This window comes from Streptomyces sp. NPDC053076 (assembly GCF_044546845.1).
In the GTDB taxonomy this organism is placed as follows: domain Bacteria; phylum Actinomycetota; class Actinomycetes; order Streptomycetales; family Streptomycetaceae; genus Streptomyces.
The window spans coordinates 220,333-277,491 of sequence record NZ_JBITZL010000005.1; the positions used below are offsets into that span (position 1 = coordinate 220,333).

49 protein-coding genes, 7 tRNA genes and 1 pseudogene (1 of these 57 only partly in view) are annotated in these 57,159 nt (G+C 72.1%); 16 read left to right on the top strand and 41 right to left on the bottom strand.

Annotated elements, in window-relative coordinates; all coding sequences use genetic code 11:
* The first annotated feature begins 96 nt into the window (after positions 1-96).
* A complete protein-coding gene (locus tag ACIGYR_RS22300; RefSeq protein ID WP_399600781.1) occupies positions 97-2,322 on the top strand; it encodes an ATP-binding protein in 2,226 nt (741 codons plus the stop codon).
* Between the two features lie 21 nt (positions 2,323-2,343).
* Here ACIGYR_RS22300 and rpsD read toward each other — a convergent pair whose 3' ends face one another.
* The 5 genes from rpsD to ACIGYR_RS22325 all read right to left on the bottom strand — a co-directional run bounded on the left by rpsD (position 2,344) and on the right by ACIGYR_RS22325 (position 7,601).
* Positions 2,344-2,958 (bottom strand): 30S ribosomal protein S4, encoded by a 615-nt coding sequence (gene rpsD, locus ACIGYR_RS22305; RefSeq protein ID WP_161298521.1) that lies wholly within the window; start codon positions 2,956-2,958, stop codon positions 2,344-2,346.
* A gap of 301 nt (positions 2,959-3,259) precedes the next feature.
* On the bottom strand, positions 3,260-4,615 hold the full coding sequence (locus ACIGYR_RS22310) for a replication-associated recombination protein A (RefSeq protein ID WP_399600785.1): 1,356 nt from the start codon (positions 4,613-4,615) through the stop codon (positions 3,260-3,262).
* Between the two features lie 44 nt (positions 4,616-4,659).
* Positions 4,660-5,313: a vitamin K epoxide reductase family protein gene (locus ACIGYR_RS22315; RefSeq protein WP_391844687.1), complete on the bottom strand. Its 654-nt coding sequence runs from the start codon at positions 5,311-5,313 to the stop codon at positions 4,660-4,662.
* A gap of 304 nt (positions 5,314-5,617) precedes the next feature.
* The gene (gene hisS, locus ACIGYR_RS22320; protein ID WP_399600788.1) at positions 5,618-6,880 is read right to left on the bottom strand and encodes a histidine--tRNA ligase; all 1,263 of its coding nucleotides are present in this window, start codon (positions 6,878-6,880) and stop codon (positions 5,618-5,620) included.
* A gap of 13 nt (positions 6,881-6,893) precedes the next feature.
* Positions 6,894-7,601, bottom strand: coding sequence for an MBL fold metallo-hydrolase (locus ACIGYR_RS22325; RefSeq protein WP_391844683.1), 708 nt, complete (start codon positions 7,599-7,601; stop codon positions 6,894-6,896).
* 168 nt (positions 7,602-7,769) lie between these two features.
* Here ACIGYR_RS22325 and ACIGYR_RS22330 point away from each other — a divergent pair, with 168 nt between their 5' ends.
* Entirely contained in the window at positions 7,770-8,603 is an 834-nt protein-coding gene (locus tag ACIGYR_RS22330) for a peptidylprolyl isomerase (protein ID WP_399600791.1), read from the top strand.
* Between the two features lie 183 nt (positions 8,604-8,786).
* Positions 8,787-10,016 (top strand): DUF349 domain-containing protein, encoded by a 1,230-nt coding sequence (locus ACIGYR_RS22335; RefSeq protein WP_391844679.1) that lies wholly within the window; start codon positions 8,787-8,789, stop codon positions 10,014-10,016.
* Between the two features lie 71 nt (positions 10,017-10,087).
* Here the strand turns inward: ACIGYR_RS22335 and ACIGYR_RS22340 are convergent, their stop codons facing one another.
* The 15 genes from ACIGYR_RS22340 to pgsA all read right to left on the bottom strand — a co-directional run bounded on the left by ACIGYR_RS22340 (position 10,088) and on the right by pgsA (position 25,528).
* Entirely contained in the window at positions 10,088-12,655 is a 2,568-nt protein-coding gene (locus ACIGYR_RS22340) for a RelA/SpoT family protein (RefSeq protein ID WP_399600794.1), read from the bottom strand.
* 238 nt (positions 12,656-12,893) lie between these two features.
* Positions 12,894-13,442 (bottom strand): adenine phosphoribosyltransferase, encoded by a 549-nt coding sequence (locus tag ACIGYR_RS22345; protein WP_399600796.1) that lies wholly within the window; start codon positions 13,440-13,442, stop codon positions 12,894-12,896.
* Positions 13,439-14,557 (bottom strand): protein translocase subunit SecF, encoded by a 1,119-nt coding sequence (secF, locus tag ACIGYR_RS22350; RefSeq protein WP_399600799.1) that lies wholly within the window; start codon positions 14,555-14,557, stop codon positions 13,439-13,441. Before secF ends, ACIGYR_RS22345 begins: the two co-directional genes overlap by 4 nt.
* Before the next feature lie 3 nt (positions 14,558-14,560).
* Entirely contained in the window at positions 14,561-16,351 is a 1,791-nt protein-coding gene (secD, locus tag ACIGYR_RS22355; protein ID WP_399600801.1) for a protein translocase subunit SecD, read from the bottom strand.
* Between the two features lie 142 nt (positions 16,352-16,493).
* On the bottom strand, positions 16,494-17,021 hold the full coding sequence (gene yajC / locus ACIGYR_RS22360) for a preprotein translocase subunit YajC (RefSeq protein WP_399600803.1): 528 nt from the start codon (positions 17,019-17,021) through the stop codon (positions 16,494-16,496).
* Positions 17,022-17,199: 178 nt separating this feature from the next.
* Positions 17,200-18,291: a Holliday junction branch migration DNA helicase RuvB gene (gene ruvB / locus ACIGYR_RS22365; protein ID WP_399600806.1), complete on the bottom strand. Its 1,092-nt coding sequence runs from the start codon at positions 18,289-18,291 to the stop codon at positions 17,200-17,202.
* A gap of 24 nt (positions 18,292-18,315) precedes the next feature.
* Positions 18,316-18,921, bottom strand: coding sequence for a Holliday junction branch migration protein RuvA (gene ruvA / locus ACIGYR_RS22370; RefSeq protein WP_391844665.1), 606 nt, complete (start codon positions 18,919-18,921; stop codon positions 18,316-18,318).
* On the bottom strand, positions 18,918-19,457 hold the full coding sequence (gene ruvC / locus ACIGYR_RS22375) for a crossover junction endodeoxyribonuclease RuvC (RefSeq protein ID WP_399600809.1): 540 nt from the start codon (positions 19,455-19,457) through the stop codon (positions 18,918-18,920). The genes ruvA and ruvC overlap by 4 nt, the downstream gene beginning before the upstream one ends.
* Positions 19,458-19,584: 127 nt before the next feature.
* On the bottom strand, positions 19,585-20,337 hold the full coding sequence (locus ACIGYR_RS22380) for a YebC/PmpR family DNA-binding transcriptional regulator (RefSeq protein WP_365708550.1): 753 nt from the start codon (positions 20,335-20,337) through the stop codon (positions 19,585-19,587).
* Between the two features lie 51 nt (positions 20,338-20,388).
* Positions 20,389-20,994, bottom strand: a complete 606-nt coding sequence (gene pdxT / locus ACIGYR_RS22385) for a pyridoxal 5'-phosphate synthase glutaminase subunit PdxT (RefSeq protein ID WP_391844661.1) — start codon at positions 20,992-20,994, stop codon at positions 20,389-20,391.
* A 27-nt stretch (positions 20,995-21,021) separates the two neighbouring features.
* Positions 21,022-21,927, bottom strand: a complete 906-nt coding sequence (pdxS, locus tag ACIGYR_RS22390; RefSeq protein WP_399600813.1) for a pyridoxal 5'-phosphate synthase lyase subunit PdxS — start codon at positions 21,925-21,927, stop codon at positions 21,022-21,024.
* 114 nt (positions 21,928-22,041) lie between these two features.
* Complete coding sequence (locus tag ACIGYR_RS22395; RefSeq protein WP_391844657.1) at positions 22,042-22,584, bottom strand: hypothetical protein; 543 nt, start codon at positions 22,582-22,584, stop codon at positions 22,042-22,044.
* Between the two features lie 156 nt (positions 22,585-22,740).
* Positions 22,741-23,904 carry a glycosyltransferase family 4 protein gene (locus tag ACIGYR_RS22400; RefSeq protein ID WP_399600815.1) on the bottom strand — a complete coding sequence of 388 codons (1,164 nt, stop codon included), beginning with the start codon at positions 23,902-23,904 and terminating at the stop codon, positions 22,741-22,743.
* Complete coding sequence (locus ACIGYR_RS22405; protein WP_399600817.1) at positions 23,901-24,809, bottom strand: phosphatidylinositol mannoside acyltransferase; 909 nt, start codon at positions 24,807-24,809, stop codon at positions 23,901-23,903. Before ACIGYR_RS22405 ends, ACIGYR_RS22400 begins: the two co-directional genes overlap by 4 nt.
* The gene (gene pgsA / locus ACIGYR_RS22410; protein ID WP_399601349.1) at positions 24,806-25,528 is read right to left on the bottom strand and encodes a phosphatidylinositol phosphate synthase; all 723 of its coding nucleotides are present in this window, start codon (positions 25,526-25,528) and stop codon (positions 24,806-24,808) included. Before pgsA ends, ACIGYR_RS22405 begins: the two co-directional genes overlap by 4 nt.
* A 252-nt stretch (positions 25,529-25,780) precedes the next feature.
* On the opposite strand from pgsA, the gene ACIGYR_RS22415 reads away from it, so the two are divergent.
* A complete protein-coding gene (locus ACIGYR_RS22415) occupies positions 25,781-27,982 on the top strand; it encodes an elongation factor G-like protein EF-G2 (protein WP_399600820.1) in 2,202 nt (733 codons plus the stop codon).
* A gap of 210 nt (positions 27,983-28,192) precedes the next feature.
* Positions 28,193-29,839 carry a hypothetical protein gene (locus ACIGYR_RS22420; protein WP_391844649.1) on the top strand — a complete coding sequence of 549 codons (1,647 nt, stop codon included), beginning with the start codon at positions 28,193-28,195 and terminating at the stop codon, positions 29,837-29,839.
* Between the two features lie 168 nt (positions 29,840-30,007).
* Here the strand turns inward: ACIGYR_RS22420 and ACIGYR_RS22425 are convergent, their stop codons facing one another.
* Positions 30,008-30,571 (bottom strand): HIT family protein, encoded by a 564-nt coding sequence (locus tag ACIGYR_RS22425; protein WP_391844647.1) that lies wholly within the window; start codon positions 30,569-30,571, stop codon positions 30,008-30,010.
* Between the two features lie 67 nt (positions 30,572-30,638).
* On the opposite strand from ACIGYR_RS22425, the gene ACIGYR_RS22430 reads away from it, so the two are divergent.
* Positions 30,639-31,301: a potassium channel family protein gene (locus ACIGYR_RS22430; RefSeq protein ID WP_391844645.1), complete on the top strand. Its 663-nt coding sequence runs from the start codon at positions 30,639-30,641 to the stop codon at positions 31,299-31,301.
* Between the two features lie 27 nt (positions 31,302-31,328).
* On the opposite strand, the gene thrS is transcribed toward ACIGYR_RS22430, so the two are convergent.
* The 3 genes from thrS to ACIGYR_RS22445 form a co-directional block, all read right to left on the bottom strand.
* Entirely contained in the window at positions 31,329-33,305 is a 1,977-nt protein-coding gene (thrS, locus tag ACIGYR_RS22435; protein WP_399600825.1) for a threonine--tRNA ligase, read from the bottom strand.
* A gap of 99 nt (positions 33,306-33,404) precedes the next feature.
* A complete protein-coding gene (locus tag ACIGYR_RS22440; RefSeq protein ID WP_399600827.1) occupies positions 33,405-34,634 on the bottom strand; it encodes a hypothetical protein in 1,230 nt (409 codons plus the stop codon).
* Complete coding sequence (locus tag ACIGYR_RS22445; RefSeq protein ID WP_399600830.1) at positions 34,631-35,197, bottom strand: DUF4365 domain-containing protein; 567 nt, start codon at positions 35,195-35,197, stop codon at positions 34,631-34,633. The genes ACIGYR_RS22440 and ACIGYR_RS22445 overlap by 4 nt, the downstream gene beginning before the upstream one ends.
* Positions 35,198-35,365: 168 nt before the next feature.
* On the opposite strand from ACIGYR_RS22445, the gene ACIGYR_RS22450 reads away from it, so the two are divergent.
* Entirely contained in the window at positions 35,366-36,091 is a 726-nt protein-coding gene (locus ACIGYR_RS22450; protein WP_391844637.1) for a 3'-5' exonuclease, read from the top strand.
* Between the two features lie 54 nt (positions 36,092-36,145).
* Here ACIGYR_RS22450 and ACIGYR_RS22455 read toward each other — a convergent pair.
* The 4 genes from ACIGYR_RS22455 to ACIGYR_RS22470 form a co-directional block, all read right to left on the bottom strand.
* Positions 36,146-36,217 (bottom strand) — tRNA-Val (locus ACIGYR_RS22455).
* Positions 36,218-36,256: 39 nt separating this feature from the next.
* Entirely contained in the window at positions 36,257-36,703 is a 447-nt protein-coding gene (locus ACIGYR_RS22460) for an SRPBCC family protein (RefSeq protein WP_399600833.1), read from the bottom strand.
* 780 nt (positions 36,704-37,483) lie between these two features.
* Positions 37,484-37,555: transfer RNA gene (locus ACIGYR_RS22465), tRNA-Val, on the bottom strand.
* A gap of 85 nt (positions 37,556-37,640) precedes the next feature.
* Positions 37,641-38,105 carry a TIGR02611 family protein gene (locus tag ACIGYR_RS22470; protein WP_399600835.1) on the bottom strand — a complete coding sequence of 155 codons (465 nt, stop codon included), beginning with the start codon at positions 38,103-38,105 and terminating at the stop codon, positions 37,641-37,643.
* Between the two features lie 191 nt (positions 38,106-38,296).
* Between ACIGYR_RS22470 and ACIGYR_RS22475 the strand changes: the two genes are divergently transcribed.
* Positions 38,297-38,710, top strand: coding sequence for an SsgA family sporulation/cell division regulator (locus ACIGYR_RS22475; protein WP_004002642.1), 414 nt, complete (start codon positions 38,297-38,299; stop codon positions 38,708-38,710).
* Positions 38,711-39,088: 378 nt separating this feature from the next.
* Positions 39,089-39,649, top strand: coding sequence for a CGNR zinc finger domain-containing protein (locus ACIGYR_RS22480; protein ID WP_391844631.1), 561 nt, complete (start codon positions 39,089-39,091; stop codon positions 39,647-39,649).
* A gap of 63 nt (positions 39,650-39,712) precedes the next feature.
* Here ACIGYR_RS22480 and ACIGYR_RS22485 read toward each other — a convergent pair whose 3' ends face one another.
* A complete protein-coding gene (locus tag ACIGYR_RS22485) occupies positions 39,713-39,865 on the bottom strand; it encodes a hypothetical protein (protein WP_167345734.1) in 153 nt (50 codons plus the stop codon).
* Positions 39,866-40,020: 155 nt separating this feature from the next.
* Entirely contained in the window at positions 40,021-40,479 is a 459-nt protein-coding gene (locus ACIGYR_RS22490) for a hypothetical protein (protein WP_399600839.1), read from the bottom strand.
* A gap of 201 nt (positions 40,480-40,680) precedes the next feature.
* On the opposite strand from ACIGYR_RS22490, the gene ACIGYR_RS22495 reads away from it, so the two are divergent.
* On the top strand, positions 40,681-41,223 hold the full coding sequence (locus ACIGYR_RS22495; protein ID WP_399600842.1) for a DsbA family protein: 543 nt from the start codon (positions 40,681-40,683) through the stop codon (positions 41,221-41,223).
* 187 nt (positions 41,224-41,410) lie between these two features.
* Here ACIGYR_RS22495 and ACIGYR_RS22500 read toward each other — a convergent pair whose 3' ends face one another.
* The 3 genes from ACIGYR_RS22500 to ACIGYR_RS22510 all read right to left on the bottom strand — a co-directional run bounded on the left by ACIGYR_RS22500 (position 41,411) and on the right by ACIGYR_RS22510 (position 44,179).
* Positions 41,411-42,235, bottom strand: a complete 825-nt coding sequence (locus ACIGYR_RS22500; RefSeq protein WP_399600844.1) for a GNAT family N-acetyltransferase — start codon at positions 42,233-42,235, stop codon at positions 41,411-41,413.
* Between the two features lie 73 nt (positions 42,236-42,308).
* Positions 42,309-43,130 carry an aminotransferase class IV gene (locus ACIGYR_RS22505; protein WP_391844625.1) on the bottom strand — a complete coding sequence of 274 codons (822 nt, stop codon included), beginning with the start codon at positions 43,128-43,130 and terminating at the stop codon, positions 42,309-42,311.
* Entirely contained in the window at positions 43,127-44,179 is a 1,053-nt protein-coding gene (locus ACIGYR_RS22510; protein WP_399600847.1) for a chorismate-binding protein, read from the bottom strand. Before ACIGYR_RS22510 ends, ACIGYR_RS22505 begins: the two co-directional genes overlap by 4 nt.
* A 178-nt stretch (positions 44,180-44,357) precedes the next feature.
* On the opposite strand from ACIGYR_RS22510, the gene ACIGYR_RS22515 reads away from it, so the two are divergent.
* The 5 genes from ACIGYR_RS22515 to ACIGYR_RS22535 all read left to right on the top strand — a co-directional run bounded on the left by ACIGYR_RS22515 (position 44,358) and on the right by ACIGYR_RS22535 (position 44,828).
* Positions 44,358-44,430 (top strand) — tRNA-Gly (locus tag ACIGYR_RS22515).
* 38 nt (positions 44,431-44,468) lie between these two features.
* Positions 44,469-44,542: transfer RNA gene (locus ACIGYR_RS22520), tRNA-Cys, on the top strand.
* A 1-nt stretch (position 44,543) separates the two neighbouring features.
* Positions 44,544-44,615 (top strand) — tRNA-Val (locus ACIGYR_RS22525).
* A gap of 40 nt (positions 44,616-44,655) precedes the next feature.
* Positions 44,656-44,727, top strand: a tRNA-Val gene (locus ACIGYR_RS22530).
* Between the two features lie 29 nt (positions 44,728-44,756).
* A tRNA-Val gene (locus ACIGYR_RS22535) sits at positions 44,757-44,828 on the top strand.
* A 51-nt stretch (positions 44,829-44,879) separates the two neighbouring features.
* Here ACIGYR_RS22535 and ACIGYR_RS22540 read toward each other — a convergent pair.
* The 3 genes from ACIGYR_RS22540 to ACIGYR_RS22550 form a co-directional block, all read right to left on the bottom strand.
* Positions 44,880-45,173, bottom strand: coding sequence for a zf-TFIIB domain-containing protein (locus ACIGYR_RS22540; protein ID WP_391844621.1), 294 nt, complete (start codon positions 45,171-45,173; stop codon positions 44,880-44,882).
* A gap of 80 nt (positions 45,174-45,253) precedes the next feature.
* Positions 45,254-46,234 (bottom strand): phosphotransferase family protein, encoded by a 981-nt coding sequence (locus ACIGYR_RS22545; RefSeq protein WP_399600850.1) that lies wholly within the window; start codon positions 46,232-46,234, stop codon positions 45,254-45,256.
* Positions 46,235-46,602: 368 nt separating this feature from the next.
* Entirely contained in the window at positions 46,603-46,779 is a 177-nt protein-coding gene (locus ACIGYR_RS22550) for a hypothetical protein (RefSeq protein ID WP_399600853.1), read from the bottom strand.
* Positions 46,780-47,383: 604 nt separating this feature from the next.
* Here ACIGYR_RS22550 and ACIGYR_RS22555 point away from each other — a divergent pair.
* On the top strand, positions 47,384-48,829 hold the full coding sequence (locus ACIGYR_RS22555) for a serine/threonine-protein kinase (protein ID WP_399600856.1): 1,446 nt from the start codon (positions 47,384-47,386) through the stop codon (positions 48,827-48,829).
* A gap of 12 nt (positions 48,830-48,841) precedes the next feature.
* On the opposite strand, the pseudogene ACIGYR_RS22560 reads toward ACIGYR_RS22555, so the two are convergent.
* The 5 genes and pseudogenes from ACIGYR_RS22560 to cbiE form a co-directional block, all read right to left on the bottom strand.
* Positions 48,842-48,912: pseudogene (locus ACIGYR_RS22560) on the bottom strand (FHA domain-containing protein); the annotation flags it as partial.
* Between the two features lie 134 nt (positions 48,913-49,046).
* A complete protein-coding gene (locus tag ACIGYR_RS22565; RefSeq protein ID WP_399600858.1) occupies positions 49,047-49,865 on the bottom strand; it encodes a TrmH family RNA methyltransferase in 819 nt (272 codons plus the stop codon).
* Between the two features lie 73 nt (positions 49,866-49,938).
* Positions 49,939-51,171 (bottom strand): uroporphyrinogen-III C-methyltransferase, encoded by a 1,233-nt coding sequence (cobA, locus tag ACIGYR_RS22570; RefSeq protein WP_399600861.1) that lies wholly within the window; start codon positions 51,169-51,171, stop codon positions 49,939-49,941.
* Positions 51,172-51,312: 141 nt separating this feature from the next.
* Positions 51,313-56,415, bottom strand: a complete 5,103-nt coding sequence (gene cobT, locus ACIGYR_RS22575) for a nicotinate-nucleotide--dimethylbenzimidazole phosphoribosyltransferase (RefSeq protein WP_399600863.1) — start codon at positions 56,413-56,415, stop codon at positions 51,313-51,315.
* Between the two features lie 343 nt (positions 56,416-56,758).
* Positions 56,759-57,159 carry the end of a precorrin-6y C5,15-methyltransferase (decarboxylating) subunit CbiE gene (gene cbiE, locus ACIGYR_RS22580; protein ID WP_391844609.1) on the bottom strand. The gene runs 811 nt beyond the window's last position, so the window shows 401 of its 1,212 coding nt (coding positions 812-1,212); its start codon lies off the right edge, out of view; the stop codon is at positions 56,759-56,761.

Genomic DNA, 57,159 nt, shown 5'->3' on the forward strand with positions numbered 1-57,159 from the left:
CGGGGCCGAGGCTCCGTACCGGATTACCGGAGGGGCGGGCGGAGCCGCGGGAAGCGATTGTACGGAATGAACACGGTTCAGTACGCTCCGTGTCCCATGCGAGGTCCTCACAGCTGCGCCCCCTGGGCGGACGGCGATCCGCCCCTCGAACTCACCGCTTTCGTCGGGCGGTCGGCCGAGCTGGCCGAGCTGACGGCGGCACTCGGTCAGGCCCGGCTGGTGACCGTGACCGGGGTGGGCGGGGTCGGCAAGTCCCGGCTCGCCGTGCGGGTGGCGGCGCGGTGGGCGTCCGGCGACCCGGCACGCGGCGTGCCCGCGGCGGACCGGGGTCGGGTGGAGCTGGCGCCCGTACGTGATCCGCAGTTCCTGGAGTACGCGGTCGTGGAGGCGCTGGGACTGACCGACCACACCACCCGCATGCCCCGGGAGACGCTGCTGGGACATCTGGCCGGCCGCCGGGTCCTGCTGGTGCTGGACGGGTTCGAGCACCTCGTGACGGCCTGTGCCGACCTGGTGGCGGAGCTGCTGCGGAAGCTGCCGGAGCTGCGTGTGCTGGCGACGGGTCGGCGTCCGCTCGGGCTGGCGGGCGAGCGGCTGTTCCCGCTGGCTCCGCTCGGCGAGGACGACGCGGTGGAGCTGTTCGTGGACCGGGCCCGGGCGCAGGGGGTGGCGGTGGCCGACGGGGCCGAGGTGCGGGAGGTGTGCCGTCGGCTGGAGGGGATCCCGCTGGCGCTGGAGCTGGCGGCCGGGCGGCTGCGGGCGCTGTCCCCGGCGCAGCTGCTGCAACGCCTCGACGACCGGTTCCGGCTGCTGACCGGCGGCGGCCGGGACGCCCTCCCCCGGCACCAGACGCTGCGCACGGCGATCGGCTGGAGCCACGAGCTGTGCACGCCGGCCGAGCGGCTGCTGTGGGCACGGCTGTCGGTGTTCGCGGGGACGCTCGACCTGGAGGCGACCGAGTACGTGTGCAGCGGGGACGGGCTGTCCGCCGAGGACGTGCTGGACGTGCTGTCGGAGCTGCTCGCCCAGTCGGTCGTCTCCCGCGAGGAGGCGCCGACGGGCCCTCGCTACCGGATGCTGGAGACCGTGCGCGCCTACGGCGCCGACTGGCTGGAGGCGACCGGGGACGCGGTGCGGCTGCGCAGACGCCACCGGGACTGGTACCTGGGCCTGGCGACCTGGTGCGAACTGGAGTGGTTCTCGCCGCGGCAGCGGGAGGTGGCCGCGCGGGTGGACACCGAGCTGCCGAATCTGCGGACGGCGCTGGAGTTCTGCCTGACCGAGCCGGACGAAGCGCATCTGGGCCAGTATCTGGCCGGTTCGCTGTGGTTCTGCTGGGTGGGCTGCGGCCGGCTCTCCGAGGGGCGGCGCTGGCTGGAGCGCAGTTTGGAGCTGGACTCGGCGTACGAGCAGTCCCGGCTGAAGGCGCTGTGGGTGCTCGGCTACGTGGCGATCCTGCAGGGCGACACCGTACCGGCGCTGCGGGCGCTGCGGGCGTGCCGGGTGCAGGCGGAACGGTCGGCCGACCCGACGGCGGTGGCGTACGCCGAGCACCGCACCGGCTGTCTGGCCCTGGTCACGGATGACATGGCCCGTGCTGAAACGCTGCTGCGCTCGGCGCTGGACCGTTACCGGGAGATCGGCGAGCTCAACAGCAACGTGCTGATGGGTCAGGTGGAACTGGCGATGGCACGGGCGTTCCAGGGGGATCTGCCGGACGCGGTGCGGCTGTGCGAGGACGTGCGCCGGGTGTGCGAGGACCACGGGGAGCGCTGGGCGCGGTCGTACGCGCTGTACGTGCTGGCGTACGCGGCCTGGCTCGGCGGGGACCCGGCCGGCGCGCGGGTGCTGCTGGCGGACTGTCTGGACAACGCGCACGCCTTCCGCGACCTGCTGGGCTCGGTGCTGTCGATCGAGCTGCTGGCGCTGGTGACGGTGGCGCAGGGGGATCCGGTGGAGGCGGCGGTGCTCCAGGGCGCCGCCGGGCGGCTGTGGCCCTCGGTCGGGCTGCCGCTGTTCGGTTCGGCGTACTACAACGCCCCGCACGAGCAGTGCGCGGCAGCCGCGCGGCAGGCGCTCGGCGACGCCCGGTACGCGCAGTGTGTGCGGGAGGGTGCGGAGCTGGACCGGGAGGCGGCGGTGGCCCGGGCGCTGCGGCACGGGGAGGTGGCGGCGCTGTCCGCGCTGCCGGCGCCGCGCGGTCCGGTGGCCCGGGGCGGCGGGGAGACCGGGACGCAGGGTGAGCCGGGCAAGCGGGCCGAGGCGGGCAAACGCGAACCCGCCGCCTCGCCCACCCGGAAGGGCGGGGAGACGGCGGGCTGAGGTGCTGCGCCTGGGCTGGGGTCAGCGGGCGTAGTACTCGACGACGAGCTGCTCGTCGCAGATCACCGGAACTTCCTTGCGGTTCGGCTCGCGGTCCAGGCGGAACGCCAGGGCCTTGAGGTTCACCTGCAGGTAGCGCGGGGTCTCGCCGTCGGGGGCGAAGCCACCCTCACGGGCGATCTGGAAGAGCGTCTTGTCCTTGGAGCGGTCGCGGACCTGCACGACGTCGTCCGGGCGGACGCGGAAGGACGGCTTGTCGACCTTCTGACCGTTGACCTGGATGTGGCCGTGGACGACCATCTGGCGGGCCTGGTAGATCGTGCGGGCGATGCCCGAACGCAGGACCAGCGCGTCGAGGCGACGCTCGAGCTCGATGATCAGGGCCTCACCGGTCTTGCCCTGGACCTTGGAGGCACGCTCGTAGGCGCGGACGAGCTGACGCTCGGACACGTCGTACTGCGCGCGCAGGCGCTGCTTCTCCAGCAGACGGACCTTGTAGTCCGAGTTCTGCTTGCGGCCACGGCCGTGCTCACCCGGCGGGTAGGGGCGGGCCTCGAAGTACTTGACGGCCTTCGGCGTCAGCGCGATGCCGAGGGCACGCGACTTCTTGACCTTGGGGCGGGACTGGTTCGCCACGTGTTCTTCTCTTTCCTAGTTTCCGGCTTGTCAGGTTTAGAGAGGTCGCATCCGCAGCCGGGAAAACCCGTCGGGTCCGCAGGGGACCTGTCGGGCAGCCGCTTCCCTGGTCTGGGCACATACGTGCAGCACGCGAGTGGCCCACCGACCGTCCCGGGAACCGGGTGGTGGTGGGCTGCCCGCGACACCGTTCGACGGTGCGCGACGCTCCTGGAGCCGGTCCGCGAAGAACCGGGCCTCCGGCCGACTGTCCCGCTCTGACAGCACAGGACTCGGCGCTTCGGAGCAGTCTACAGGGTGCTCATGACCGCTTGCGACCGAGGTGCTTGCGCGTCCACTCCACGGCGTCCGCGTATCTGGCCTCGGCGCCGTGCCGGCTCGGCGCGTAGTACTCGCGGTCCTTCAGGGCGTCCGGGGCGTACTGCTGCTGGGCGATGCCCTCCGGCAGGTCGTGCGGGTACACGTACCCCTGGGCGTGGCCGAGTTGGGCGGCGCCTTTGTAGTGTCCGTCGCGCAAGTGCGCCGGCACCGGGCCGGCCAGGCCCTTGCGTACGTCCTCCATGGCGGCGCCGATCGCGTTGGTCGCCGAGTTCGACTTGGGGGCGAGGGCCAGGGCGATGGTGGCGTGGCTGAGGGTGAGGGCCGCCTCCGGGAAGCCGATCATGGCGACGGCCTGGGCGGCGGCGACCGCGATCGGCAGCGCGTTGGGGTCGGCGAGGCCGATGTCCTCACTGGCGGAGATCATCAGGCGGCGGGCGATGAACCGGGGGTCCTCGCCGGCCTCGATCATGCGCGCCAGATAGTGCAGGGCCGCGTCGACGTCGGAGCCGCGGATGGACTTGATGAGGGCGCTGGCGACGTCGTAGTGCTGGTCGCCGTCGCGGTCGTACGTCACCGCGGCCCGGTCGACGGTCTGCTCCAGCGTCTGCAGGGTGAGCTCGCTCTCGCCCTGGTCCAGGGCGGCCCCGGCGGCGGCCTCCAGGGCGGTCAGGGCGCGGCGGGCGTCGCCGCCGGCGATCCGCAGCAGATGCTCCTCGGCTTCCCCGGGGAGCGTGACGGCGTTCCTCAGACCGCGTTCGTCGGCGAGCGCGCGCCTGAGCAGGCCCCGGATGTCGTCGTCGGTGAGGGGTTCGAGGGTGAGCAGGAGGGAGCGGGAGAGCAGCGGGGAGATCACCGAGAAGTACGGGTTCTCCGTGGTGGCCGCGATCAGGGTCACCCAGCGGTTCTCCACGGCCGGCAGCAGGGAGTCCTGCTGGGCCTTGCTGAAGCGGTGGATCTCGTCCAGGAAGAGGACGGTCTCCTTGCCGAAGCCGCCGATGGCGCGGCGGGCGCCGTCGATGACCGCGCGGACCTCCTTGACGCCCGCGGTGATCGCGGACAGCTCCACGAACCGCTTGTCGGTCGCCTTCGAGACGACGTACGCCAGGGTGGTCTTGCCGGTGCCGGGCGGGCCCCACAGGATCACCGAGGACGGGCCGGCGGGGCCGCCGGAGCCCTCGCCGACCAGGCGGCGCAGGGGCGAGCCGGGTTTCAGCAGGTGCTGCTGGCCCACGACCTCGTCGAGCGTGCGCGGGCGCATGCGCACCGCCAGGGGGCTGCCTGCCGGGTCCTTCTCCTGGCGTTCTTCTGCTGCGGCGGTGAAGAGGTCGGGTTCCACTCTGAAACCCTAGAACACCGCACTGACAATCCCCCCAGGGCCCGTCAGCTGGTCCAGAAGTCCCACCAGCGGGTCAGGACCAGCATGCCGATGATGCCGACGTGCAGGACGGGCACCACCCAGGTGAACTCGCCGAAGAAGGACTTCAGCCAGCGCGGGCCCGGCAGGAAGTCGTTGCGGATGTTGAACGAGGTGACGTACCAGAACATGGTGATCGTGGCGACCCAGGCGAGCGAGCACCACAGGCACAGCGCGTTGATCCGGTACAGGGACTGGAACTGCAGCCAGGTGCAGAAGGCGACGCCGAAGAGGCAGCCGAAGTTGAAGGTCAGCCAGTACCAGCGGGGGAAGCGGGCGCGGGCCAGCAGGCTCATGCCGACGCAGATCACGACGCCGTAGCAGACCAGGCCGAGCATCGGGTTGGGGAAACCGAAGGCGGCGGCCTGCTTGCTCTCCATGACGCTGCCGCAGGAGACCACCGGGTTGAGGCTGCAGCCGGGGGTGAAGGTCTTGCCCGCGACCTTGGCCTCGAGGAGCTTGAACTTGTCGATCGTGATGACCCAGGCGGCCAGCAGTCCGGCCGCGCCGGTGATCACCAGCAGGATGGCGAGGGCGCGGCTGCCGCCCACCGCGTGCGGGGCGGTGGCGCGCTGCGGACCGGGCTCCGCGGAGACGTCGTTCACTGTCGTCTTGCTCATCACGCCGATTCCGTCACTTGAGACTTGGACCATCTTCGGGCACGGTCATTCTGCCGCACGGGCACGTGTGTCCACCGTTCGGTGGACATAAGAAGGTACGCACGGCGGGCCCGGATCGCTCGGATCCGGCCGAGTCTCGGGGGCACGAGAGAACCGGCGAACGAACGCGCGGTGGACGAGTCGGCGTCCGTGTCGTTGACGGTCCGCGCGGCGGGCGACCGCACCGGGCCCGCACGGCGCCGTGCGCCGCCGACCGCCGCATCACCGGGACGGGCGCCGGAGAACTCCGGCGCCCGTCCGGTCGCTAGCCGAGCCGTGCCTCGAGTTCCGCCACGATCTCGTTGACGCCGATCGCCACCTGCTCACCGGACTCCATGTCCTTGAGCTGGACGACGCCCTCGGCGAGGTCGCGCTCGCCGGCCACGACCGTGTAGCGGGCGCCCGAGCGGTTGGCGTTCTTCATGGCGCCCTTCAGGCCCTTGCCGCCGTACGCGAAGTCCGCCGCGATGCCCACCTTGCGCAGCTCGGTGACCTTCCCGAAGAGCACCCGGCGGGCCTCCTCGCCGAGCGGGACCGCGTAGACACTGGTCGCCGACGGGATGTCCAGTTCGACGCCCTCGGCCTCCAGGGCGAGGACCGTGCGGTCGACGCCGAGGGCCCAGCCGACGGAGGGCAGCGCGGGGCCGCCGATCATCTCGGACAGGCCGTCGTACCGGCCGCCGCCGCCCACCGCGGACTGCGAGCCGAGACCGTCGTGCACGAACTCGAAGGTGGTGCGGGTGTAGTAGTCCAGGCCGCGCACCAGCTTCGGGTCGTCCTCGAAGGAGACGCCCGCCGCGGTGACCAGGTCGCGCACCTCCTCGTGGTACGCCTTGCACGCGTCGCACAGGTAGTCGCGCAGGAGGGGCGCGCCGGTCAGCTGCTTCTGCACCGACTCGCGCTTGTCGTCGAGGACACGGAGCGGGTTGATCTCCGCGCGCCGGAGCGTGTCCTCGTCCAGGTCCAGGCCGCGCAGGAAGTCCTGGAGCGCGGAGCGGTACACCGGACGGCACTCCTTGTCGCCCAGGCTGTTCAGCAGGATGCGGAAATCGCGCAGGCCGAGCGAGCGGTACGCCTGGTCGGCCAGGATGATCAGCTCGGCGTCAAGCGCCGGGTCCTCCGCGCCGATCGCCTCGGCGCCCACCTGGGAGAAGTGCCTGTAGCGGCCCTTCTGGGGGCGCTCGTAGCGGTAGTACGAGCCGGAGTACCAGAGCTTGACCGGGAGGTTGCCGGCCTTGTGCAGGTTGGCCTCCAGCGCCGCGCGCAGCACGGAGGCGGTGCCCTCGGGGCGCAGGGCCAGCTTGTCGCCGCCCTTGGTCTCGAAGGCGTACATCTCCTTGGTCACGATGTCGGTGGACTCGCCGACACCGCGCGCGAACAGCTCGACGTTCTCGAAGCCGGGCGTCTCGATGTAGCCGTAGCCGGAGTTGCGCAGCGGGGCGGCGATCGCCTCGCGGACCGCCAGGAACTTGGCCGAGTCCGGCGGGATCAGGTCGTAGGTGCCCTTGGGGGCGTTGAAGGTGCTCACGGAAGCTCTCTCGTCACATTCCTCGTCGGGGAGCCTGGGCGGCGTCCTGGCCGGCGGCCACCTGCCGCAGATAGGGGTTGGTGGCGCGCTCCTGGCCGATGCTGGTCTGGGGGCCGTGGCCGGACAGCACCACGGTGGAGTCGTCGAGCGGCAGGCAGACGCGGGCCAGCGAGCGCAGCATGTCCTCCATGGACCCGCCCGGCATGTCGGTGCGTCCGATGGAGCCGGCGAACAGCAGATCCCCGGAGAAGAACACCGACGGGATGTCGGCGGTCTCGGGCATCCGGAAGGTCACCGACCCCTTGGTATGGCCCGGCGCGTGCGCGACGGAGAACTCCAGCCCGGCCAGCTCCAGGGTCGCGCCGTTCGTCAGCTCCCTGACGTCGTCCGGCTCCCCCACGGTCAGCTCGCCCAGCAGCGGCATGCCGATGGAGCGGCCGAGCGCCTTCTCGGGGTCGCTCATCATGTACCGGTCCTCGGGGTGGATCCAGGCCGGTACCTCGTGCGCTCCGCAGACGGGGACGACCGAGGCCACGTGGTCGATGTGGCCGTGGGTGAGGACGACGGCGACGGGCTTGAGCCGATGCTTCCTCAGCGTCTCCTCGACGCCTTCGGCGGCCTGGTGGCCCGGGTCGATGATCACGCACTCCTCACCGGCGGCGGGGGCGACGAGATAACAGTTCGTCCCCCAGGCCCCGGCGGGGAACCCGGCAATGAGCACGATCGTCCTTCGTTGTGTCGAATACTGGCGGCTTCAGCTGCTCCCAGAGCCTACCGGCGCTGCCGTTTCCTCAGCGAACCCATATACGGTACGGGGCTACACGCAGCGGTCGGCTCACGAGGACGCAGACGTCCCGCCCGACACACGACACGCATAGGAGACAACCCGGTGGTCAGCCAGGAGCAGCGGCGGCGTCAGCTCGCCCGGGAGAAGTTCTTGCGGCAGCAGCAGCGGCGCACCGAAGCGCGGCGCAAGGCCCGCCTGCGCAACTCCGCGATCGCGTCGGTACTGGGCCTGGTCGTGATCGGCAGTGTCGCCCTGTACACGACCGGTGTGCTCAAGGACGACGACAAGAAGACCAACGCGAGCGCCGAGACCACGCCGGGCGCCACACCGAGCGCCACGCCCACCAGCAAGGCTCCGGACCCGTGCGAGAAGCCGGCGGCCGGCTCGGTGAAGAAGCTGAGCTGGAAGAAGGAGCCGGCGATGACGGTCGACACGTCGGCGAAGTACACGATGAAGCTCGCGACGACGTGCGGTGACATCGGCATCGCGCTGAAGACGTCGGCGGCGCCGCACACGGTGAACTCGTTCGACTTCCTCGCGGGCCAGGGCTACTTCGACCACACCAAGTGCCACCGCCTGACGACCCGGGACATCTACGTCCTGCAGTGCGGCGACCCGCAGGGCACCGGCACCGGCGGTCCCGGCTACACGCTCCCGGACGAGAACCTCAAGGACAAGAGCCTGAAGGGCAACGCGTACCCGGCGGGCACGGTGGCGATGGCCAACACCGGGCAGAAGCACACCGGCGGCAGCCAGTTCTTCCTCGTCTTCAAGGACAGCCCGCTGCCGCCCCAGTACACCCCGTTCGGCACCATCGACGCGGCGGGCATGAAGGTGCTGAACAAGATCGCCGCCGCCGGCGAGAACACGGGCGCCGGGGACGGCGCGCCGAACGCTACGGTCGTGATCGACAAGGCCACGGTCGCCAAGTCCTGAGCGGCGTCGGTCCCGCCCGGCCGCGGTACCCGAACGTGAAGGTCAACACGGCCGGTAGCGGAATTTCGCTCGCGCTGGATGCGGACAGGCAACCCGCTGGTCGCCTATGTTGGCCGTGACGAAACTGTGGACGATGCCCGGGGGTGCTGAGGCCCTCCGCAGGCATCATGTGGAGGAGGCGCTGTGAGCAGCGACCCGTGGGGCCGCGTCGACGAGACGGGGACCGTGTACGTGCGTACGGCCGACGGCGAGCAGGTCGTCGGTTCCTGGCAGGCCGGCTCCCCTGAGGAGGCGCTGGCCTACTTCGAGCGCAAGTACGAGGGCCTGGTTGTCGAGATCGGCCTCCTCGAGAAGCGGGTGAAGACGACCGACCTGTCGGCGAAGGACGCCCAGACCGCCATCGGCCACCTGCGCGAGCAGGTGGACGCGCACCACGCGGTGGGCGACCTGGACACGCTGCGCAGTCGGCTGGACAAGCTGGTGGCGACCGTGGAGGCGCGCCGCGAGGAGCGCAAGGCCCAGCGCGCCAAGCAGTCCGACGAGGCCCGCAAGGCCAAGGAGGACCTGGTCGTCGAGGCCGAGCAGCTGGCGCAGTCCGACCAGTGGCGGGCCGCCGGTGAGCGGCTGCGTGCGCTGGTGGACACCTGGAAGGGACTGCCGCGTCTGGACCGCAAGTCCGACGACGAGCTGTGGCACCGCTTCTCGCACGCCCGGTCGGCGTTCTCCAAGCGCCGCAAGGCGCACTTCGCGCAGCTGGACGCGCAGCGCGAGGAAGCCCGCCGGACCAAGGAACGGCTGGTCGCCGAGGCGGAGGCGCTGTCGGGTTCGACGGACTGGGGGCCGACGGCCGCCCGTTACCGCGAGCTGATGGCGGAGTGGAAGGCCGCGGGCCGCGCCCAGCGCGAGCACGAGGACGACCTGTGGAACCGCTTCCGCGGCGCCCAGGACGTGTTCTTCGCCGCCCGCGGCTCGGTGTTCGCCGAACGGGACGCCGAGCAGTCGGAGAACCTGAAGCTGAAGGAGGAGCTGGCCGAGGAGGCCGAGAAGCTCCTGCCGATCGGCGACCTGAAGTCCGCGCGTGCTGCCTTCCGTTCGATCAATGAGCGCTGGGAGGCCATCGGTCACGTCCCGCGGGACGCACGGCCGAAGGTCGAGGGCCGGATGCACGCCGTGGAGCGGGCGATCCAGGAGGCCGAGGAGGCCGAGTGGCGCCGGACGAACCCGGAGGCACGCGCGCGTGCCGAGGGTCTGACCGGTCAGCTGCAGGCCGCCGTGGACAAGCTGAGGGCGCAGATCGAGCAGGCGCGCGCCCAGGGCAACAACTCCAAGGCCGACAAGCTGGAGAAGGAGCTGGAGGGTCGTCAGGCGCTCCTGGACCAGGCTCTGAAGGGTCTGCACGAGTTCGGCGGCTGAATCCCCCCACCCCGCATGGGAAAGGGCCCCGTACGCGCGTACGGGGCCCTTTCCCATGCGCTTACGTCCGTCTACGAGCGGCTGCGTCCCGACGTCACGCGGTACACGTCGTACACGCCCTCCACGCCCCGGACGGCCTTCAGGACGTGGCCGAGGTGCTTGGGGTCGCCCATCTCGAAGGTGAAGCGTGAGGTGGCCACCCGGTCGCGGGAGGTCTGGACGGCCGCCGAGAGGATGTTGACGTGCTGGTCGGACAGGACGCGGGTGACGTCCGAGAGCAGACGGGAGCGGTCCAGGGCCTCGACCTGGATGGCGACCAGGAACACCGAGGACTGGGTGGGCGCCCACTCGACGTCGAGGATGCGCTCCGGCTCCCGCGACAGTGAGTCGACGTTGACGCAGTCGCTGCGGTGAACCGATACGCCACTGCCGCGCGTGACGAAGCCGATGATCGGGTCGCCGGGCACCGGCGTGCAGCAGCGGGCCAGCTTGACCCACACGTCGTCGACGCCCTTGACGACGACGCCCGGGTCGGCGCTGGAGCGCCGCTTGCGGCTGCGGCTGCGCGACGGCGGGACCGACTCGTCGATCTCCTCGGTGGCGGCCTCCTCGCCGCCGAGGGCCTGGACGAGCTTCTGCACGATGTTCTGCGCGGAGACATGGCCCTCGCCGATCGCCGCGTACAGCGCGGAGATGTCCGAGTAGCGCATCTCGTGCGCGAGCGTGACGAGCGAGTCGCCGGTGAGGATCCGCTGGATCGGCAGGTTCTGCTTGCGCATGGCCCGCACGATGGCGTCCTTGCCGTGCTCGATCGCCTCGTCCCGGCGCTCCTTGGAGAACCAGGCGCGGATCTTGTTGCGTGCCCGCGGCGACTTGACGAAGCCGAGCCAGTCCCGCGACGGGCCGGCGCCGGCCGCCTTGGAGGTGAAGACCTCCACGAGGTCGCCGTTGTCCAGGGTGGATTCGAGCGGTACGAGACGGCCGTTGACCCGTGCCCCTATGGTGCGGTGGCCGACCTCGGTGTGCACGGCGTAGGAGAAGTCGACCGGGGTGGCGCCCGCGGGAAGGGCGATGACATCGCCCTTCGGCGTGAAGACGAAGACCTCGTTGCGCGACAGGTCGAAGCGCAGGGACTCCAGGAACTCGCCCGGATCCTCCGTCTCCTTCTGCCAGTCCAGCAGCTGTCGCAGCCACGCCATGTCGTTGAGGTGGTCGTCCTTGCCGGTGCTGCGGGGCGCGTCGGAGCGCACCTTGGAGGCGCCGGCGACGGCCTCCTGCTTGTACTTCCAGTGCGCGGCGATGCCGTACTCGGCGCGGCGGTGCATGTCGAAGGTGCGGATCTGCAGCTCGACGGGCTTGCCGTTGGGGCCGATGACCGTCGTGTGCAGCGACTGGTACATGTTGAACTTGGGCATCGCGATGTAGTCCTTGAACCGGCCGGGGACCGGGTTCCATCGCGCGTGCACCGTGCCGAGGGCGGCATAGCAGTCGCGGACGGTGTCGACGAGGACGCGGATGCCCACCAGGTCGTAGATCTCGGCGAAGTCGCGGCCTCGCACGATCATCTTCTGGTAGACGCTGTAGTAGTGCTTCGGGCGGCCGGTGACGGTCGCCTTGATGCGGGCGGCGCGGAGGTCGGCCTGGACCTCGTCGGTCACTATGGCCAGGTACTCGTCACGCTTCGGCGCCCGCTCGGCCACCAGCCGTACGATCTCGTCGTACATCTTGGGGTAGAGGATCGCGAACGCGAGGTCCTCCAGCTCCCACTTGATGGTGTTCATGCCGAGGCGGTGGGCGAGCGGAGCGTAGATCTCCAGCGTCTCGCGCGCCTTCTTCTCCTGCTTCTCGCGCTTGAGATAGCGCATGGTGCGCATGTTGTGCAGGCGGTCGGCGAGCTTGATGACCAGGACGCGCGGGTCCTTGGCCATGGCGACGACCATCTTGCGCACGGTCTCGGCCTGCGCGGCCTCGCCGAACTTGACCTTGTCCAGCTTGGTGACGCCGTCGACGAGGAGGGCGACGGTGTCACCGAAGTCGCGGCGCAGCTGGTCGAGGCCGTACTCGGTGTCCTCGACGGTGTCGTGCAGCAGGCCGGCCATCAGCGTGGCCGGGTCCATGCCCAGCTCGGCGAGGATGGTGGTGACGGCGAGGGGATGCGTGATGTACGGGTCGCCGCTCTTGCGCTTCTGACCGCGGTGCCAGCGCTCGGCGACCTGGTAGGCGCGTTCGATCTGGCGCAGCGTCCCGCTCTCGATCTTCGGGTCGTTGCTGCGCACTATCCGCAGCAGCGGCTCCAGGACCGGGTTGTACGGGTTCGCGCGCTGGACACCGAGGCGGGCGAGGCGGGCCCGGACGCGGTTGGAGGACCCGGACCGGGTGGGCTGCGCGGCAGGCTGGCGCACCACGGGGGGCTGCGCCGGACGCTCGGGCGATGGGGGTCCCCCCTGAGCGGAGTCGAGCGTCGGGGAGGGCTTGGGGCGCGTGGACTCGGCGCTCTTCTCGACGGGCGCCGACTGGGCGTGCTCGACCGCCCCACGGGAGTCGTTCTTCACCTGGGAAGCGCTCGGCGCGGGCTTCGACGCGGCGGCCGAGGCGGGCTCGGGCTTGGCGGCGGTCAGTGGCTGGGCCTCGTCTGGCAAGAGGACTCCTCGTGCGCGATCCGGGTCCCCCGGTCAGGCTCCGGAAACCCCATGGTAGCGATCCTGCGCCCGGTCATCGCCTTCAGGCGGCTGTGAGGACCTTCTACCCCTGCAACGCGTGAGGCCCTCGCGGGATTCCGGAAGGTGTCCTCGGGGAGTTTTGCGGGTGGGCGGCAGGTGTCCGTACGGCGACGGCCGCCCCGGATGCTGCCGGGGCGGCCGTCGCCGTTCGGATCGGTCAGACCTGGAGGAGGGCCTCCAGCGGAGCCCCGCCCAGGGCCGGCTCCAGGCGGGCCCTGCCGCTCAGGAAGCCCAGCTCCATCAGGACCGCGACGCCGCACACCTCGGCGCCCGCGCGCTGGATGAGCTGGATCGCGGCCTCGGCGGTGCCGCCGGTGGCCAGGACGTCGTCCACGATCAGGACGCGGTCGCCCGCGGCCAGGTCCTCGGCGTGCACCTCGATCGCCGCCGAGCCGTACTCCAGGTCGTACGCCTGGCGCAGGGTGGCTCCGGGCAGCTTGCCCGCCTTGCGCACCGGGATGAAGCCCAGGCCCGCGCGGACGGCGACCGGGGCGCCGAGGATGAAGCCCCGGGCCTCCAGGCCGACGACCTTGGTCGCGCCGGTGCTGGCCGCGGTCCCGGCGAGCGCGTCGGTGAGCGCGGTGAAGGCCGCCGGGTCGGCCAGGAGCGGGGTGATGTCCTTGAACATCACGCCCGGCTCCGGGTAGTCGGCGACGTCGCGGATGCGGCTGAGCAGCAGCGCCGGGATGTCTGTGAGCTCGGTCATCGGCGCTTCCCGGAGGGTCGGCCGCGGCCCCGGCCGCGGGACGCGGGCTGGTTGCGCGGGCCCACGACGGCGGGGGCGGCGCCGTCGTCGGCGGGGTCGGCGTCGTCACCGGCGGTGCGGGCCTCGGCCGGCTCCTCGCCGACGGTGGCCTGGGCACGCTTGGCCAGGACCCGCTTCCTGAGCGCCTTCATCGCCGGCTCGCGCTCCTTGAGGTCGGCGACGAGCGGGGTGGCGATGAAGATCGACGAGTAGGCACCGGCCGCGAGGCCCACGAACAGCGACAGCGAGATGTCGTTGAGCGTGCCCGCGCCGAGGAAGCCGCCGCCGATGAACAGCAGACCGGCGACCGGCAGCAGGGCGACGACCGTGGTGTTGATGGAGCGGACCAGAGTGCCGTTGATCGACCGGTTGGCGATGTCGCTGTAGGTGAACCGGGTCTGCTTGGTGATGTCCTTCGTCTGCTCCTTGAGGCTGTCGAAGACGACGACCGTGTCGTAGAGCGAGTAACCGAGGATGGTCAGCAGACCGATGACCGTGCCGGGCGTGACCTCGAAGCCGACCAGGGCGTAGATACCGGTCGTGATGGTGATGTCGTGGATCAGCGCGACCAGCGCCGCGATGGCCATGCGCCACTCGAAGGCGATCGCCAGGTAGATCACCACGAGCACCATGAAGATCGCCAGGCCCTCCCATGCCTTGTTGGCGATCTGCTCGCCCCAGCTCGGGCCGACCAGGTCGGCGGCGAGCTTGTCGGGGTCGAGGTTCAGGTCCTTGGCCAGCTCCTGCTTGATCCGGTCGGACTGGTCGGTGTCGATGCCGGCGATCTGGATGCGCAGGCTGCCGTTGCCCAGCTTCTGCACGACCGCTTGCTGGCCGGAGGCGTTGTCGGCGTACTCCTCCGCCTTGGCCACCGACGTGCTCATCTTCGTGGGCGTCGTGAAGACCGCGCCGCCCTGGAACTCGATGCCCATGTTCAGGCCGCGCACCGCCAGGCCGACGATGGCCGTGATGGTGATCAGTATCGAGATGCCGTACCAGATCTTGCGCTTGCCGATGAAGTCGTAGGAGATCTCGCCGCGGTGCAGTCGAGAGCCGAGGTTGCCGAGTTTCGACATCGCTCACGCCTCCTTCGGGTCGACGGGGCCGGCGGCGGGTCCGGCGGGACGGCGGGTGCGGCGCAGCGGCGGCTTGGCGCCCAGGCCCTTCGGGTCGAGTCCGGACCACTTGTGGCCGCCGGCGAAGAACTGGCGGCGGGCCAGCAGCGTCATCAGCGGCTTGGTGAAGAGGAAGACGACGACCACGTCGAGGACGGTGGTCAGGCCCAGCGTGAACGCGAAGCCCTGCACCTTGCCGACGGTGACGATGAACAGCACGGCGGCGGCGAGGAACGACACGAAGTCGGAGACCAGGATGGTGCGCCGGGCACGCGGCCAGGCCCGCTCGACGGCGGGGCGCAGCGTACGGCCCTCGCGGATCTCGTCCCGGATGCGTTCGAAGTACACGATGAACGAGTCCGCGGTGATGCCGATGGCGACGATGGCACCGCAGACGGCCGGCAGGTTCAGCGCGAAGCCGATGGCCGGGCCGAGCAGGGCCATGATCACGTAGGTGAGCATCGCGGAGACCAGGAGGGAGGCCATGGCCACCAGCGACAGGCCGCGGTAGAAGACCACCAGGTAGATCATGACCAGCGCCAGGCCGATCGCGCCGGCGAGCAGACCGGCGTGCAGCTGCTCACCGCCGAGCGCGGCGGTGACGGTGGTGACGGACTGCTCCTGGAAGGAGAGCGGCAGAGCGCCGTACGACAGCATGTTGGCGAGGTTCTGCGCCTCCTCCTGCTTGAAGCTGCCGGAGATCTCCGCCTGGCCGCCGGTGATGGCCTGCCGGACGAACGGGGTGGAGACGACCTCACCGTCGAGGACGATGCCGAACTCGTTCTGCGGCTGCGTCTTCTGGGCCAGCTCACCGGTGATGTCGGCGAACTTGTCCGCCCCGCTCTTGGTGAAGGTCATCTGTACCTGCCAGCCGGAGGCGCCCTGGGTGTCGAAGACCGCCTGGGCCTTCTTCACCTCGGTGCCGTCCACGGCGGCCGGGCCGAGCACGTACTTGAACCAGGCCCCGTCGATCTCGCCGCAGGCCACGGTGGTGTCACCGGGCTTGGCCTTCTTGCCCGCGTTGGCGCGGTCGGCGGGCTTGGTGCAGTCCAGCGCCGCGTACTGGGCCTGGAGCTTGGAGGCCGTCTTCGAGGCGCTGCCGGAGGCCGAGGGGGTGGCCGACGGCTTGGAGCTGCCCGAGGCGGAACCGCTCGGCGAGGGGGTCGAGCCGGCCTTGAGCGCGTCGGTGACGGCGCGGCCCTGGGAGGTCGTCGCCGTGGCCGTCGGGGACGAGGAGCCGGGCGAGGACGCCTTCTCCTTCGAGGAGGCGCTCGACGACGGGCTCGTGCCGGGCTTCGGCGAGGAGCTGCCGCCGGAGGACGCGCTCGGCGAGGGGCTCTGCGCGGCGGCGCCGCTGGGCTCGCCGGCCAGGACCGGCCGGAAGTACAGCTTGGCGGTGGTGCCGACCTGCTCCTGGGCCTCCTTGGAGTTGGTGCCCTTGGGGATGTTGACGATGATGTTGTCGGTCCCCTGGGTCTGCACCTCCGCCTCGGAGACGCCCAGGCCGTTGACACGGCGGTTCATGATGTCGACCGCGGTGTCCATGTTGGCCTTGTTGATCGCGGACCCCTGGTCGGCCTTCGCCTTGAGCGTGATGCTCGTACCACCGGCGAGGTCGATGCCGAGACGCGGAGTCTTGTGCCCGGAGGCGAACATCCCTCCGGTCAGCGCCACGATGGCGATCAGGATGAGGGCCAGCGAGCGCCCTGGCTTGCTCTGGGCGCTCGCACTTCGGCCCCTCTTAGGTGCTGCCACCTTCTCGTACTCCCTCTCGGGCCGCCCCGCGCCCGGTCGGCGCGGTCGGCCATGACATGGTGTCGGGTCCCCGTACGGGGAACAGACGCGCCCGGGCTACGCGGGGCGCCATCATGCCGCCGCCGCGTGTCCCGGGGCGTGACTACTTCGCGTCGGAGTCGCCGTCGGTCTTCTTGGACTCGTCCTCCGCCTTGGCCTCGGCCGCGTCGGCCTTGTCCTCGGCGGCCTGGATCGCGTCCGCGCCGCGTTCGGCGGAGTCCTTCTTACCCAGGTCGATCTTGTCATCGGAGGCGGCGGCAGCGGCGGCGGATCCGTCGGACTCATCGGAATCGGTGAGGGAGGAGGCGTCGTCCGGAACGAGGCCGGCGTCGGACTTCAGGTCGTGCTCGATGCCGTGGACGATGCGGTTGTACTCGTCGTCGCTGAGGACGGCGCCGATGGCGTTCTTGGCGAAGAGGAGGTCGACGCCCGGACCGGCGTCGAGGAGGACCGTCTCCTCGTTGACCTCCTTGACCGTCGCGTAGATCCCCCCGATGGTGCGGACACCGGAGCCGGGCTGCATCTCGTTCCGCATCTGAGCGGCCTGCTGCTGCTTCTTCTTGGCCGAGCGCGTCATCAGGAACATGGCCGCGATGAGCACAATGAACGGGAGAAGGGTATAGGCATTCACGGGACGGAATTTCCTTCGCGCGACCGCGCGTGTGAGCGGCCTGTTGGATGGGGGTGTGGGTCGGCGCCGCCCACGAGGGCGGCATCGGCGGAGTCTAAGCGAGTCCGCTTGCATGGAACAACGCTCAGCATGGCACCTGGGTTCCTGCCGGGCCATCGCCCTCGCCGCGCGGCGGTCGTCACGCCCCGAACAGGTCCTGTTGTCCGTTTCCCCCGGCCGCCGAGCCCGGCGGGGTCAGCCCCAGATGCGCCCATGCCGCGGGCGTGGCGACCCGGCCGCGCGGGGTCCGGGCGAGCAGGCCCTCCCGGACCAGGAACGGTTCGGCGACCTCTTCCACGGTCTCCCGCTCCTCCCCCACCGCGACGGCGAGGGTGGACAGCCCGACCGGTCCGCCGCCGAACAGCTTCAGCAGGGCCTGGAGGACCGCGCGGTCCAGCCGGTCGAGACCGCGCGCGTCGACCTCGTACACGGCGAGGGCGGCGGCGGCGATCTCGCGGGTGATCAGCCCGTCGGCCTTGACCTGCGCGTAGTCGCGGACGCGGCGCAGCAGGCGGTTGGCGATACGGGGCGTGCCCCGGGAGCGGCCGGCGATCTCGGCGGCGCCCTGCGGATCGATCCCGACGTCGAGCAGGCTCGCCGAGCGGTGGACGACGCGCTCCAGCTCGTGCGGTTCGTAGAACTCCATGTGCCCGGTGAAGCCGAAGCGGTCGCGCAGCGGCGGCGGCAGCAGGCCCGCGCGCGTGGTGGCACCGACCAGGGTGAACGGCGGCAGCTCCAGCGGGATCGCGGTGGCGCCGGGGCCCTTGCCGACGATGACGTCGACGCGGAAGTCCTCCATCGCCATGTACAGCATCTCCTCGGCGGGCCGGGACATCCGGTGGATCTCGTCGAGGAAGAGCACCTCGCCCTCCTGGAGGGAGGAGAGGATCGCGGCGAGGTCGCCGGCATGCTGGATGGCGGGGCCCGAGGTGATGCGGATGGGGGCGCCCATCTCGGCCGCGATGATCATCGACAGGGTGGTCTTGCCGAGACCGGGCGCGCCGGAGAGCAGTACGTGGTCGGCGGTGGCGCCGCGCGCGCGTGCGGCGCGCAGGACGAGGTCGAGCTGTTCGCGGACCTTCTGCTGGCCGATGAACTCGCCGAGGTCCTTGGGGCGCAGGGCGGCCTCGACGGCCTGATCCTCCCGGTCGGCGACAGAGCCCACCAGCCGCTCCGCGGCGGGGCCCGGCCCCTCGGCGGCGGCGCTGTCGGTGGTGTCGTCCCAGTTCATGTGTGTGCCTTACGACGGGGTGGGTCAGCGGGCTCGGTTCAGGGTCTGCAGGGCGGCCTTCAGCAGCCGGCCCACCTGGGGCGTGCCGCCTTCCGCCTCGGCCTGGGGCGCCACCGCGGCGACCGCCTCGTCGGCCTCGCGGGTGGCGTAGCCGAGGCCGATCAGGGCCGCGTGCAGCTGGTCGCGCCAGCCCTGGCTGACGGGTGCGCCGACGGCCGGGGCGCCGAGGGGTTCGCCGAGCCGGTCCTTCAGTTCCAGCAGCAGCTTCTGGGCGCCCTTCTTGCCGATGCCGGGCACGGCCGTGAGGGCCTTCTCGTCGCCGGTGGCGACCGCGCGGCGCAGGGCGTCCGGGGTGTGCACCGCCAGCATGGCCTGGGCGAGGCGCGGGCCGACGCCGCTCGCGGTCTGCAGCAGCTCGAAGACCTGGCGCTCGTCGTCGTCGGCGAAGCCGTACAGGGTGAGCGAGTCCTCCCGGACGACGAGGGAGGTGTGCAGTTTGGCGGGCCGGCCCATCCGCAGCGCGGACAGCGTGTTCGGGGTGCACTGGACGGCCATGCCGACGCCGCCCACCTCGACGACCGCGGCGTCGGGAGCGAGTGCGGCGACCGTGCCGCTGACGAAGGCGATCATGCCGTACGGCCTTTCGTTGCGTGGACCGCGTGCCGGGCGGCGGCCTGCTGGAGTCGGTTCTGGGCGGGGGCGCGCCAGATGTGGCAGATGGCGAGCGCGAGGGCGTCGGCGGCGTCGGCCGGCTTGGGCGGCGCGGCGAGCCGCAGCAGACGGGTGACCATGGCGCCCACCTGGGCCTTGTCGGCGCGCCCGCTGCCGGTGACGGCGGCCTTGACCTCGCTGGGGGTGTGCAGGGCGACGGGAATGCCGCGCCGGGCGGCGCACAGCATCGCCACGGCGCTGGCCTGGGCGGTGCCCATCACCGTGCGCACGTTGTGCTGGCTGAAGACGCGCTCGACGGCGACGTACTCGGGCCGGTGTTCGTCCAGCCACTGCTCGATGCCCTGTTCGACGGCGAGGAGGCGGTGGCTGAGTTCCGCGTCGGCCTGGGTCCGGACGACCCCGACGCCGATCATGGTGAGCGGGCGGCCCGCGACCCCTTCGACGACGCCGACACCACACCGTGTCAGCCCGGGGTCCACCCCGAGTACACGCACGCGCGCCCCCTCCCTTTCGACGGCTCGATCGCCAGTTCGTGCAGGCTATCGGCTGCCACTGACAACGCCGTACAACGCGACGGGCCGACGGGGGTGTCCCGTCGGCCCGGTCGGCCAGCCGTTCGCGTTACGCGTCGACCTTCTCCATGACCTCGTCGCTCACGTCGAAGTTGGCGAAGACGTTCTGCACGTCGTCGCTGTCCTCCAGCGCGTCGATGAGCTTGAAGATCTTCTTGGCGCCCTCCTCGTCCAGCTCGACCTGCATGGTCGGGACGAAGTTGGCCTCGGCGGAGTCGTAGTCGATGCCGGCGTCCTGCAGGGCGGTGCGGACGGCGACCAGGTCGGTGGCCTCGCTGAGCACCTCGAAGGACTCGCCGAGGTCGTTGACCTCCTCGGCACCGGCGTCGAGGACGGCACCAAGGACGTCGTCCTCGGTCAGCTCGCCCTTGGGGACGATGACGACGCCCTTGCGGTTGAACAGGTACGACACGGAGCCGGGGTCGGCCATGGAGCCGCCGTTGCGGGTCATGGCCACACGGACGTCGGAGGCGGCGCGGTTGCGGTTGTCGGTGAGGCACTCGATGAGCACCGCGACACCGTTCGGGCCGTAGCCCTCGTACATGATCGTCTCGTAGTCGGCGCCACCGGCCTCGAGACCACCGCCACGCTTGATCGCGGAGTCGATGTTCTTGTTCGGGACCGACTGCTTCTTGGCCTTCTGGACGGCGTCGTACAGCGTCGGGTTGCCCTCGAGATCCACGCCGCCCATGCGCGCCGCGACCTCGATGTTCTTGATCAGCTTCGCGAAGAGCTTGCCGCGCTTGGCGTCGATCACGGCCTTCTTGTGCTTCGTCGTGGCCCATTTAGAGTGGCCGGACATCTGCCTGTCTCCTTCGCGTAACCCATCTCTATACGAACGCCAGAGATCCTACTAGGACTCCGCGGTCCGGTTCGCGTGCACCATGTCGACGAACAGGGAGTGCACGCGGTGGTCGCCGGTCAGTTCCGGATGGAACGAGGTGGCGAGCGCGTTGCCCTGGCGGACGGCGACGATGTGGCCCTCGTGCTCGGCGAGCACCTCGGCGGCGGCACCGACGGACTCCACCCAGGGGGCGCGGATGAAGACGCCCTCCACAGGATCGCCCGCGACGCCCCTCACGTCGACCGCGGCCTCGAAGGACTCGTTCTGCCGTCCGAAGGCGTTGCGGCGCACGATCATGTCGATGCCGCCGATGGTCTCCTGGCCCGAGCGGGGGTCGAGGATCTTGTCGGCCAGCATGATCATGCCGGCGCAGGTGCCGTAGACGGGCATGCCGTCCCGCACGCGCGCGCGGAGGGGCTCCATCACGCCGAAGAGCACGGCCAGCTTGGAGATGGTGGTGGACTCGCCGCCGGGCAGGACGAGTCCGTCGACCTCGGCGAGTTCCTCGGGGCGCCGCACCGGCCTGGCCACGGCGTCCGCCGCGGCCAGGGCGATGAGGTGCTCCCGTACGTCGCCCTGGAGGGCCAGGACGCCTATGACGGGTGCGTCAGTCATGTGTCTCGTGCAGTCCTCGGAAGTGGCTTACCAGCCGCGGTTGGCGTAGCGCTCGGTCTCGGGGAGGGTGTCGCAGTTGATGCCGACCATGGCCTCGCCGAGGTTGCGGGACGCGTCCGCGATGATCTTCGGGTCGTCGTAGAAGGTGGTGGCCTTCACGATGGCGGCGGCGCGCTTGGCCGGGTCGCCGGACTTGAAGATGCCGGAGCCGACGAAGACGCCCTCGGCGCCGAGCTGGCGCATCAGGGCCGCGTCGGCCGGGGTGGCGACGCCGCCGGCGGAGAAGAGGACCACCGGGAGCTTGCCCAGCTCGGCGACCTCCTTGACCAGCTCGTAGGGGGCGCGCAGGTCCTTGGCGGCGGCGTACAGCTCGTTGTTGTCGAAGCCGCGCAGCTTGGCGATCTCGTTCTTGATCTGGCGCAGGTGACGGACCGCCTCGACGACGTTGCCGGTGCCAGCCTCGCCCTTGGAGCGGATCATCGCGGCGCCCTCGGCGATGCGGCGCAGGGCCTCGCCCAGGTTGGTCGCACCGCACACGAACGGGGTGGTGAAGGCCCACTTGTCGGAGTGGTTGACCTCGTCAGCCGGGGTGAGCACCTCGGACTCGTCGATGTAGTCGACGCCGAGGGACTGCAGCACCTGGGCCTCGACGAAGTGGCCGATGCGGGACTTGGCCATGACTGGGATCGAGACGGCGTCGATGATGCCCTCGATCATGTCCGGGTCGGACATGCGGGCCACGCCGCCGTCCTTGCGGATGTCGGCCGGGACCCGCTCCAGCGCCATGACGGCGACGGCGCCCGCGTCCTCGGCGATCTTCGCCTGCTCCGGGGTGACGACGTCCATGATCACGCCGCCCTTGAGCTGCTCGGCCATGCCGCGCTTCACGCGGGCGGTGCCGATCTCGGGAGCCTGGTTGTCGGTGGTGGACACGGATGACCTCGCTGAAGTGAAAGAGGGCTGCTGCACCGACGAGGAAACGCGAATGGACCAGGCCACAGCAAGGGCCAATGGCAAGCCGGTGGATCCTTTTCGTCCACCTGCGGTTCAGGACACCCGCTCGACCAGGGCCGCGGGCGGCTCGTCGTCCATCTCGAAGGCCAGCGGGAAGGGGGCGTGGCCGGCCAGCCGGAACCAGCGGACCTTGCGGTGCTCACGCAGCCTGCGGGCGGCCCCCACGGCGTCGTTGTGGAAGCGGCGGGCCATCGGCACCCGGCGGACGGCCTCGGCCAGCTCGCGGGCCGCCTCCTCGCCGCCCGGCGCCTCGCGTACGGCCTCCACCTGCGCCGCTTCCCCGAAGACCGCCCGCAGCGCCTGGCTCAGCTCGCTCTCGGCGACCTCCCGCTGCTCCTCCTCGGCCTGCCGGGCCGCGTGCGCGGCCTCGTACAGCACGATCGAGGCGGCCGGGTCCAGCACGCCCGAGGTCGCCAGCTCCTGCGCCACGGAGGCCCGCCGCAGCAGCTGGGCGTCGAGCGCGGCCCGGGCGGCGTCCATCCGCGCGTGCAGCCGGTCCAGCCGCCCGGCGGTCCAGCTGAGATACCCGCCGACGGCGAGGAGCGCGACAAGGATCCAGATGAGGGTTGCGGTCACGGCCGAAGGCTATCGGCCCGCGCTCAGCGCCTGTGCCGTCAGTCCCGGGCCAGCCCGAAGCGGACCCGCGGGCCCGAAGCCCGTTCGGCCTGTGCCGTCAGTCCCGGGCCAGCCCGAAGCGGACCCGCGGGCCCGTCGCCCGTTCGGCCTGTGCCGTCAGTCCCGGGCCAGCCCGAAGCGGGCCCGCAGGCCCGTCGTCCGTTCGTCCGCGCCGACCGCCGCCGCGCCGGCCGTCACCGTCTCGTAGACGGACAGGATGTCCGCGCCGACCGTCGACCAGTCGAACCGCCGCACATGGGCGCTGCCGCGCTCGCGCAGCTCGGTGCGGCGCGCCGGGTCCTCCAGCAGCCGCAGGGCCGCCTCGGCCAGCGCGTCGGCGTCCTCGTTGGCGAAGACCTCCCCGGCCTCGCCCTGGTCGAGGACCTGGACGAACGCGTCCAGATCGGAGGCGAGCACGGGCGCCCCCGCCGACATCGCCTCGACCAGGATGATGCCGAAGCTCTCACCGCCGGTGTTGGGCGCGACGTACAGGTCGACGCTGCGCAGGAAGCGGGCCTTGTCCTCGTCGCTGATCATGCCGAGGAACTCCACGCGGGAGCGCAGCTCGCCGGGCAGGTCGGCGACGGCGGCCTCCTCGTCGCCGCGGCCCGCGACCAGCAGCCGCGCCCGCGGCCGGGCGGCCAGGATCTTCGGCAGGGCCTTCATCAGCACCGGAAGGCCCTTGCGGGGCTCGTCGATCCGGCCGATGAAGCCGATGGTGTCGCCCTGCCACTCCGCCTTGGGCTCGGCATCGGCGAAGAAACCCACGTCGACGCCGTTGGGGATGACGACCGCGTCCCCGCCGAGATGCTCGACCAGGGTGCGGCGGGCGTACTCGCTGACCGCGATCCGCGCGCTGATCTTCTCCAGCGCGGCCTGGAGGATCGCGTACGCGGCGATCATCGCCCGCGAGCGCGGGTTGGAGGTGTGGAAGGTGGCGACGATGGGCCCCTGCGCCGCCCAGCAGGTCAGCAGGCCCAGCGAGGGCGAGGTCGGCTCGTGGATGTGCACCACGTCGAAGGCGCCCTCGTGCAGCCAGCGCCGCACCCGCGCGGCCGACAGGAACCCGAAGTTCAGCCGGGCCACCGAGCCGTTGTACGGCACCGGGACCGCGCGGCCGGCCGAGACGACGTACGGCGGCAGAGGGGTGTCGTCGTCGGCCGGGGCGAGGACGGAGACCTCGTGGCCGAGGCGGAGGAAGTACTCGGCGAGGTCACGGATGTGGAACTGGACGCCACCGGGCACGTCCCAGGAGTACGGGCAGACGATCCCGATTCTCACGAGGGTCCCTTCATGGGGTCCAGGTCGGCGAGCCACAGCCGCTGGAGCATGTGCCAGTCCTCCGGATGGTCGGCGATCCCGGTGGCGAAGGCGTCGGCCAGCGCCTGTGTCATCACAGACGTCTTCTCGGCCCGGGCACCTGACCCGGGGACCTCGACCGGAGCATGGACCCGGCCCTTCATGACGGGCGAGTCGTCGTACCAGAGAGTGACGGGCAGCAGCAGCGCGCCCGTCTGCTGGGCCAGCAGAGCCGGCCCGGCCGGCATGCGGGCCGTCTCGCCGAAGAAGTCGACCTCGACACCGGAGGCGGACAGGTCGCGGTCGGCGACCAGGCACACCAGGCCGCCGGCGCGCAGCCGACGGGCCAGGGCACCGAAGGCGGTGCCGCCGCTGTGCGGCAGGACCTCCATGCCGAGGCCCTCGCGGTAGGCGACGAAACGGTCGTACAGCGTCTCCGGCTTCAGGCGCTCGGCGACCGTCGTGAACGGCGTCTCCAGCTTGGTGGTGACCCAGGCACCGGCCAGGTCCCAGTTGGCCAGATGCGGCAGGGCGAGGACAACGCCCCGGCCGGAGGCCAGCCCGTCGGTCAGGTAGTGGATGTCCATGGGGTCGAAGCCCGTCTTCACGCGCTCCGCGCTCCAGGCCGGCAGCCGGAAGGACTCCATCCAGTAGCGCAGGTACGAGCGCATGCCCGCGCGGGACAGCTCGGCGAGCCGCTCCGCTGTGGCGTCGGGCACCACGCGCGCGTAGTTGGCCTCCAGGCGCCGCACGCCCTTGCCGCGCTGCTTCCAGGCGAGGTCGGCGATGGTCCGGCCGAGGCGCACGGCGACCGGCTCGGGGAGCTTCCTGACCGTGCTCCAGCCGAGGCCGTACAGGCCGTCGGTCAGCCGTTCCGCCGCGCTCACTGCGCCGCCTCGCTCCCCTGAGCGGCGCCGGCCGCCGCCTCGGCCTCCGCGGACTCGCGGCGCACGGTGACGACCCGCTGGACCAGCGTGACGAGGCTGCCCGCGGCGACGATCCACAGCGCGACCGGCAGCAGCCACTGGATGCCCGGCACACCGAACTTGTGCAGGCCGGCGAAACCGGCCGCGACCAGCGAGATCACCAGCCGCTCGGCCCGCTCGACCAGCCCGTTGACGGCGACCGGCAGGCCGATCGACTCGCCGCGCGCCTTGGTGTACGACACCACCTGGCCGCTGGCCAGACAGAAGATCGACACCGCGCACAGCACGTTGTCGTTCCCCTGGCCCGCGTACCAGAGCGCGAAGCCGCCGAAGATCGCGCCGTCGGCGACCCGGTCCAGGGTGGAGTCCAGGAAGGCGCCCCAGCGGCTGGAGCGGCCCAGCTGACGGGCCATGTTGCCGTCGACCAGGTCGGAGAAGACGAACAGGGTGATCACGACCGTGCCCCAGAAGAACTCGCCCCGGGGGTAGAAGACCAGCGCTCCCGCCACCACACCGGCCGTGCCGATGAGCGTGACCGTGTCCGGGCTCACGCCCCGGCGGATGAGAAACGCGGCGAACGGTGTGAGGACACGCGTGAAGAATGCACGCGCGTACTTGTTCAGCATGGCCTTCCCGACGGTCGGTGACGCCGCGGCCCTGCTGGCCGCCGGCTGGCCCATCGTAGCCACGCGCGCGTGTGCGTGACGGGCGGGCACCCGCAGCCGCGCCGCGAACCGGCCCGCGCCACCGCGCGCGAGAGGTGTGTGCCGCCGACGGTGTCCCCCCGCACACCCTTCGTAGTCCTTCGTATGGACGCGCCGTGGCGGGAGTGGAAAGCTCGAATAACCGCGGGCGTCGCCGGAGCCGCCACACCACGCGGGTCCCGCGTGTCCGCGCCCACAGTGACCTCACCGTGCACGGGAGGCAGGACCATGGGCGACAAGGCACAGACACACCACCCCGGAGCCGCCGGCAGGGCTCTGACGGCCGACCAACCCGCGTCCGTACGGAATGTGGTGCTGGTCGGCCACTCCGGCTCGGGGAAGACGACCCTCGTGGAGGCCCTCGCGCTGACCGCGGGGGCGGTGAACCGGGCGGGCCGCGTGGAGGACGGCGGCACCGTCTCCGACTACGATGACATCGAGCACCGGCAGCAGCGCTCGGTGCAGCTGTCCCTGGCGCCGGTCGGATGGGACGGCATCAAGGTCAACCTCCTGGACACCCCCGGCTACGCCGACTTCGTCGGGGAACTGCGGGCCGGTCTGCGCGCCGCGGACGCGGCTCTCTTCGTCGTCTCGGCCTCGGACGGGGTCGACGGCTCCACCCGGATGGTGTGGGAGGAGTGTGCGGCCGTCGGCATGCCCCGCGCCATCGTGATCACGCACCTGGAGTCCGCGCGTGCGGACTTCGAGGAGATGACCCGGACCTGTGCGGAGGCATTCGGCGGCGACGACCCCGACGCCGTCCTGCCCCTGTACCTGCCGCTGCGCGGACCCGAGGGTCCCGACGGGCACGCGCCCGTGACCGGGCTGGTCGGACTGCTGTCACAGAAGCTGTTCGACTACTCGACCGGGGAGCGCAAGGAGTCCGAGCCCGGCGAGGACCAGCTGCCGGACATCGAGGAGGCCCGCAACCGGCTCATCGAGGGGATCATCGCGGAGAGCGAGGACGAGACCCTCATGGACCGCTACCTCGGCGGCGAGCAGGTCGACATCAAGACCCTCGTCGAGGACCTGGAGCGGGCCGTGGCGCGCGGTTCGTTCTTCCCCGTCCTGGCCGCCGCCCCCGCCGCCGAGGGCGCGCGGCAGGGACTCGGCACGATCGAGTTGCTGGAGCTGATCACCGGCGGCTTCCCGACCCCGTTCGAGCACCCGCTGCCCGGGGTCACCACCCTCGGCGGCGAGCGGCGCGAGCTGAAGCCGTGCGACACGGGCGGCCCGCTCGTCGCCGAGGTCGTCAAGACCTCCTCCGACCCCTATGTCGGCCGGATCTCACTGGTCCGCGTCTTCTCCGGCACCCTGCGCCCGGACCAGACGGTGCACGTCTCCGGGCACGGCCTCGCCGACCGCGGTCACGAGGACCACGACGTGGACGAGAAGGTCGGCGCCCTGTCCATGCCCTTCGGCAAACAGCAGCGCCCGGTGACCCACGCCGTCGCCGGTGACCTGGTGTGCGTGGCCAAGCTGGGCCGCGCCGAGACCGGCGACACCCTCTCCGCCAAGGACGACCCGCTCCTGATGGAGCCCTGGCAGATGCCCGACCCGCTGCTGCCGCTCGCCATCCACGCGCACAGCAAGGCCGACGAGGACAAGCTGTCCCAGGGCCTCGCCCGGCTGGTCGCCGAGGATCCGACGATGCGCCTGGAACAGAACCAGGACACCCACCAGGTGGTCCTGTGGTGCCTGGGCGAGGCCCACGCCGACGTCGCCCTGGAGCGGCTGCGCAGCCGCTACGGCGTCCAGGTCGACGTCGTGCCGCACAAGGTCTCCCTCCGGGAGACGTTCGCGAACCGGGCCACCGGGCGCGGCCGGCACGTCAAGCAGTCCGGGGGCCACGGCCAGTACGCCATCTGCGAGATCGAGGTGGAGCCGCTGCCGGGCGGCTCGGGCATCGAGTTCGTGGACAAGGTGGTCGGCGGCGCGGTGCCCCGCCAGTTCATCCCGTCCGTCGAGAAGGGCATCCGGGCCCAGGCCGCCAAGGGCGTCGCCGCCGGGTACCCGCTGGTCGACGTGCGGGTCACGCTGCGGGACGGCAAGGCCCACTCGGTGGACTCCTCCGACGCCGCCTTCCAGACGGCGGCGGCGCTCGCCCTGCGCGAGGCCGCGGCGGACGCGAAGATCCATCTGCTGGAGCCGGTCGCCGAGGTGAGCGTGCTGGTCGGCGACGACTACGTGGGCGCCGTGATGAGCGACCTGTCGAGCCGGCGCGGCCGACTGCTCGGCACCGAACAGGTGGGCACCGGACGGACGTTGATCCGCGCCGAGGTGCCCGAGTTCGAGATCGGCCGGTACGCCGTCGACCTGCGCTCGCTCTCGCACGGCACGGCCCGCTTCGACCGGAGCTACGCCCGGCACGAGCCGATGCCGCCGCAGATCGCCGAACGCATCCGCGAACAGGCGGGGGACGACGGGTAGTACGCCGGCGTGGACCGGCGCACGGGCGGGCGGCTTCGGCCGTCCGCCCGCGGGCTGTCAGTGCCGGCGGATACGCTGATCACCTGGTCACGTCGTGCCCCGACCGTCCGGCACTCGTCCGGTATCGGCACGGCGACCGGTCCAACAGGTGTGCGGAGCAGGGAAGTCGGGAAGGCCGCAGGAACGGCACCGGCGGCGATGGGGGCGGGAATGTCGTTTGGAACGGAGTGGGACGGGCCCCAGGTACCCGTCTCGGGCGACGAGGGGCAGGCGGCGACGGCCGCGCTGGCCTCCGCGGCGTACCGGGACAGCCCGATCGAGGAGATCAAGAAGGCCGACAACGAGTGGCACCAGTCCACCGTCAAGGCGGGCCGGATCAAGCTGTTCCGGCCCAATCTCGGCGAGGCGTTCTCCCGGGCCCTGGTCGACCGGATGCTCGCCCCCGGTCGCGGTGCGCTCATCCAGTCCTTCGGCACCGAGCCGCAGTTCGTCGTGGAACACGCCCTCGCGGCCAACAACATCCGCCGGGAGCGGGACAACCGGCTGACCGGCATCACCGTCGTGTGCGGCCTGCTCTTCCTGCCCGGCATGCTCGTCTGGCTGCTCGTCTTCCAGCTGCGCATGCTCGTGGTCAGGCGGGACGACAGGCGGGCCGGGGCGCTGGCCACCGCGCTGCTGCTGGGCGTCGGCCTGCTCGCCGGGCTGTTCCTGCTGAAGATGCCGTTCTCCGGCTTCTGGGCGTGGTACGCCCGCGCGGCCGTCGTCGTCCCCGTGCTCGGCTGGTTCTGGGCCAAGCAGATCTGCGAGAGCACCGCCAACGACCTGCGGGCCCGCTGGGAGGGCCTGCTCTCCGGCACCAGTGTCGGCGCGAAGGTCCCCGAAGCCGTGCCGCGCGGTCCCGGCCAGACCGCCGCCGAGGAGCTGCGCCAGTCACTGGCCCGGCTGAGCGCCGAACAGCAGTCCAACTCCGTCTTCTACGCCGGCCCCAAGGGCATACTCGGCATGGGCACCCGCTGGGGCGCCTGGCAGCTCGCGGAGGACCTCAAGCCCGCCGACCCCGGCCGGGAGATCCACCCCTTCCGCAGCTGGGACGTGATACGCGCGATCCACGACCAGCTGACCCTCCTGGAGCGCGGCCCGCTCAACACCGGCGGCTTCCCGAAGCCGTCGATACGGCACTGGATCGTCACCCCGATCGGCGAGAAGGCCACGTCCGTCTCCCGCCCCGAGGGCACCGACGTCGAGGCTTTCCAGGTCAAGCCGCACGCCATACAGGAGATCTGCAACAAGCAGCAGTTCGGCAGCGGCGACCGGCACTACCTGGGCGTGCAGTGGACGCTGTGGGACGGCCAGCTGGTCATCACCATGCTGATCACCGTCACGGTGCTGCACGAGACGCTGCGCATCGAGGTCACCGGGCACGCGCTGGGGCCGGTGAACCCGCTGTTCACCACGAAGCCCGCGGCGCCGTCCAAGGAGGTCTCCAAGTCCTTCAAGCCGTGGGAGACCCGCACGATCAAGCTGCCGCTGGTCGGCGCCGACGAGGTCGTACGGCTCGCCGTGCGCGCCCCGCTGGCCTGGTACCCGCCGCTGCTCAAGTGGCTCGGCGGCTCACTCGGCCTGCCCGAGCCGTTCGGGCTGCGGCACGCCTGGGCCGACCAGCCGTGGCGCCATCGTTTCATGGCCGACGACGCGCTGCGCGCGGCCACACCGGTGCTGCGCGTGGTGCACTCGGCCGCGATCAGGGTCCTGGGGGAGAACGGCGTCGACACCGAGAAGTTCGGGGCCCGCTCGGCGTTCCTGAGCGGCAACGTCCAGGATCCGACTCCGCGGAAGGCCGACCTGTACGACGCGTGATCCCGCTGTTCGGCCGGTGTGAACGACCTCGCCCTCAGACACCGGACCGGCCGCTCACGCCGACGCCGGTCCCTCGGCCCGGGAGAGGCCGCTCACGCCGACGCTCATCCGTCGGCTCGGGGGAGGCCGCTCATCCCGACGCTCGTCCAGCGGTCCGGGAGGGACGGCTCAGGACGACGCCGGCCAGGCGTCCGCCAGCATCTTGCGGGTGTCGGCCAGCAACTGCGGCAGCACCCTGGTGTGCCCGACCACCGGCATGAAATTCGTGTCGCCACCCCAGCGCGGGACGATGTGCTGGTGCAGATGGGCGGCGATGCCGGCACCCGCGACCGCGCCCTGGTTCATGCCGATGTTGAACCCCTGCGCGCCGGACGCCGTGCGCAGGGCCGTCATCGCCTGCTTGGTCAGCTCCGCCAGCTCGGTGGTCTCCGGCCCGCTCAGCTCGGTGTAGTCGGCCACGTGCCGGTACGGCACGGTCATCAGATGGCCACCGTTGTACGGGTAGAGGTTGAGAACGGCGTACACATGCTCGCCGCGCCGGACGATCAGCCCGTCCTCGTCGGACTTGGCCGGGATCGAGCAGAAGGGGCAGCCGTCGTCGGCCCCGGGACCGGTCGGCTTGTTCTCGCCCTGGATGTAGGCCATCCGGTGGGGCGTCCACAGACGCTGGAACGCGTCCTGGGTCCCCACTCCGATCTGCTGCTCCGGCTCACTCGTCATGCTAGGCAGCATATGGCTTAGCCTCTTACCGGCGTGTCGCCGGGGCGTCCTGAAGGCGCTCTCCGGCCAAGCTTGGCCGGTGGACGACGACAGCTCCGCGGTGCGCTGGGAACAGCGCACCGAGATTCCGCTCTTCCTGGCGTCGCTGGTCTTCATGGCCGCCTATGCCACCCGGGTCCTGGCGGTGAGCCTGCCTTCCGGCTGGCGCGACCTGTGCGGGCTCGCGATGCTCGCCCTGTGGGCGGTGTTCGCCGGGGACTACGTGGTGCGCTGGCGGCTCGGCGGCCAGCGCTTCCTGCGCTTCTCCACCACTCACCTCCTGCACACGGTCGCGGTGGTCCTGCCGCTGCTGCGCCCGCTGCGGATCGTTCCGCTCTACGACGTCATCCAGCGCCGCCAGGGCGCGCCCCGGCTCTCCCTGTACGCGCGGGTGATCGCCTACGCGAGCCTGTCCACCCTGTTGCTCGGCTTCTCCGGCGCCCTCGCGGTCTACCAGCAGGAACGCGGGGCGCCCGGCACGACCATGCACTCCTTCGGGGACGCCGTGTGGTGGGCCGCCTCGACCCTCAGCACGGTCGGTTACGGCGACGTCACCCCGGTCACCGCCGTCGGCCGGCTGATCGCGATCGGGATGATGGCGTGCGGGCTGGGCCTGCTCGGTGCGGTGACCGGGTCCTTCTCGTCGTGGCTGATGCAGGTCTTCTCCCACGAGGGCGACGCGCGAAGGCCCCCGGGACGGTGATCCCGGGGGCCTCCGGACGCGGGGGGCTCAGACCTGGGCGCGTTCCTCGACGACCGCCGCGATCTTCGCGATGGCCTCCTCGAAGGCGATGCCGTTCTCCTGCGAGCCGTCGCGGTAACGGAAGGACACCGAACCGTTCGACATGTCCTCGTCGCCGACGATGACCATGAACGGCACCTTCTGCTTCTGCGCGTTCCTGATCTTCTTCTGCATGCGGTCCGAGGAGGAGTCCACCTCGACGCGCAGGCCCTTCTTCCTGGCCGCGGTCGCGAACTTCTCCAGGTACTCCACGTGCGCGTCGCCGATCGGGATGCCGATCGCCTGGACCGGGGCGAGCCACGCCGGGAAGGCGCCCGCGTAGTGCTCCAGGAGAACGGCGAAGAACCGCTCGATGGAGCCGAACAGCGCGCGGTGGATCATGACCGGGCGCTGCTTGGAGCCGTCCGGGCCGGTGTACTCCAGGTTGAAGCGCTCGGGCAGGTTGAAGTCGAGCTGGATGGTCGACATCTGCCAGGTCCGGCCGATCGCGTCCTTGGCCTGGACGGAGATCTTGGGGCCGTAGAACGCGGCGCCGCCCGGGTCGGGCACCAGGGGCAGGCCCTGCTTCTCGGCGACCTGGCGCAGGGTCTCGGTCGCCTCCTCCCAGACCTCGTCGGAGCCGACGAACTTCTCCGGGTCCTTGGTGGACAGCTCCAGGTAGAAGTCGGTCAGGCCGTAGTCGCGCAGCAGGCCGAGGACGAAGGTGAGCGTCTTGTCCAGTTCCTCGGACATCTGCTCGCGGGTGCAGTAGATGTGCGCGTCGTCCTGCGTGAAGCCCCGCGCACGGGTCAGGCCGTGCACGACGCCCGACTTCTCGTACCGGTACACGGTGCCGAACTCGAACAGACGCAGCGGCAGTTCACGGTAGGACCGGCCGCGCGCGTCGAAGATCAGGTTGTGCATCGGGCAGTTCATGGGCTTGAGGTAGTAGTCCACGCCCTCGTCGAGCTGCATGGGCGGGTACATGCCGTCGGCGTACCAGTCCAGGTGCCCGGACGTCTCGAAGAGCTTCCCCTTCGTGGCGTGCGGGGTGTAGACGAACTCGTAGCCCTCCTCCTCGTGACGGCGGCGCGAGTAGTCCTCCATCACGCGGCGGACGATGCCGCCCTTGGGGTGGAAGACGGCCAGGCCGGAGCCGATCTGCTCGGGGATCGAGAAGAGGTCCAGTTCGCTGCCGAGCTTGCGGTGATCGCGCTTCTCGGCCTCGGCGAGGAAGTCCAGGTGCGCCTTCAGCTCGTCCTTGGACGGCCAGGCGGTGCCGTAGATGCGCTGGAGCATCGGGTTCTTCTCGCTGCCGCGCCAGTAGGCGGCGGCGTTGCGCATCAGCTTGAACGCCGGGATGAGCCGGGTCGAGGGCAGGTGCGGGCCGCGGCAGAGGTCCTTCCAGCACAGCTCGCCGGTCTTGGCGTCCAGGTTGTCGTAGATCGTCAGCTCGCCGGCGCCGACCTCGACGTCCGCGCCGTCGTCGTGGGAGGCCGAACCCTTGAGGCCGATCAGCTCCAGCTTGTACGGCTCGTCCGCCAGCTCCGCCCGGGCCGCCTCGTCGGTGATGACGCGGCGGGCGAACTTCTGGCCCCGCTTCTGGATCTCCTGCATCTTCTTCTCGATGGCCTTGAGATCCTCGGGGGTGAACGGCTTCTCGACGTCGAAGTCGTAGTAGAAGCCGTCCTTGACCGGCGGGCCGATGCCCAGCTTGGCCTCGGGGAACAGCTCCTGCACGGCCTGCGCCATGACGTGCGCGGTGGAGTGGCGCAGGATGTTCAGGCCGTCCTCGGACGAGATCTGGACGCCCTCGACCTCGTCACCGTCGGACAGTTCGTACGTGAGGTCCTTCAGCTCGCCGCCCACGCGTGCGGCGATGATCGAGCGCTCGCCCGCGAAGAGGTCGGCGGCCGTAGTGCCCGTCGTCACCACGCGTTCTTCCCGCTCGGAATCGCGTTGGATGATCACACGGACGTCTGACACCGGTCTCTCCTGACTGAAGGTGGGGTGCGGCGCCATACCAGGAGCGCGCGCACGGCCGATCGTACCGACCTCACGGCACCGATCGCGAAACGGTCACCCTCAGTCCTCGTCCCCGTACGCCTCCCCGCACGCCTCTTCGAAGAAGTCGAGATTCTCCTGGAGGGACTTCATCAGCCGGTCCCGCTCGGTCTCGTCGACCTGCACGGGTACGACCCCGGAGGCCCCGGTGAGCCGGCGGAAGCCGCCCCGGCGCTCCAGCCGGCCGTGGACACGGACGGGCAGGCCGACCAGGTGGGCGTGGCCGGCGATGCGGTAGTCCTCCTCGTCCAGGGTGACGCGGAGGTGCGGCACGTCGGCGCCGGCCAGGACGCGCAGCCGCACGGTGCCCTCGCCGCCGGGTCCGGAGCGGCGCATCCGGACGACGGCACCGGTGACCCGGACCGGGACGGAGGGTTCGGCGCGCAGGTAGCGGGCGGCGGCCTCGCGGAGCACGGGCAGGTCGCCCGGGGAGAACTCGACGGGTTCGGCGGAGGGGGCGCAGCCTTCCGGGACGCCGGCGCCGGGGGCCCAGGCGACGGCGACGCGGGCGCCCTCGGTACCGCGCACGAGCGCGCTGAGCGCCTCGGTCAGCTCGCGGCTGACGCCCGCTTCGACGGCGCCGTCGAAAGCGTCCATGCCGCCGGTGGCCCGCCGGTAGTCGATGGCCTCGCGGGCGGCGTGGAGGGCCTGGTGGAGGCGGACGGCGAGGGGGCGGCCGGTGGGCACGGGCGTGAAAGCGGTGAGGGTGCGGCCCCCGGCGGCGGGGCCGACGAGGACCCCTTCGAGGAGCGCGGCGGCGGGGCGACGGTGGCGGGCGCCGTAGTAGCCGGCACGCGCGCGCGTGGCGAGGGCGGCGGCGAGCAGCATCTGCCGGGCGGCGGCGCGCAGATGGTCGGCGGCGGGCCAGGGGGTGGCGCCGGCGGGCCCGCTCGGGCTGTCGCGCCACCAGCGGATCTCGTCGCTGGGTACGGCGAGGGAGATCAGCACCTCGCGCGCGGCGGGGGTGTCGCTGCGGGCGAGGGCGTCGAGGGCCTCGCCGAGCAGGTCGTCGCTGTCCGGGAAGCCCCGGCTCTCCGGGACGAGCAGACTGGTCCCGCCGCCCGAGCCGGGCGGGGTCCAGCGGCCGTACCGCCCGGCGGCTCCCCCGCGCCGCTGCCAGCCGTGCCGGTGCAGCAGGGCGCCGAGCACGCCGGGGTCGACCTCGGCGGGCTCCGGGGGCCGGTGCCAGGGCAGGTCGTCGGGGTGCGCCCGGACCTGCCGTGCCGGCTCGTCGTGGGGGCGGTTACTCATGGCCTGCCTCCCGTCCCGACCCGCGTCATGATCTCGCACAGGGCCCGGTCGTCGAAGATGCGCGAGGTCGGTATCCGCACGGTGGTCCGGTGCCGGCCGGTCACGGGGTGGCCGGCGAGGTCGACCCAGTAGCAGCAGTGCCTGAGGTCGAGCCGGTCGTGGCCGGCGCGCAGCCAGTCGTCCTGCGAGCGCGGCACGAGCATGACGACCAGGATCTTGTGCACCGAGACGGGCGTGCGGGCGAGCTTGCGCAGGTGGGCGTTGTCGAGCGTGAAGGAGAAGGAGCGGCCCGGCGGGTTGGGCGGGATCTGGTAGGTGCATTTCAGCTGCACCTTGATGGTGACCTCGTCGTCCACGGTGTGTCCGGGCGCGCTGTGGCTGACGTGCCAGTCGATGCCGTTGTCCGGGAAGGGCTGGGACAGCGAGCAGCCGGCCGCGGCGGCGACCGCGTGCAGATAGCCGACCTGCAGTGTCTCCATGCAGGCGGTGGTGGCGAGCGTGCCGCGAAGGGTGCCCGGACGATCGGGCAGCAGCCCGCCCCGCTCGGGCTGCGCTATGGCCATGACCAACAGCCTTCCAAGCAATGAGTATCCCCGCTGCGGGCCGCTGAACTGCAAAGACCCGTACTCCTGTTGTCTCCTCCCGGCGTACGGCGCAAACGGCCCGGGTATCACCAAACGGGCAGAAGACGGAATGTCATCTGCTATGGGTGAAAGAGGAGTTGGGTTGGGATGACGACCTGGTACGAGGGGCCACTTGCCGCCTTCGACACGGAGACGACGGGCGTGGACGTCGAGACCGACCGCATCGTGTCGGCCGCCGTCGTCGTCCAGGATGCCCCGGGGACCCGGCCCCGGGTGTCCCGATGGCTGGTGAACCCGGGTGTGCCGGTGCCGGAGGCGGCGACGGCGGTGCACGGGCTGACGGAGGAACACCTGCAGCACAACGGGCGCTGGCCCGCTCCGGTGATGTACGAGATAGCCGAGCAGCTGGCCGAGCACGCGACGCTGGGCCGCCCGCTGGTGGTGATGAACGCGCCGTTCGATCTGACGCTGCTGGACCGGGAGTTGCGCCGGCACCGGGCGTCCACGCTGGACCGCTGGTTCGAGTCGGTGCCGCTGCGGGTGCTGGACCCGCGGGTGCTGGACAAGCATCTGGACCGCTACCGCAAGGGCCGCCGTACGCTGACCGACCTGTGCGAGCACTACGGCGTGACGCTGGACGGCGCCCATGACGCGGCGGCGGACGCGCTGGCCGCGCTGGATGTCGTACGCGCCCTGGGCCGACGATTCGCGACCCGACTGGAGCGCCTGTCCCCCGCCGAGCTGCACGCGCTCCAGACGAACTGGCACGCGGCGCAGGCGCGCGGCCTCCAGGCGTGGTTCGCGCGCAGCGGCTCGGAGGAGACGGTCAGTACGGACTGGCCGCTGCGCCCGGAGCTGTCGGCCGCGGCGTGAACCCCGCACAGCACGCAGAAGGCCGGCCCGCTGCTGCGGACCGGCCTCTCCCGGTGGGCGATACTGGGTTCGAACCAGTGACCTCTTCGGTGTGAACGAAGCGCTCTCCCACTGAGCTAATCGCCCGGGAACGCACTGAACAATACAGGGCCGGGCGCCCTTCGTTCAAACCGCTCGCAGGTGGCGCAGCAGGCCGCGCCGCCCCGAGCGCATCATCAGCCGGTGGTTGGCGCGGAAGACCGGCCGGCCGGGCACGGCGAGCCGCCTGAGGAGGGGCTTGCGGACGTGGACTTCCTGGTCGTAGCGGGCCAGGGTGCCGGCACCCTCGGCGGTGACCGTCCAGCGCGCCCAGCCCTCGATGTCACCGGACACGGCGATCTCCAGCACACCGGCGTCGGGGTCGTGGCGGGTCCGGTGTGCGGTGAAGGTCATGTCGTACGGGAGGACGGACCTGATGGTGAGGACGCCGGTGGTGTCGTCCCACCGGGTCACCGACCGCACCTGCGGCCACCAGTGGGGGTAGTCCTCGGCCCGCTCCAGGACGCCGTACACCGCGGCGGGCGGAGCGGGCAGGGACCACAGGCTGCGGAAGCGGTAATGATTCCAGTCCATGGGCCGAGTGTGGCGCGGACCGGCACACGGAGCGGACCGCCGCCCCCGTTCCCGGCCAGGCCGGGATCCCGTCGCCGGGCAGGGCCCGGTTCTCGACGACCGTGAGGCCCGCTCGGCCGGTGCCGCGTCTGCCGAGAACCGTCACCCTGTCACGGATGGTATTCACGACCGGAGCCGGGAATTCCCCACCGCTCGCCGACCCCCACGCCGGCCTTCGGGACGTCGTCACGAAAGTGAGTCACGGTCAGATATCGGGTCCCCCCTCGAGGCTTGACAAGAATCCCCCACTTGTCGTACTTACGACGGAATGTGACGGTGTTTTGGAAATCATCCGGCGGATTTCCGCCGGCCGCCCGTGTCTGGAACTTCTCCCATGACGACCAATACATCTGGAAGTCCGATTTAACCTTGATCTTCGGGTACTTCTTCCTGAGGAACGTTATGGTCTTTTTGATCTTCTCGACCCGCCCCTCGGTGTCCCCAGAAGTAACGGATCGTCACGTCGGAACGCGGCCGACGACCGAACTAGGGATCAGGCGGACAATGACGCCGGCCGGCCGAGCAGGACCCCGGTTCGTCTCCTCCGGCCACTCCCGTCGGCGCGCACTCGCCGTCGACGTCGGCGCGCACTCCCGCCGTCGCCGCGCTCACCCACTGCCACCGCGCTTCCGGCCCATCGCCGCGGGGTGGGACAGCGCCGCGGGGGGTGGGACAACGCCGCGGGGGGTGAGACAACGCCGACGGCCCACCTGCTTGTCGCAGGTGGGCCGTCGGTCCGGGTGGGCGATACTGGGTTCGAACCAGTGACCTCTTCGGTGTGAACGAAGCGCTCTCCCACTGAGCTAATCGCCCGGGCGCAGGAAGAACATTACCCCATGTCAGGGGGTGCTTCCGACCAGGGGCGGGGCCGTGGGCGCCGCCCATGCCCCGGTCGGTGTCACTGGTCCTTGATCTTCCAGGGCATGACGATGCCGAACTTCCACAGGTAGATCCCGACGAGCACACCGATGATCACCAGACCGATCACGGTCAGGGTGATGTTGCGGCGGCGCACCCTGGGGTCGAGGGCCCGCTGGGCCGCCTCGGTGACCTTGCGTTTGGTCCAGCGGAGCACGAGCTGGGCCCAGACGAACTCGGTCGCCCAGATCGCCATGCCCCCGAAGATCACCACCCAGCCGGGGCCCGGCAGGGGCAGCATGACGATGCCCGCGGCGACCACCGCGAGGCCGATCACGAAGACCCCGACCTGCCAGCTCAGGTGGAGGAGCCGGCGAGCCTTGACGAACTCCGGCGCCCTCGAACCGAGCCCGTGCTCGCTCTCCCGGCCGGCCTCGGGCCGGTCCGTTTTCGCCTTGTCCGCTGCCACGGCGACCTCGCCCGCTTCGTCACTCCCCGTATTCATACAGACAAACCCTACCCGAGTGAAACCAGTCACCGGAATGGTCGTAGATCCGGTACGAGTTCTCGGCCGGAAGAGTTACGTAAACACACGCAAAACCCTCAGAGGGGTTTACAACGGCACCGTAGGTGGCATGTCGATTTCGCCGACGTGCGAATCCCCGAGCGCACACTGAGCGAAAGGCCCTGGCGCTTATGAACACCACGGTCAGCTGCGAGCTGCACCTGCGCCTCGTTGTGTCGAGCGAGTCCTCCCTGCCTGTCCCCGCAGGCCTGCGGTACGACACGGCCGACCCCTACGCCGTGCACGCCACCTTCCACACCGGAGCCGAGGAGACCGTCGAGTGGGTGTTCGCCCGCGACCTCCTCGCCGAGGGGCTTCACCGGCCCACCGGCACCGGCGACGTCCGCGTCTGGCCATCCCGCAGTCATGGCCAGGGCGTCGTGTGCATCGCCCTCAGCTCCCCGGAGGGGGAGGCCCTGCTCGAGGCCCCGGCGCGGGCCCTGGAGTCCTTCCTGAAGCGAACCGACGCCGCCGTGCCGCCCGGCACGGAACACCGGCACTTCGACCTGGATCAGGAGCTCTCGCACATTCTGGCGGAGAGCTAGGCCGCGGCCCTTCAAGCAGCCCGGCGCCGTCCACTCGGGGAGACGGCTCGGGCCAAGACAACCGCATAGGGCACAGGCCGACGCCGCCACCGTGAGCAGTCACGGGGCGGCGCCGACTGTGCTCCGCCGGCTCCGGCCCGCGCACGCCCGGTCGCGGTGCGTGTGCGGCCGGGCCGCGGTGTGTGTGCCCGGGCCGCGGCCCGGCGTGCGGTCTGCCGGCGGCGACCGGCCGCGGCGCGGCGCGGGAACCCTATGGCGCAGGGGGGCGTTCTACCGGCGAGCGGGACAGGGCGAGGACGGGTGCGGTCGGCGCGGTTGTCGCTACCATCGGCCAGCATCGGCGGGCGCCCGCCCGACCACCAGGCCAGGGAGCGAAACGTGCTGATCACCCACGACACCCGGTGCGCCCTCGACACCGTGGTGGATCTGGTGAACTCCGCGCCGGAGGACGAGGCGGCGGCGGACGGACTGTCCGATGTCCCGGCTCTCGCGGAATTCGTACGAAACCACCAGATCAGCGATGTCGGTGTGCTGTCGGAGTTCGATCTCTCGGCGGTGCGCAGGGTCCGGGGGCGGTTCGCGGCGATCTTCGCGTCCCCGGACGCGCGGTCCGCGGCCATGATGATCAACGAATTGATCGCCGCCGCGGGGACCACTCCCCGCCTGACGGACCACGACGGCTACGACTGGCATGTGCACTACTTCGCGCCGGGTGCCTCCGTGGCCGACCACCTCGCCGCCGACTGCGGGATGGCGCTGGCCTTCTTCGTGGTGGCCGGGGAGCAGGAACGGCTGCGGCGCTGCGAGGCACCGGACTGCCGGCGCGCCTTCGTGGACCTGTCCCGCAACCGCTCGCGCCGCTACTGCGACAGCCGCACCTGCGGTAACCGGCTGCATGTCGCCGCCTACCGGGCCCGGCGCAAGGAAGCGGCGGGCTGAGAACGGACGCGGCCCGGAGCGACGTCGGTCCCGGCGGGTGGCGCCGGGACCGACGTGTACGGCTCACAGCAACAGCAGGTCGTGCAGCGCAGCCATGAGGAGCAGACACCCGATCACCGCTAGGAAGATCATCAGCGGTGGCTGGGAAAGGGCGAAGAGGCACCCGCGCGGCTCGTCCTTCGGCGGCGCGGCCTCGCTCTGTGTCGTGTCCAGCATCTCGCGGCAGATCATGGCCTACGCGGCGCCCCACCCGCGATCAACCCGCACCGATCTTGCGGGAGATCACCGAATACCGTGAGGTCTCGTTCGGCTCATGAACGATTCCGGACGCCCGCAGACGCACTGTGTCGTTTCAGCCAGTCATGTGACTGTCATATGCCGTGCTTCTTGAGGATGGCCTCGATGTCGCTGAAGTCCTCCGTCGAGCCGCCTGCCCGGGGCGCGGTGGCCGGGGGCGTAGCAGCGGGACGTGCCGCGGAACGGGTCGTACCGCCCAGGGACGGCGCCGAGGCCGCGGGCGCCACCGCGTCCCGCTCAGCCCGCCCGGCCGCCCTGCGCCCGGCACCGGCACCTCCGCGCCGGCGCTCCACGGCACGTGTCCCGGCGAACAGGAGCCAGGCCGCGCCCAGCACCCCGAAGCCGGCCCAGGCGGTGGGGCTCAGGGCGGTGTCCGTGAGCCAGCCGACGACTCCGGTCATCACCAGGCCGACCGGCACGAGCGAGTAGGCCGCGAGGCGGGCCGCCGTCAGGTAACGCTTGCGGTAGGCCGTGACCACCGCGATACCCAGGCCCGCCGCGGAGACGGCGGAGCAGACTGTCTCGGCAATCATCCGGTCCTCCTGGCGGGCTCGATCTGTCGCCTCCATCGTGCACCTTCGGCTCCCCGCGAGGCCACGCTCCCGGGGGGACATCAGGGAGATCTCCGGGTCGTCTCCTACTGGAGTGCGGGTACGGGGTGCGGTACCGGGAGGAGCCCCGTACGCCGAGGTCCCGATTGGGTGGCCGGCGCCCGGCCTGGAAGACTGGTGGGCATGAGCGACTCCTCCCCCGCACGCACCGATGCCCTCGTCCTGGAGGTCTGGTGCGAACTGCAGTGCCCGGACTGCCGTACCGCCCTGGACGACGTCCGCGCCCTGCGCGCCCGCTACGGCGACCGGCTCGAGCTGCGGCTGCGGCACTTCCCGCTGGAGAAGCACCAGCACGCCTTCGCCGCCGCCCAGGCCGCCGAGGAGGCTCTGGAGCAGGGCGGGGGCTGGCCGTACGTGGAGGCCGTGCTGGAGCGGGTGGCGGAGCTGGACCGTCAGGGAGAGCCCTTCCTGGTCGAGGTTGCCCGGGAACTCGGCCTGGACGCCGAGGAGTTCGACACCGCGCTGATCGACGGCCGGCACATCCTGGTCGTCGACGCCGACCAGGCCGAGGGCAAGGCGATCGGCGTGACCGGCACCCCGACGTACGTCATCGACGGCGAGCGGCTCGACGGCGGCAAGAGCCAGGAGGGGCTGCGCGAGCGCATCGAGGAGATCGCGGACCGGCTGCTGGCCGACCGGGACGACCGGGACGATCGGGAGAGCTGAGCACCGAGCGGGCCGGACCGGGCCCGGTCCGGGGCGTCCCGTGGCGCCGGGGCGCGCCCGGCCCGGCGCTTGAAGACGCACCCGGTCCGGGAGCCGAACGCCCTGAAGCCGGAGCAGGAGCGTGCCAGAGCAGAGGCCGGCTGGAACGGGAGCTAGCCAAGCAGGAGCTTGCTAGAGCAGGAGCTTGCTAGAGCAGGGGTTTGCTCAGGGAGTGGGTCACCGTCTCGTAGCCGAGTGACGTGTACAGCCGCTCGGCGGGGGTGTTGCCCGCGAACACGTTGAGGCCGAGGACCGGCCGGGCGGCCCCGATCGCCTGGCGTTCCGCCACCAGCATGAGCGTACGGCCGTGTCCCCGGCCGCGGTGGGCCGCGTCGGTCTGCACGTCGAACACGTACGCCCTGTCCTCCTCCAGAGCCACCCACAGGGTGCCCACCCGGCTGCCCGCGTGCTCCAGCACGCTGAGGAGCATGCCGTCGGTGGCGAGTCGGTGTGGCAGCAGCCGCGCGTGGTCGTCGCGGGCCTTGGCGCGGGCCGCGGCTTCGGGTAGGCCCCGGTCGATCCACGTGCGCGCGTACCGCTCGCTCTCCGCCTCCTGCCACGCGTCGAACTCGGCCCCGGTCATGGACCGCGCGTGACTGTCCGGCGGCAGCGCGGGCGGAGTGCCGCCGAGGCGCTTCTCCATGCCGCGGTTGCGCTCGGTGTAGCCGAGGGTGCCGAACAGGCGCAGCGCGGCGACCGCCGCGACGGGCACCACCGTCTCCATCTGTACGCAGCCCCAGCCGCGGGCCACCTCCTCCGCGGCGAGCAGCGCCACGGTGCCCCGGCCGCGCCGCCGGTCGGGCTCGGCGATCCGCAGGTCGGTGACGCGGGCCACCGAGTCGCCGAGGTTCGGCGAGGTGCCGAGGTGGATCTCACCGACGGGACGGCTGTTCACGCACACCGCGAAGCGCCGGGAGCGGGTCCCGTCGGGGTGCGTCTGGAGCGGCTCGGCCGGCCGCAGGGTCGTGGTCATCACAGGAGTTCTACCCACGGCGACCGGCCGCGTCAGCTCGTTTTCTCCGCCCCGTTCCGTCGCCTGCCCCGGCTCAGGGGTCCAGGTCCTGCCCCGCCCGCTCGTCGAAGACGCGCAGGGCCTTGGCGGTCACCGGCCCCGGGGCGCCGGGCAGTTCGCGGTCGTCGATCCGGTGCACGGCCTGTACGTCCCGCAGCGTGGAGGTGAGGAAGACCTCGTCGGCGCGCTGGAGGACGTCCAGCGGCAGGTCGGTCTCCTTGGCGCCGGTCCACTCGACGACCAGGGCCCGGGTGATGCCGGGCAGGCAGCCGGAGGCGACCGGCGGGGTGTGGATCTCGCCGTCCAGGACGACGAAGACGTTCGACCCGGTGCCCTCGCAGAGCCGGCCGACCGTGTTGCCGAACAGCGCCTCGGAGGCGCCGAGTCGGTGGGCGCGGGCCAGGGCGACGACGTTCTCGGCGTACGAGGTGCTCTTCACGCCGGCGAGGGCGCCGCGTTCGTTGCGCGTCCAAGGGACGGTGATCACCGCGGTGGCGTCCGGGCGGCGGGTGGTCTCGCCGAGGGCGACCACGAGGGTCGGGCCGTGTGCGCCGCGGTCGGAGCCGAGCGGTCCGTGCCCGCCGGTGTAGGTGATCCGCAGCCGGCCCAGCGGCATCGGGTTGGCCTCGAGCACGGCCGCGCAGGCGCGGCGCACCTCGTCGTGGTCGGGGTCGGGAAGGCCGAGGCCGCGGGCCGACCGGGTCAGCCGGTCGAGGTGGCGGGTGAGCGCGAACGGCCTGCCGTCGGCCGCCTTCACGGTCTCGAAGACGCCGTCGCCGACGGTCAGCCCGTGGTCGAGGACGGAGACCCGGGCGGATTCCAGGTCCCGCAGTCCGCCGTCCAGCCAGATCCTCATGTGAGTGCTCCCTCGCTCTCCTCGTACGCCCCCGACGCTATCGCGAGCAGCCGGGACGCCTTCAGCTCGGTCTCCCGCCACTCGCCGTCCGGGTCGGACCCCCAGGTGATGCCGGCGCCGGTGCCGAAGCGCAGCGTCGCCGCGCCCCCGGCGGACCGGTCGATCCAGAAGGTGCGGATGCCCACGGCCAGCCCGGCGGTGCCCCGGTCGGCGTCCACCCAGCCGATGCCGCCGCAGTACGGGCCGCGCGGTGCCATCTCCAGGGCGTCGATGATCCTGAGGGCGCTCGACTTGGGGGCGCCGGTGACCGAGCCGGGCGGGAAGGCCGCGGCCAGCAGCTCGGGCCAGCCGGCCCCCTCGCGCAGGTGGCCGCGGACGGTGGAGACGAGGTGGACCAGGCCCGGATGCTTCTCCACGGCGCACAGGTCGGGCACGGTCACGCTGCCGGTCGCGCAGACCCGCCCGATGTCGTTGCGGACCAGGTCCACGATCATCACGTTCTCGGCGTAGTCCTTCTCCAGGAGGTCCGCCTCGGTCCGCCCGGTGCCCTTGATGGGTCCCGACTCGACCGTACGGCCGTCGCGGCGCAGGAACAGCTCGGGCGAGGCGGTGGCGATCTCCACGCCGTGCCGTGGCAGCCGGATCGTTCCCGCGTACGGCGCGGGGTTGCCCCGGGCGAGTACGGCGGTCAACGCGTCCACGTCGGCGCCGGGCCCGACGGGCGCGCTGAGCACCCGGCAGAGATTGGCCTGATAGACCTCGCCGGCCGCGATGTGCTCACGGATGCGGCGGACGGCCGTCGTGTACGCGGCTCTGTCCAGGGAGGAGGTCCAGTCCCCCGGCTGTGGGCCCCGCCATCCGCCGGGGGCCGGCGCGGGTACCGGCTCCGTCCGTACGTCCGCGAAGCGAGCGCAGGTCAGCCGGCCCTCGAAGTCCGCGCAGACGGCCCAGAAGCCGGTGGAGTCCAGGGCGGCCGGATCGCTGGTGACGTCGAGGAGGCCGGTGGCGACGCGATCGCCGAACCGGGCGAGGGGAGGGAGGTGGAGCACGTGGTCGAGTCTAGGTCGGGTGTCCCGGAGGTGGCCCCGGGATGTCCCGGGGGGAGCCCTGACCACCGGGTCCGCCGGGCGCACCGCAGCACGCTGCGCAAACGCGTTTTTGTACTGGCCCGGGAATCCGCTAGAGTTCAACACGTCGCCGGGACGCGGAAGCGGACCGAAACGACAGGCGGACGTAGCTCAGTTGGTAGAGCGCAACCTTGCCAAGGTTGAGGTCGCGAGTTCGAGCCTCGTCGTCCGCTCGAAGGAAGAAGGGGTCTTCCCGATCCCCTACACTCCTGGTGGAGTGGCCGAGAGGCGAGGCAACGGCCTGCAAAGCCGTCTACACGGGTTCAAATCCCGTCTCCACCTCCAAGGACGATTAGCTCAGCGGGAGAGCGCTTCCCTGACACGGAAGAGGTCACTGGTTCAATCCCAGTATCGTCCACTGGATCTCCGGATCCCGGATCTTCTCGAAGGTCCCGCCCGCGCGATTAGCTCAGCGGGAGAGCGCTTCCCTGACACGGAAGAGGTCACTGGTTCAATCCCAGTATCGCGCACCGTCTGTGACTCACCGGTCGCAGTCCGCGGACGATTAGCTCAGCGGGAGAGCGCTTCCCTGACACGGAAGAGGTCACTGGTTCAATCCCAGTATCGTCCACGCAGCAAGGAGCCCCCGGCCGTCTCGTACGGCCGGGGGCTCCTTCGTGTCTCAGCTGGAGAACAGCATGTGGCCGAAGCTCTTGTGGCGCTGGTGGCCGTAGTGACCGCCGCCGTGGTGGCCGCCGTGCGGCGCGCCCCAGGCCGGCGCGGCCGGGGCAGCGGGGTATGCCTGCGGGGCGGCGGGCGGGGGCGGGGCCGGCTGCGACCACTGGGACTCCAGGCGGGTCAGCGCCTCGAGCTCGCCGTAGTCGAGGAAGATGCCGCGGCAGCCGCTGCACTGCTCGATCTGGACGCCGTTGCGGTTGTAGGTGTGCATCGGCGCATGGCACTTCGGACACTGCATGGTCGGCTCAACTCCTCGCCGGTCGGTACTGCTTCGTGTTCCCCCAGGACAGACTCCGTCCGGCCCCGGGCGGTTGCAGCCTAGTCCGGGAATCCGGACGGCTGCCGAGGGGGGACCACGGGCATGCGCGCGCAGGCGTCGACGACGGCCTGCTCCACCTCGTCCAGCGGGCGGCCGGCTGCGAGCGCCCTGGTGATCGCCAGGGCGGCCGTCTGCACGCTGAGCGCGCGGGCCGGGACGTCCAGGGCGGGCCAGGGATCGCCGTCCGGGGGCACGGCCGGGCCGCCGGCCCGCCGGTAGGCGGCCAGGAATCGGGTCCACTCGTCGGGCGGGAGGAGTCCGCAGGCGTACCAGGCGGCGGGGCGGGCGAGGTCCCAGGCGGGGACACCGGCTCCGAGGTCGTCGACGTCGATCAGCTTCCACGGTCCGTCCGGGGCCGGGTGCCGGACGAGCTGGCCCAGGTGCAGATCGCCGTGGCAGACGGCCGCCGGGCCGGGCATCGGTGCGGCGGCCCTCGCCCAGGCGGGGAGAGCGGCCCAGGCCGCCAGGACGGGGCGGGCGGCCTCGCGGGCGTCCGCGGGAGGCGTGGCGCGCAGCGCCGCCCGGAGCCGGTCGAGCGCGCGGGCGGCCTTGGCGGGGCCGCGCATCGGGGACAGGCCGGCCGGGACGGGGGCGCGGTGCAGCCGGGCGAGGAGGGCGGCGGCGGACTCCCAGGGGGCCGCGTCCGGGTCGTCCGGGTCCACGGGGACGCCGTACGGCCAGAAGGTCACCAGCCGGTCGTGCAGTGGGACCGGCGCCGAGGTGAGCGGGGGCAGGAGCACGTCCGGGAGGCGGGCGGCCGTGGTGACGCGGAGGGCGAGCGCGGTGGGGTCGGTGTCCGGGGCGTGGGCCTTGGCGACGGTGTCGGCGTGCCGGACGACGGTGGCGTCGGGGCGGTCGGCGAGGGGGGTGCCGGCGCAGGCGCAGGGGGCGGTGGGGGTGCCGGGGTGGGCGGCGGCCCTGGCCTTCGCGGTCAGCGCGGATATGAGGGTGGACGCGTCGGTCTCTGGGTCTGCGGTCAAGGCTGCCTCGGGCGGGGTGGACTGATGGGCCGAGGGTACTGGGCGGCGCCGGGGCCGCCTGCCCGAAAGGCACGGCCGGTAGCGGCCACGCCCGGCCCAGGCGGACACGACGTGGACGCGTGACCGTTCTCGGCGGCCGCCGCCATCGGCGTCGTCCTCGTCCTCGGCTTCGTCCTCGGCTCTCGGCTCTCGGCTCTCGGCTCTCGGCTCTCGGCTCTCGGCTCTCGGCTCTCGGGCCGAAACGGCTGATGCCGGCGCAGCTCCCCAGCTGCGCCGGCATTTTTGCCGTCCGCCGCACCCCCGTCCCCACGGGGTTTCATGGATCGATGTCCCCGCCCGGACCGCTCTTCCGGGCCTGGGGTCGCCGCTCAGCGCCCCAGCATCGCACCCACGGACGACGCCTGTGTGGCCACCGTCTCCCAGCCGTCGAAGACGAGCAGGAGCAGGGCCGCCAGGGGAAGGGCCATGATCGTCGCCACCAGGGGGTGGCGGCGGCCCGTCCGGCGGGGGGCGAACGCGGTGCGTCGCGGTGCCGTGTGGGCCATGGTCCCTCTCCTGACCGTTTCGGTTGTCTCCGGCAGCGGCGGGTGTCTGACCTCGGGGGACGAGTGCTGCCACCCGCCGCTTGACCTCAAATCTAGGCGCGCGGCATCCGAGGGGCGTCATGCCCTCGTACCGATTGCCGGGCCTCCGCGAGGATGAGCCATGACCTGCGGAGTACTCCCCTGGGTGGAGACGAGGGCCCGGCTCTCGGGGTCTTCCCGGAGGGGGCGCCCGCTCTGTCCGGTCATTTCCGACGCGTCCTGCGGGCCGGATGGAGTGACTTCGATCACTCGGGGTGGGGTCGGCGGGGGGCCGGGAGGTGGAGCCCGCTCCCGGGTGCGGCCGGGCCCACGGGCCGCCGGCGGCTTCCGGGCCGCGGACGTACGGCACCGTGCGCCGCGCCCCCCTGCTTTCCCAACCCCCCGATGAATCCAGCCGGTTGAGGCCACGACTGGCTCGAAGTGGCCGTACGGCAGCGCTTCCTGACCGCGTTTCACCTCACCCGGACGGCCCACACAATCCGTCCGGCCGAGAGGGCGCGGCCTCTGCGCGCAGGCGGCCGTGGAAACGTAAGCTGTGCCACGTCACAGGGACCGGGCAGCGGGGATGAACATGGCGATGATGCGCCTGAGGCGCGAGGACCCGCGCGTCGTCGGCTCGTTCAGGCTTCACCGACGGCTCGGCGCGGGCGGGATGGGCGTGGTCTACCTCGGCTCCGACAAGAAGGGGCAGCGGGTCGCGCTGAAGGTGATCCGGCCGGACCTGGCGGAGGATCAGGAGTTCCGGTCGCGGTTCGCGCGCGAGGTGTCCGCGGCCCGGCGGATCCGGGGCGGGTGCACGGCCCGGCTGGTCGCGGCCGACCTGGAGGCCGAGCGGCCCTGGTTCGCCACCCAGTACGTGCCCGGCCCCTCCCTGCACGACAAGGTCGCCGACGAGGGCGCCCTCGGCGCGGCGGACACGGCGGCGGTCGGCGCGGCCCTGTCCGAGGGACTGGTCGCCGTGCACGAGGCGGGTGTCGTCCACCGGGACCTGAAGCCCTCCAACATCCTGCTGTCCCCCAAGGGGCCGCGGATCATCGACTTCGGCATCGCCTGGGCCACCGGGGCCTCCACGCTCACGCACGTGGGCACCGCGGTCGGCTCCCCCGGTTTCCTCGCCCCCGAGCAGGTGCGCGGGGCGGCGGTCACACCCGCCACCGACGTCTTCTCCCTGGGCGCGACCCTGGCATACGCCTCGACCGGCGACTCGCCCTTCGGGCAAGGCAGTTCCGAGGTGATGCTGTACCGGGTGGTGCACGAGGAGCCGCAGCTGTCCGGCGTACCGGACGCGCTCGCCCCGCTGGTCCGGGCCTGCCTGGCGAAGGACCCCGACGAGCGGCCCAGCACCCTCCAGTTGTCGCTGCGGCTGAAGGAGATCGCGGCCCGGGAGGCGCAGGGGCTGGCCGACGTACGGCCGCCCGCGCCGCGTGCCGCCGAGGCGGACCGGCCCACCGGCCGGCTCGTCGACACCTACCCCGAGCAGCAGCGCACCCAGCGGCGTACCGCCCCCGGTACGCCGCTGCCGCGCGGGGGCACGCCGGCCCGGGGCGGGGCGCCGTCCAGGGGCGGGGGCTCGGCGCGTGGCGACATGCCGTCCCGCGGTGGGGCGTCCTCGCGTGGCGGCAGCGGTGCGCGCGGCGGTGCCGCATCCTCCCGGCAGGGTACGGCTCGGCCCACTCCGGCACCGCGTGGCGGCGGCCCTCGCTCCAGCGGCGGCCGGCCCGCGCCGCGCGGCGGTTCCGGGCGGCCGGGGCAGCGTCCGGCGGGGTTCGGCCTACGGCCGGCCAATCCGCGGCTGCTGCGGCAGCGGCTGTTCGTGTTCGTGGTGGTGACGCTGCTGGTGGCGCTCGGCATCGCGGTGGCCCAGGGCTGCCAGGGTCCGGCGCGCGGGCTCGGCGACGACGGCGGCGGCCGGCGGCAGCGGCACGCGCAGCCGAGCTATCCCCCACCGGGCGACGGCGGGTACCCGTCGGACCGGCGTCCATCGGTGCTGAGCAACGACGCCGGGAACTGAGCGCCGGGCCCGGGTGCCATTGGTGCTGCCGGGTCCTCGACGACCCAACTGCGGCCGTTGAAACTGACCGTGGCGTGTCGCCAGGGGCCGGGACCGAGAGGAGCACCGGTTCCTGCCCCGGTCGCAACTCCGGCCGGTCGCAACTCCGGCCGGTCAGAACTCCGGCCGGTCAGGGCTTCAGGTGGTCAGGACTCCGACCGGTCAGGGCTTCAGGTGGTCAGGACTCCGGCCGGCCCGTCGCCACCGCGTAGAACGCGACCGCGGCAGCCGCCCCCACGTTGAGCGAGTCGACGCCGTGGGACATCGGGATGCGAACCCACTCGTCGGCGGCGACCAGGGCCTGTGTGGACAGCCCGTCGCCCTCCGCGCCGAGCATGAGCGCCACCCGGTCCATCCGGTGCGGGGCGGCCTCGTCCAGGCTGCTGGCCTTCTCGTCCGGGGTGAGCGCGAGCAGGGTGAAGCCCGCCTCGCGGACCGAGTCCAGGTCCCGCGGCCAGGTCTCCAGACGGGCGTACGGCACCGAGAACACCGCCCCCATGGAGACCTTCACGCTCCGCCGGTACAGCGGATCGGCGCAGTCGGGCGACAGCAGCACCGCGTCCATGCCGAGGGCCGCGGCCGACCGGAAGATCGCGCCGATGTTGGTGTGGTCGTTCACCGACTCCATGACCACCACCCGGCGGGCGGTGCGGAGCAGTTCGCCGGCCGTCGGCAGGGGCTTGCGCTGCATGGACGCGAGAGCGCCGCGGTGCACGTGATAGCCGGTGACCCGTTCGGCGAGTTCCGGGGTGACGGCGTAGACCGGTGCCGGGAGTTCGTCGATGACGTCGCGCATGACGTCGATCCACTTGGCCGAGAGCAGCATCGACCGCATCTCGTAGCCGGCTTCCTTGGCCCTGCGGATGACCTTCTCGCCCTCGGCGATGAACAGGCCCTCGGCGGGCTCCCGCTTGCGGCGCAGCTCGACGTCGGTCAGACCTGTGTAGTCGGAGAGGCGCGGGTCGTCGGGATCCTCGACGGTGATGAGATCGGCCACAGGGTGATACTGCCTTGTCCTGGGTGTGGTGCCAACGGCTCGGAAGGGGTGTGTTACCCCGGGTTACGGGTGATCAAGCGGTGGACTCGGGGCCGACCCGCACGACCTCGCCGATGACGATGACCGCCGGCGGCCTCACGTCCTCGGCCCGTACGGTGTCGGCGACCGTGGCCAGGGTGGCGTCCACACGGCGCTGCGCGGCCGTCGTCCCCTCCTGGACGAGAGCCACCGGCGTCCGCGGTGACCTGCCGTGCGCGACGAGCGTCTCGGCGATCTTCCCGATCTTGTCGACGCCCATCAGGATCACCAGGGTGCCGGTGAGCTTGGCCAGCGAGGGCCAGTCGACCAGGGACCGCTCGTCGTCGGGCGCCACATGGCCGCTGACCACGGTGAACTCGTGGGCGACCCCCCGGTGCGTGACCGGGATGCCGGCCGCGCCGGGCACCGAGATCGAGCTGGAGATGCCGGGGACCACCGTGCACGGGACGCCCGCCTCGGCGAGCGCCTGGACCTCCTCCATGCCCCGGCCGAAGACGAACGGGTCGCCCCCCTTGAGCCGGACGACCGCCTTGCCCTGCCTGGCATGCTCGATGAGCGCGTCGTTGATGGCCTCCTGGGCCATGTACCGGCCGTACGGGATCTTCGCCGCGTCGATCACCTCGACGTGCGGCGGAAGCTCGGCGAGCAGATCGCGCGGGCCCAGCCGGTCGGCGATGACGACGTCCGCCTCGGCGAGAAGGCGCCGGCCGCGGACCGTGATCAGGTCGGGGTCGCCGGGGCCGCCACCGACCAGGGCCACACCGGGCGTGCGGGTGCGGTGGTGCGGGGCGACCAGAGTGCCGTCACGCAGGCCCGCGACGACCGCGTCCCGGATGGCGGCGGTGTGGCGCGGGTCGCGGCCACGCGCGTTCGTGGTGAGTACGGCGACGGTGACGCCCTCACTGTGGCCGGTCGCCGGAGTCCATGCCGTGGCCCGGTCCGCGTCGTCGGAGCGGACGCACCAGACACGGTGCCGCTCCGCCTCGGCGGAGGCCCGTGTGTTCGCCTCGGGGTCACTGGTGGCGACGAGGGCGTACCAGGCGTCGGCGAGGTCGCCGTCCTCGTATCCGCGCCGCACCCAGCTGATCTCGCCCGCGTCCGCCATGGCCTCGACGGAGGGCGTCGCTTCGGGAGAGACCAGCACGATGTCCGCACCCGCGGCGATGAGCGCCGGCAGACGCCGTTGAGCCACCTGACCGCCGCCGACGACGACCACACGGCGGCCGGAGAGGCGAAGACCTACGGGGTAGGCGGGGTGTTCGGCCATGAGGTACGGCTCCTCGTGCAGCTGTGAGATGGGCGCGCTGCACCTTCGGAGCGGCCCTGACGTGCGGATTTTATGTCGTGGACGCAGCAGACGGCACGGGTGGTCCGGCAGTTGGGCACCGGACCACCCGTGGCGCGGCGGCTACTTCTCGGTGACCCCCGCGGAGTCGAACGTCGCCACCTCGTGCATGGCGCGCGCCGTGCTCTGCACCAGCGGCAGCGCGAGCAGCGCGCCCGTGCCCTCGCCGAGACGCAGGTCGAGGTCGACCAGCGGGCGCAGTCCCAGCTTGTTGAGGGCCACCACATGGCCCGGCTCGGCGCTGCGGTGACCGGCGATGCAGGCGGCGAGCACCTCGGGGGCGATGGCGCGGGCGACGAGGGCCGCGGCGCCGGCGCTGACCCCGTCGAGGATCACCGGCGTACGCAGCGAGGCGCCGCCGAGCAGCAGGCCGACCATGGCAGCGTGCTCGAAACCGCCGAGCGCGGCGAGCACGCCGATCGGATCGGCCGGGTCCGGCTGGTGGAGCTCCAGCGCGCGGCGGACCACCTCGGTCTTGCGGGCCAGCGTCTCGTCGTTGATGCCGGTGCCGCGACCGGTCACCTCGGCCGGGTCGACACCGGTGAACGCGGAGATCAGCGCGGCGGACGCGGTCGTGTTGGCGATACCCATCTCACCGGTGAGCAGCGCCTTGTTACCGGCCGCCACCAGGTCGCGGGCGGTCTCGATGCCCACCTCGATGGCCGCCTTGGCCTCCTCACGGGTCATCGCGGGGCCGGTGGTCATGTCGGACGTGCCACCACGGATCTTGCGCGGCAGCAGCCCGGGGGTGGCCGGCAGGTCGGCGGCCACGCCCACGTCCACGACGCACACCTCGGCACCGACCTGGGTGGCGAAGGCGTTGCAGACGGCTCCCCCGCCGAGGAAGTTGGCCACCATCTGGGCGGTGACCTCCTGCGGCCAGGGGGTGACGCCCTGGGCGTGTACGCCGTGGTCGCCGGCGAAGATCGCGACGGCGGCGGGTTCCGGGATCGGCGGCGGGCACTGCCGGGACAGCCCGGACAGCTGCGCGGAGATGATCTCCAGCATGCCGAGCGCGCCGGCCGGCTTGGTCATGCGCTTCTGGCGCTCCCATGCCTCGCCGAGCGCCTTGGCGTCGAGCGGGCGGATCTGTGCGACGGTCTCGGCGAGCAGGTCGTGGGGTTCCTCTCCGGGCAGGGCGCGGCGGCCGTACGTCTCCTCGTGCACCACCCAGGACAGGGGGCGCCGTTTGGACCAGCCGGCCTGCATCAGCTCCGGCTCGTCCGGGAACTCGTCGACGTACCCGACGCACAGGTAGGCGACGACCTCCAGATGCTCGGGCAAGCCGAGCGTGCGGACCATCTCCCGCTCGTCGAAGAAGCTGACCCAGCCGACGCCGAGTCCTTCGGCGCGGGCGGCGAGCCAGAGGTTCTCCACCGCGAGCGCCGAGGAGTAGGGCGCCATCTGCGGCTGGGTGTGACGGCCGAGCGTGTGCCGGCCGCCGCGGGTGGGGTCGGCGGTGACGACGATGTTGACCGGGGTGTCGAGGATGGCCTCGATCTTCAGTTCCTTGAACTGCTTCGCCCGGCCCTTCGGCAGCGACTTGGCGTACGCCTCGCGCTGCCGCATCGCCAGTTCGTGCATCGTCCGCCGGGTCTCGGCGGACCGGATGACGACGAAGTCCCAGGGCTGCGAGTGGCCCACGGACGGTGCGGTGTGCGCCGCCTCCAGGACCCTGAGCAGCACCTCGTGCGGGATGGGGTCGCTGCGGAAGCCGTTGCGGATGTCGCGGCGCTCGCGCATCACCCTCAGAACGGCCTCGCGCTCCGCGTCGGCGTATCCGGGCGCGGCCGGGCCGGTGGACTGTCGTGCTTCCGCCACTGCGGCCATGCCCTCTTCCTGGTCGGCGACCCTGGTACGCAGGTCCTCCGCGTGCTGTACGACGTCGGGTGTGTGTTCCGCGTCCGGTGCGGCCGGTACGCCGGCCGGCTCACCCTCGCGCGGCGCCGGCACCATGGCCACCGGCTCCGGCTGCGCCCACTGCTCCGGCTGCTCCGGCTGCTCCGGCTGCTCCGGTTGCTCCGGCTGCTCCTGCGGTCCCTGCGCGTCGGGGGCCGGGCGGCCCTCCGGGGGCAGGATGAGCGGCTGCGGCGGGGTGGGTGCCAGATGCGGGGTGGTGGGCACCTGGCCCTCCACCGGTACGAACTGCCCGAGCGGCTGCTCCGGGTGCGGCACTCCCGGCAGACCGGAGGGCATGAGCTGCTCCGGGTGCTGCGGGGCGGGCATCGCGGGGTCCGTTACGGCGGTGTCCGGCACCTGCGGCTGGTGCTGCGGACCGACAGCCGGTGCCGGGTCGGCAGCCGGGGCCGGGTCGACAACCGGGGCCGGGTCGGCCGGTGCCGGGTCGGCAACCTGGGCCGGGTCTGCAGCCTGGCCGGTCGCGTCCCCGTCACCGGTGTCCGCTGCCTGCGGCTGCGGCTGCGGCGCTACGGCGGACACGGTGGTGGCGTGGGCGTCGTGGGGGACGTTCTCGGCCAGCTGCGGTCCCTGCACCTGGAGCACAGCCGGCTCGGACGCCTCCACAGCCTCGGTGTCGTCACCGGCGTGCGCGACGGGTCCGGCGTCCGGGGCCGCGGCGGCCGCGACCACCTCGGCCTGCGGCACTTCGGCGGCGACGGCTGCTCCGGCCTGCGGCGCCATGGCGTCGGGGGCCTGGGGCTGGGGTGCCTCCGGCGCGGGGGCACCGGGCTGCTGGGCCTGCACGGCGGCGGGGTCCTGGTCCTGCGCCGCGGCCGGGTCCTGAACCGGCACGGCGGCGGGGTCCTGAACCTGCATGACGGCCGGGTCCTGAACCTGCACGGCGGTCGGTTGGGCGGCCGGTACGACGTCGTCGGCGCCGGGGGTCTCCACGCCCGGCTGAGCCGGAACGCCACCGCCTACGGTCTCGGCAGCGCCCTGCGGGGCGCCGGGCTCGGCAGGGGCGGCGGCGGGCGGGATCTCGCCGGGAGCCGGGCCGGCGGCAGCGGTCTGAACGACATCCTGGGCGGCTGCCGGGTCGGTGAGCTGGGCCGCGCCATCGGCAGGGGCGGCGTCGACGGGCTGGGCCACGACGCCCTGGACGACAGCCGCATCGGTCGCCTGGGCCGCACCCTGGACGGCAGCCGGGTCAACGGGCTGAGCACCCTCACCGAGAGCCACGCCGACGGGCTGAGCCACACCCTGGACAGCCGGATCGGTCGCCTGGACGGCAGCCGGGTCAACGGGCTGAGCACCCTCGCCGAGAGCCACGCCGACGGGCTGAGCCACACCCTGGACGGCAGCCGGATCGACCGTTTGGGCCGCACCCTGGACGGCAGCCGGCTCGGTCGCCTGGGCCACCTGCTGAGCGGAAGCCGGGTCGACGGACGCGACCGCGCCCTGGCCGGCCGTGGGGTCCGTGGCCCCGGCGGGAGGCTGCGCCTGGGCAGGGCCGGTGACCTGGGTGGGGTCGGCGAGGTGCGCGGCGTCGGCGGCCTGCGCGGCCTCACCGAGCGGCGCGGAACCCTCGGCGGCCTGCGCAACATCCGCGGCCTGCGGGACCTCGCCGACCTGGGCGGCCACATCCGCCTGCGCGCCTTCCGCAGGCTCCACGCCCTCGACCGTTTCGCCGGCCGAGGCGGTCGGCTGAGCCGCCTCGGCGACCGCCGTCTGCACCACGGCCGTCTGCTCCACAGCGGCCTCCGCCGACGCCGGATCGGCCGTCGCCTGATCGGTCACCGCCGTGCCCACGCCACCGGCGGTCTCAGGGGCCGGCGCCACCTGCGCGTTGTCCGGCGTGCGGCCAGGTACGCCCTGGGCCGGCACCGAGGGGTCCTGTACAGCTTGTGCCGGAGCGCCCTGGTCCGTCTGCTCCGGAGCGCCCTGGTCCGCCGAGTCCGCCACGCCCTGAGCGGCATCGGCCTCGGGTCCCTGAGCGGCGGCGGCATCGGATGCGTCAGCGGGCACCTGGCCCTCGGCCCCGCCCGGCACCTCGGCGGCCCCGGCCGCTTCGGCGGGCGCCTGCCCGGGCTCCCCGCCCTCGGGTCCCTCGGGTACGACCACGGCACCTTCGGCAGCCGGTACGGCCTGCCCCGCCTGCGGCACCTCGGCCGTGACGCCGGCGTCGGGCACGGCACCGCTGTCACCGGCGGCCACGGAAGCCCGCGCACCGTCGGCGAGTTGCGTGCCCTCAGCACCCGGACCGACCGGAACCGGCACACCCTCGGCGCCCGGACCGACCGGAACCGGCACATCCTCGGCACCCGGACCGACCGGAACCGGCACACCCTCGGCACCCTGAGCCGCCGGGACCGGTACACCCTCGGCATCCTGAGCCGCCGGGACCGGCAGGCCCTCGGTGGTGGCGTCGGTCTGGGGCGTCGGCGGCTGACCGCTCTCGGGGCTCTGCACCACCGCGGCCGGAACGCCCTCGGCGCCCGGAACCGTCGGCGCGGTGTACACCCCGTCGTGGCCGTGCACCGGCTGCATGCCGTCATGGCCGTGCACGACGTGCCCCTGGCCGGTGTCGCCGGCGGCGCTCGGAGCCGCCGCCTGGTGCGCGAGGCGGGCCATCGCCGCCTGGGCGGCGTCGGCCGGCTCGGTGGCCCCGGGAGGGGCAACCGTTTCGGCGGCCGGTACCTGGGAGCCGACCTGGGCCGGGGCGGCCGGCGCCGCGCCCCAGGGGGCCGCGGACTGCGGTGCCATCTCACTCAGCGGCTGGGCATCGAGGTACTCGGGGCCCGTGGTCGGCGGCCCGGACTGGCGTACCGGCGCTCCGGCGGGGCCGCGGTCGGCGAGGGAGCGGACCGGGCTCGCGGAGGCGTCGGGGATGGGCGGGCCGAGGTGCAGCGGGCGGCGGGGCGGCTGGGGGGCGGCCGCCGGGTCGTGCGGCGCGGAGAGGATGGGCGACGGCGGCACCGATGCCGGGCCCTCGGGCAGGCGGACGCCGCTGAGGTCGACCGAGCCGCTGTCGCGGCCGGCCACCTCGTGCGGGCCCGGCTCGTGCACGGCCTCCACCACCGGTTCCGGAGCGGGTGGCGGCACCTCGTTGCCCCACGCGCCCTGGGCACCCGGCAGCAGCAGGTCTTCGTCCTCGGCGGGCGCCTCGGAGAGGTAGGTGTACGCGCCGTGCGCGAGGGCGCCCGGCTGATCCACCATGCCTGCGCTCTCCGGCAGCCCCTCGCCCGGGACCTGGCCGGTGTCGGTCATGCGTACCCCTCGCCCATCGGTTAGTGCTCCTACGACCAGCTCACCCGGAACGGCGCACCGACCGCCCCGCAGTGAAGAACGAGCGTCCGTGCCCAGCGGCACGAACGACCCGCCGGAAAAGGCGACAAAGCCATTCAGTGGCATTGTCCCGGCCGTTGCGCCGTCGCGACAGCGTGATCCGCGACAGCCCGCTGTGGACTGCGCCACGTTGCGCGTCCTCCGGTCCCGCAGTACCACACCCACCCCAAAACGGGCGTGCGATCCGGACATTGGCGAACGAAGTTCGGGCCACCGGTGCGGTACAACGATCGGCCAGCCTACCGCGCGCGGTACGACAACCCGATCACGGGGCGCGATCCGGCAGTACCCCGCTGAGCAGGAACGCTACGTTCCGCTCGGTCTCCGTCCAGGCCCTGGTGTCGAGTTCGACGGACTGGAGCAGGGCGCACTCGACCCGGTAACCGTGCTCGGTCAGGTCGCGGCCGACGCGTTCGGCCGCGTCCCGGGTCGCGGCGTGCGTGACGATGCGCTGCGGGCGCCGGTCGGCGACCGCGGAGACGACGGCCGCTCCGCCGCCGCCGACCCGTACCACGTCCGGCTCGGGCAGGTACTCGAGGACGTGCGGAGCGCTGCCGTGGACGACCTGGAGCTGGACGCCGGACCGGCGCGCGGCCCCATCGGCGCGGGCGCAGGCGGCCGGATCGTGGTCGACGGCGATGACGGCCGCACCGGCCCGCGCGGCCT

Coding starts and splice junctions, on each gene's coding strand:
- ACIGYR_RS22300 (WP_399600781.1), top strand. CDS start 97: ATGCGAGGTCCTCACAGCTGCGCCCCCTGGGCGGACGGCGATCCGCCC.
- ACIGYR_RS22315 (WP_391844687.1), bottom strand. CDS start 5,313: ATGAGCAAGACGACAGTGAACGACGTCTCCGCGGAGCCCGGTCCGCAG.
- ACIGYR_RS22345 (WP_399600796.1), bottom strand. CDS start 13,442: ATGACCGAGCTCACAGACATCCCGGCGCTGCTGCTCAGCCGCATCCGC.
- secF (WP_399600799.1), bottom strand. CDS start 14,557: ATGTCGAAACTCGGCAACCTCGGCTCTCGACTGCACCGCGGCGAGATC.
- ruvB (WP_399600806.1), bottom strand. CDS start 18,291: ATGAACTGGGACGACACCACCGACAGCGCCGCCGCCGAGGGGCCGGGC.
- ruvA (WP_391844665.1), bottom strand. CDS start 18,921: ATGATCGCCTTCGTCAGCGGCACGGTCGCCGCACTCGCTCCCGACGCC.
- ACIGYR_RS22380 (WP_365708550.1), bottom strand. CDS start 20,337: ATGTCCGGCCACTCTAAATGGGCCACGACGAAGCACAAGAAGGCCGTG.
- pdxT (WP_391844661.1), bottom strand. CDS start 20,994: ATGACTGACGCACCCGTCATAGGCGTCCTGGCCCTCCAGGGCGACGTA.
- pgsA (WP_399601349.1), bottom strand. CDS start 25,528: ATGGGCCAGCCGGCGGCCAGCAGGGCCGCGGCGTCACCGACCGTCGGG.
- ACIGYR_RS22415 (WP_399600820.1), top strand. CDS start 25,781: ATGGGCGACAAGGCACAGACACACCACCCCGGAGCCGCCGGCAGGGCT.
- ACIGYR_RS22420 (WP_391844649.1), top strand. CDS start 28,193: ATGTCGTTTGGAACGGAGTGGGACGGGCCCCAGGTACCCGTCTCGGGC.
- ACIGYR_RS22425 (WP_391844647.1), bottom strand. CDS start 30,571: ATGCTGCCTAGCATGACGAGTGAGCCGGAGCAGCAGATCGGAGTGGGG.
- ACIGYR_RS22440 (WP_399600827.1), bottom strand. CDS start 34,634: ATGAGTAACCGCCCCCACGACGAGCCGGCACGGCAGGTCCGGGCGCAC.
- ACIGYR_RS22445 (WP_399600830.1), bottom strand. CDS start 35,197: ATGGCCATAGCGCAGCCCGAGCGGGGCGGGCTGCTGCCCGATCGTCCG.
- ACIGYR_RS22450 (WP_391844637.1), top strand. CDS start 35,366: ATGACGACCTGGTACGAGGGGCCACTTGCCGCCTTCGACACGGAGACG.
- ACIGYR_RS22460 (WP_399600833.1), bottom strand. CDS start 36,703: ATGGACTGGAATCATTACCGCTTCCGCAGCCTGTGGTCCCTGCCCGCT.
- ACIGYR_RS22470 (WP_399600835.1), bottom strand. CDS start 38,105: ATGAATACGGGGAGTGACGAAGCGGGCGAGGTCGCCGTGGCAGCGGAC.
- ACIGYR_RS22475 (WP_004002642.1), top strand. CDS start 38,297: ATGAACACCACGGTCAGCTGCGAGCTGCACCTGCGCCTCGTTGTGTCG.
- ACIGYR_RS22485 (WP_167345734.1), bottom strand. CDS start 39,865: ATGCTGGACACGACACAGAGCGAGGCCGCGCCGCCGAAGGACGAGCCG.
- ACIGYR_RS22490 (WP_399600839.1), bottom strand. CDS start 40,479: ATGATTGCCGAGACAGTCTGCTCCGCCGTCTCCGCGGCGGGCCTGGGT.
- ACIGYR_RS22495 (WP_399600842.1), top strand. CDS start 40,681: ATGAGCGACTCCTCCCCCGCACGCACCGATGCCCTCGTCCTGGAGGTC.
- ACIGYR_RS22500 (WP_399600844.1), bottom strand. CDS start 42,235: ATGACCACGACCCTGCGGCCGGCCGAGCCGCTCCAGACGCACCCCGAC.
- ACIGYR_RS22505 (WP_391844625.1), bottom strand. CDS start 43,130: ATGAGGATCTGGCTGGACGGCGGACTGCGGGACCTGGAATCCGCCCGG.
- ACIGYR_RS22540 (WP_391844621.1), bottom strand. CDS start 45,173: ATGCAGTGTCCGAAGTGCCATGCGCCGATGCACACCTACAACCGCAAC.
- ACIGYR_RS22550 (WP_399600853.1), bottom strand. CDS start 46,779: ATGGCCCACACGGCACCGCGACGCACCGCGTTCGCCCCCCGCCGGACG.
- ACIGYR_RS22555 (WP_399600856.1), top strand. CDS start 47,384: ATGAACATGGCGATGATGCGCCTGAGGCGCGAGGACCCGCGCGTCGTC.
- cobA (WP_399600861.1), bottom strand. CDS start 51,171: ATGGCCGAACACCCCGCCTACCCCGTAGGTCTTCGCCTCTCCGGCCGC.
- cobT (WP_399600863.1), bottom strand. CDS start 56,415: ATGACCGACACCGGCCAGGTCCCGGGCGAGGGGCTGCCGGAGAGCGCA.